At 59.3% G+C, this 57,671-nt stretch carries 48 protein-coding genes (2 of these 48 running past the window's edge); 22 read left to right on the forward strand and 26 right to left on the reverse strand.

Features of this window, described 5'->3' with window-relative positions; genetic code table 11:
• A protein-coding gene (locus PMI27_RS21230; RefSeq protein ID WP_008157041.1) for an MFS transporter crosses the window boundary here: on the reverse strand, window positions 1–1,304 show its 5' portion. 19 nt of this gene lie to the left of the window's left edge; 1,304 of the gene's 1,323 nt are visible here — the first part of the coding sequence; its start codon is at window positions 1,302–1,304; its stop codon lies beyond the left edge, outside the window.
• A gap of 193 nt (window positions 1,305–1,497) precedes the next feature.
• Here PMI27_RS21230 and PMI27_RS21225 point away from each other — a divergent pair, with 193 nt between their 5' ends.
• Window positions 1,498–3,234 carry an IlvD/Edd family dehydratase gene (locus PMI27_RS21225; protein WP_008157040.1) on the forward strand — a complete coding sequence of 579 codons (1,737 nt, stop codon included), beginning with the start codon at window positions 1,498–1,500 and terminating at the stop codon, window positions 3,232–3,234.
• A gap of 224 nt (window positions 3,235–3,458) precedes the next feature.
• Window positions 3,459–4,178, forward strand: a complete 720-nt coding sequence (locus tag PMI27_RS21220) for a FadR/GntR family transcriptional regulator (RefSeq protein ID WP_033053123.1) — start codon at window positions 3,459–3,461, stop codon at window positions 4,176–4,178.
• A 177-nt stretch (window positions 4,179–4,355) separates the two neighbouring features.
• On the opposite strand, the gene PMI27_RS21215 is transcribed toward PMI27_RS21220, so the two are convergent.
• The 10 genes from PMI27_RS21215 to PMI27_RS21170 form a co-directional block, all read right to left on the reverse strand.
• The gene (locus PMI27_RS21215) at window positions 4,356–6,740 is read right to left on the reverse strand and encodes an efflux RND transporter permease subunit (protein WP_008157038.1); all 2,385 of its coding nucleotides are present in this window, start codon (window positions 6,738–6,740) and stop codon (window positions 4,356–4,358) included.
• Window positions 6,741–6,768: 28 nt separating this feature from the next.
• A complete protein-coding gene (locus PMI27_RS21210; protein WP_008157036.1) occupies window positions 6,769–7,842 on the reverse strand; it encodes a WD40/YVTN/BNR-like repeat-containing protein in 1,074 nt (357 codons plus the stop codon).
• Between the two features lie 582 nt (window positions 7,843–8,424).
• On the reverse strand, window positions 8,425–9,441 hold the full coding sequence (locus PMI27_RS21205; protein ID WP_024164549.1) for an IS110 family transposase: 1,017 nt from the start codon (window positions 9,439–9,441) through the stop codon (window positions 8,425–8,427).
• A gap of 673 nt (window positions 9,442–10,114) precedes the next feature.
• Window positions 10,115–11,293, reverse strand: coding sequence for an integrase core domain-containing protein (locus PMI27_RS21200; protein ID WP_008154498.1), 1,179 nt, complete (start codon window positions 11,291–11,293; stop codon window positions 10,115–10,117).
• Between the two features lie 285 nt (window positions 11,294–11,578).
• Window positions 11,579–14,236, reverse strand: a complete 2,658-nt coding sequence (pepN, locus tag PMI27_RS21195) for an aminopeptidase N (protein WP_008152130.1) — start codon at window positions 14,234–14,236, stop codon at window positions 11,579–11,581.
• A gap of 10 nt (window positions 14,237–14,246) precedes the next feature.
• Complete coding sequence (locus PMI27_RS21190; RefSeq protein WP_008152129.1) at window positions 14,247–15,077, reverse strand: DUF2797 domain-containing protein; 831 nt, start codon at window positions 15,075–15,077, stop codon at window positions 14,247–14,249.
• A complete protein-coding gene (locus PMI27_RS21185; protein ID WP_008152127.1) occupies window positions 15,074–15,334 on the reverse strand; it encodes a YeaC family protein in 261 nt (86 codons plus the stop codon). The genes PMI27_RS21190 and PMI27_RS21185 overlap by 4 nt, the downstream gene beginning before the upstream one ends.
• 33 nt (window positions 15,335–15,367) lie before the next feature.
• Window positions 15,368–16,237, reverse strand: a complete 870-nt coding sequence (locus PMI27_RS21180; RefSeq protein ID WP_008152125.1) for a rhomboid family intramembrane serine protease — start codon at window positions 16,235–16,237, stop codon at window positions 15,368–15,370.
• Window positions 16,234–17,205: a metallophosphoesterase gene (locus tag PMI27_RS21175; RefSeq protein ID WP_008152122.1), complete on the reverse strand. Its 972-nt coding sequence runs from the start codon at window positions 17,203–17,205 to the stop codon at window positions 16,234–16,236. The genes PMI27_RS21180 and PMI27_RS21175 overlap by 4 nt, the downstream gene beginning before the upstream one ends.
• A complete protein-coding gene (locus tag PMI27_RS21170; protein WP_007906781.1) occupies window positions 17,205–18,095 on the reverse strand; it encodes an NAD(+) kinase in 891 nt (296 codons plus the stop codon). Before PMI27_RS21170 ends, PMI27_RS21175 begins: the two co-directional genes overlap by 1 nt.
• 107 nt (window positions 18,096–18,202) lie before the next feature.
• Between PMI27_RS21170 and PMI27_RS21165 the strand changes: the two genes are divergently transcribed.
• Window positions 18,203–19,153: a DUF1853 family protein gene (locus PMI27_RS21165; RefSeq protein ID WP_008152119.1), complete on the forward strand. Its 951-nt coding sequence runs from the start codon at window positions 18,203–18,205 to the stop codon at window positions 19,151–19,153.
• Window positions 19,154–19,284: 131 nt separating this feature from the next.
• On the opposite strand, the gene PMI27_RS21160 is transcribed toward PMI27_RS21165, so the two are convergent.
• Together PMI27_RS21160 and PMI27_RS21155 are read right to left on the reverse strand one after the other, a co-directional pair.
• Complete coding sequence (locus tag PMI27_RS21160) at window positions 19,285–20,568, reverse strand: arsenic transporter (RefSeq protein ID WP_008152115.1); 1,284 nt, start codon at window positions 20,566–20,568, stop codon at window positions 19,285–19,287.
• Window positions 20,569–20,727: 159 nt separating this feature from the next.
• Window positions 20,728–21,288 (reverse strand): NADPH-dependent FMN reductase, encoded by a 561-nt coding sequence (locus PMI27_RS21155; protein ID WP_008152113.1) that lies wholly within the window; start codon window positions 21,286–21,288, stop codon window positions 20,728–20,730.
• Window positions 21,289–21,464: 176 nt separating this feature from the next.
• Here PMI27_RS21155 and PMI27_RS21150 point away from each other — a divergent pair, with 176 nt between their 5' ends.
• Both PMI27_RS21150 and PMI27_RS21145 read left to right on the forward strand, forming a co-directional pair.
• The gene (locus PMI27_RS21150) at window positions 21,465–21,725 is read left to right on the forward strand and encodes a hypothetical protein (protein WP_008152110.1); all 261 of its coding nucleotides are present in this window, start codon (window positions 21,465–21,467) and stop codon (window positions 21,723–21,725) included.
• A gap of 88 nt (window positions 21,726–21,813) precedes the next feature.
• Window positions 21,814–22,707 (forward strand): LysR family transcriptional regulator, encoded by an 894-nt coding sequence (locus PMI27_RS21145; RefSeq protein WP_008152107.1) that lies wholly within the window; start codon window positions 21,814–21,816, stop codon window positions 22,705–22,707.
• Here the strand turns inward: PMI27_RS21145 and PMI27_RS21140 are convergent.
• From PMI27_RS21140 to PMI27_RS21120, 5 genes are all read right to left on the reverse strand, one after another.
• Window positions 22,673–23,287 (reverse strand): GNAT family N-acetyltransferase, encoded by a 615-nt coding sequence (locus PMI27_RS21140; RefSeq protein WP_008152105.1) that lies wholly within the window; start codon window positions 23,285–23,287, stop codon window positions 22,673–22,675. The genes PMI27_RS21145 and PMI27_RS21140 overlap by 35 nt on opposite strands.
• 14 nt (window positions 23,288–23,301) lie before the next feature.
• Window positions 23,302–25,557 (reverse strand): Orn/Lys/Arg decarboxylase N-terminal domain-containing protein, encoded by a 2,256-nt coding sequence (locus tag PMI27_RS21135; protein ID WP_008152103.1) that lies wholly within the window; start codon window positions 25,555–25,557, stop codon window positions 23,302–23,304.
• A 227-nt stretch (window positions 25,558–25,784) separates the two neighbouring features.
• On the reverse strand, window positions 25,785–26,543 hold the full coding sequence (gene dnaQ, locus PMI27_RS21130; protein WP_008152101.1) for a DNA polymerase III subunit epsilon: 759 nt from the start codon (window positions 26,541–26,543) through the stop codon (window positions 25,785–25,787).
• A 221-nt stretch (window positions 26,544–26,764) separates the two neighbouring features.
• Window positions 26,765–27,217, reverse strand: coding sequence for a ribonuclease HI (gene rnhA, locus PMI27_RS21125; RefSeq protein WP_008152099.1), 453 nt, complete (start codon window positions 27,215–27,217; stop codon window positions 26,765–26,767).
• Between the two features lie 92 nt (window positions 27,218–27,309).
• Window positions 27,310–28,068 carry a methyltransferase domain-containing protein gene (locus PMI27_RS21120; protein WP_008152097.1) on the reverse strand — a complete coding sequence of 253 codons (759 nt, stop codon included), beginning with the start codon at window positions 28,066–28,068 and terminating at the stop codon, window positions 27,310–27,312.
• A gap of 65 nt (window positions 28,069–28,133) precedes the next feature.
• On the opposite strand from PMI27_RS21120, the gene gloB reads away from it, so the two are divergent.
• The 8 genes from gloB to fabI all read left to right on the forward strand — a co-directional run bounded on the left by gloB (window position 28,134) and on the right by fabI (window position 38,830).
• Complete coding sequence (gloB, locus tag PMI27_RS21115; RefSeq protein WP_008152096.1) at window positions 28,134–28,901, forward strand: hydroxyacylglutathione hydrolase; 768 nt, start codon at window positions 28,134–28,136, stop codon at window positions 28,899–28,901.
• A 99-nt stretch (window positions 28,902–29,000) separates the two neighbouring features.
• On the forward strand, window positions 29,001–30,443 hold the full coding sequence (locus tag PMI27_RS21110) for a transglycosylase SLT domain-containing protein (protein ID WP_008152094.1): 1,443 nt from the start codon (window positions 29,001–29,003) through the stop codon (window positions 30,441–30,443).
• Between the two features lie 189 nt (window positions 30,444–30,632).
• Window positions 30,633–32,465 carry an extracellular solute-binding protein gene (locus PMI27_RS21105; protein WP_008152092.1) on the forward strand — a complete coding sequence of 611 codons (1,833 nt, stop codon included), beginning with the start codon at window positions 30,633–30,635 and terminating at the stop codon, window positions 32,463–32,465.
• Window positions 32,462–34,303 (forward strand): extracellular solute-binding protein, encoded by a 1,842-nt coding sequence (locus PMI27_RS21100; RefSeq protein ID WP_008152090.1) that lies wholly within the window; start codon window positions 32,462–32,464, stop codon window positions 34,301–34,303. The genes PMI27_RS21105 and PMI27_RS21100 overlap by 4 nt, the downstream gene beginning before the upstream one ends.
• A gap of 4 nt (window positions 34,304–34,307) precedes the next feature.
• On the forward strand, window positions 34,308–35,381 hold the full coding sequence (locus PMI27_RS21095) for a microcin C ABC transporter permease YejB (RefSeq protein ID WP_008152088.1): 1,074 nt from the start codon (window positions 34,308–34,310) through the stop codon (window positions 35,379–35,381).
• A 1-nt stretch (window position 35,382) separates the two neighbouring features.
• Window positions 35,383–36,402 carry an ABC transporter permease gene (locus PMI27_RS21090; protein WP_008152087.1) on the forward strand — a complete coding sequence of 340 codons (1,020 nt, stop codon included), beginning with the start codon at window positions 35,383–35,385 and terminating at the stop codon, window positions 36,400–36,402.
• A 1-nt stretch (window position 36,403) separates the two neighbouring features.
• A complete protein-coding gene (locus tag PMI27_RS21085; RefSeq protein ID WP_008152084.1) occupies window positions 36,404–38,014 on the forward strand; it encodes an ABC transporter ATP-binding protein in 1,611 nt (536 codons plus the stop codon).
• Window positions 38,015–38,035: 21 nt separating this feature from the next.
• Entirely contained in the window at window positions 38,036–38,830 is a 795-nt protein-coding gene (fabI, locus tag PMI27_RS21080) for an enoyl-ACP reductase FabI (RefSeq protein WP_008152082.1), read from the forward strand.
• 184 nt (window positions 38,831–39,014) lie between these two features.
• Here fabI and PMI27_RS21075 read toward each other — a convergent pair whose 3' ends face one another.
• On the reverse strand, window positions 39,015–39,881 hold the full coding sequence (locus PMI27_RS21075; protein WP_008152080.1) for a LysR family transcriptional regulator: 867 nt from the start codon (window positions 39,879–39,881) through the stop codon (window positions 39,015–39,017).
• 112 nt (window positions 39,882–39,993) lie between these two features.
• Here PMI27_RS21075 and PMI27_RS21070 point away from each other — a divergent pair, with 112 nt between their 5' ends.
• Both PMI27_RS21070 and PMI27_RS21065 read left to right on the forward strand, forming a co-directional pair.
• Window positions 39,994–40,419: a VOC family protein gene (locus PMI27_RS21070; protein ID WP_008152078.1), complete on the forward strand. Its 426-nt coding sequence runs from the start codon at window positions 39,994–39,996 to the stop codon at window positions 40,417–40,419.
• Window positions 40,416–41,693 (forward strand): amidase, encoded by a 1,278-nt coding sequence (locus PMI27_RS21065; protein WP_008152077.1) that lies wholly within the window; start codon window positions 40,416–40,418, stop codon window positions 41,691–41,693. Before PMI27_RS21070 ends, PMI27_RS21065 begins: the two co-directional genes overlap by 4 nt.
• Here PMI27_RS21065 and PMI27_RS21060 read toward each other — a convergent pair.
• The 5 genes from PMI27_RS21060 to PMI27_RS21040 form a co-directional block, all read right to left on the reverse strand.
• Complete coding sequence (locus tag PMI27_RS21060; protein WP_008152073.1) at window positions 41,640–42,239, reverse strand: GGDEF domain-containing protein; 600 nt, start codon at window positions 42,237–42,239, stop codon at window positions 41,640–41,642. The genes PMI27_RS21065 and PMI27_RS21060 overlap by 54 nt on opposite strands.
• A gap of 74 nt (window positions 42,240–42,313) precedes the next feature.
• Window positions 42,314–42,892 carry a hypothetical protein gene (locus PMI27_RS21055; RefSeq protein ID WP_033053124.1) on the reverse strand — a complete coding sequence of 193 codons (579 nt, stop codon included), beginning with the start codon at window positions 42,890–42,892 and terminating at the stop codon, window positions 42,314–42,316.
• Between the two features lies 1 nt (window position 42,893).
• Window positions 42,894–45,062 (reverse strand): xanthine dehydrogenase family protein molybdopterin-binding subunit, encoded by a 2,169-nt coding sequence (locus tag PMI27_RS21050; RefSeq protein WP_008152067.1) that lies wholly within the window; start codon window positions 45,060–45,062, stop codon window positions 42,894–42,896.
• A gap of 25 nt (window positions 45,063–45,087) precedes the next feature.
• Window positions 45,088–45,543 (reverse strand): (2Fe-2S)-binding protein, encoded by a 456-nt coding sequence (locus tag PMI27_RS21045; RefSeq protein ID WP_008152063.1) that lies wholly within the window; start codon window positions 45,541–45,543, stop codon window positions 45,088–45,090.
• 249 nt (window positions 45,544–45,792) lie between these two features.
• Complete coding sequence (locus PMI27_RS21040) at window positions 45,793–46,638, reverse strand: oxidoreductase (RefSeq protein WP_008152062.1); 846 nt, start codon at window positions 46,636–46,638, stop codon at window positions 45,793–45,795.
• Between the two features lie 114 nt (window positions 46,639–46,752).
• On the opposite strand from PMI27_RS21040, the gene PMI27_RS21035 reads away from it, so the two are divergent.
• On the forward strand, window positions 46,753–47,673 hold the full coding sequence (locus PMI27_RS21035; protein ID WP_033053125.1) for a LysR family transcriptional regulator: 921 nt from the start codon (window positions 46,753–46,755) through the stop codon (window positions 47,671–47,673).
• Window positions 47,674–47,743: 70 nt separating this feature from the next.
• Here PMI27_RS21035 and PMI27_RS21030 read toward each other — a convergent pair whose 3' ends face one another.
• Entirely contained in the window at window positions 47,744–49,102 is a 1,359-nt protein-coding gene (locus tag PMI27_RS21030; RefSeq protein ID WP_008152057.1) for an XAC2610-related protein, read from the reverse strand.
• A gap of 182 nt (window positions 49,103–49,284) precedes the next feature.
• On the opposite strand from PMI27_RS21030, the gene PMI27_RS21025 reads away from it, so the two are divergent.
• The 3 genes from PMI27_RS21025 to PMI27_RS21015 all read left to right on the forward strand — a co-directional run bounded on the left by PMI27_RS21025 (window position 49,285) and on the right by PMI27_RS21015 (window position 54,555).
• Complete coding sequence (locus PMI27_RS21025) at window positions 49,285–49,788, forward strand: VOC family protein (RefSeq protein ID WP_008152054.1); 504 nt, start codon at window positions 49,285–49,287, stop codon at window positions 49,786–49,788.
• 35 nt (window positions 49,789–49,823) lie between these two features.
• A complete protein-coding gene (locus PMI27_RS21020) occupies window positions 49,824–50,657 on the forward strand; it encodes an AraC family transcriptional regulator (RefSeq protein ID WP_008152052.1) in 834 nt (277 codons plus the stop codon).
• A gap of 232 nt (window positions 50,658–50,889) precedes the next feature.
• On the forward strand, window positions 50,890–54,555 hold the full coding sequence (locus tag PMI27_RS21015) for a hypothetical protein (RefSeq protein ID WP_008152050.1): 3,666 nt from the start codon (window positions 50,890–50,892) through the stop codon (window positions 54,553–54,555).
• A 10-nt stretch (window positions 54,556–54,565) separates the two neighbouring features.
• Here PMI27_RS21015 and PMI27_RS21010 read toward each other — a convergent pair whose 3' ends face one another.
• Entirely contained in the window at window positions 54,566–55,153 is a 588-nt protein-coding gene (locus PMI27_RS21010) for a LysE family translocator (protein ID WP_008152048.1), read from the reverse strand.
• Between the two features lie 170 nt (window positions 55,154–55,323).
• Between PMI27_RS21010 and PMI27_RS21005 the strand changes: the two genes are divergently transcribed.
• The 3 genes from PMI27_RS21005 to PMI27_RS20995 form a co-directional block, all read left to right on the forward strand.
• Window positions 55,324–55,944, forward strand: a complete 621-nt coding sequence (locus PMI27_RS21005) for a LysE family translocator (protein WP_008152045.1) — start codon at window positions 55,324–55,326, stop codon at window positions 55,942–55,944.
• Window positions 55,945–56,116: 172 nt separating this feature from the next.
• Complete coding sequence (locus PMI27_RS21000) at window positions 56,117–57,157, forward strand: DMT family transporter (protein WP_008152044.1); 1,041 nt, start codon at window positions 56,117–56,119, stop codon at window positions 57,155–57,157.
• 80 nt (window positions 57,158–57,237) lie between these two features.
• On the forward strand, window positions 57,238–57,671 hold the 5' portion of the coding sequence (locus PMI27_RS20995) for a bifunctional transcriptional activator/DNA repair enzyme AdaA (protein ID WP_033053127.1). The gene runs 649 nt beyond the window's last position; 434 of the gene's 1,083 nt are visible here — the first part of the coding sequence; the start codon lies at window positions 57,238–57,240; the stop codon falls past the right edge of the window.

The following is a 57,671-nucleotide window of genomic DNA, read 5'->3' on the forward strand; positions in this document are numbered from 1 at the left end:
CGGGCGCTGGCAGCGAACTGGTCGGCCGGTAGCACGTGCTTGCGTTCCAGCAGGCGATAGACCACACCGGTCAACACCAACCCGAACACCATCACACCCGAAAGGAAATACAGGCCCGAAGCCAGGTTGCCGGTGTATTCCTTGAGCGCGCCGATCACGAACGGACCGATGTAGCCACCAAGGTTGCCCACCGAGTTGATCAAGGCGATCCCGGCCGCCGCACTGGCCCCGGCAAAAAAGCGGCCCGGCAACGTCCAGAACACCGCGGTGCAGGAAAACAGCGCGAAGGCCACCAGGCACAGCGCTGCCAGTTGCAGCACCGGCACGGTCAGCCAGGCGCTGAGGAACAGGCCGATGGCACCCAACACGTAAAGCACCGCCAAGTGGCCGTAGCGATCATTCAAGCGGTCGGAACTGCGCGGAATGATCAGCAAACCGATGATCCCGAAGATGTACGGCACCGACGACACGAAACCGGTCACCAGATCCGTGCCACCGAACTGCTTGATCAGGGTCGGCAGCCACAAGCCCAGGCCGTAGATGCTCAGGGTCACCGGCAGATAGAACAACGCCAGCAGCAACACGCGTTTGTCCTTGAGGGCATGCAATGGATTGCCGTGGCGGGTCTGGCCGTATTCCTCAAGATCCTTTTTCAATTCGCCGGTCAGCCAGTCCTTTTCAGCCTGGTCCATCCACTTCACCTGCTTCGGACCGTCCGGCAGCCAACGCAGCACTGGCCAGGTCAACAGGATCGCCGGGGTGCCGATGACGATGAACAACCACTGCCAGCCATGCAGGCCAAGAATGCCGTCCATGCCGAGCAAACCGCCGGACACCGGACCGGTGATCAACATGGCGATGGGTTGGGAAAGGATGAATAGCCCGAGGATCTTGCCGCGATGGCGCACCGGGAACCATTGGGTGATGTAGTAGAGAACGCCCGGAAAGAACCCTGCTTCCGCCGCGCCGAGCAGAAAGCGCATCACATAAAAACTGTGCGGCCCCTGGACGAAGGCCATACCGATGGTGATGGCGCCCCAGGTGACCATGATTCGCGCGAACCAGCGCCGCGCGCCAAAGCGTTCAAGCATCAGGTTGCTGGGGATTTCCAGCAGGAAATAGCCAATGAAAAACAGCCCGGCCCCCAGCCCGTAAGCGGCGTCACCGATGCCGAGGTCGGCGCCCATGTGCAATTTGGCGAAGCCTACGGCGGAGCGATCCACATAGGCGATCAGGTACAGCAGGATCAGGAAGGGAATCAGTTTTAGCGTGATGCGACGAATAAGCCGCAGTTCCTGGCTCATGAGATCGGTCTCCGATTGTTGTTGTTATAGAACCTCGGGGGACGCCTCTCGCGGAAAACCGCCAGGGCAATCCCTCCGTTGAAACGGACTATATAGTAATACTATTTACGCAACAACACTTCCAAACAGCGGAATTTGCGCTTATGTTACGCCTCAGCTCGAACAATATAGTCATACAATAAGAGAACAGATCATGTCTGATAAGAAACCCACCCTGCGCTCCGCCCAATGGTTTGGCACCGCCGACAAGAACGGCTTCATGTACCGCAGCTGGATGAAGAATCAGGGCATCGCCGACCACCAGTTCCACGGCAAGCCGATCATCGGCATCTGCAACACCTGGTCGGAACTGACCCCGTGCAACGCGCATTTCCGCCAGATTGCGGAGCACGTCAAACGTGGAGTGATCGAGGCTGGGGGCTTTCCCGTGGAATTCCCGGTGTTCTCCAACGGTGAGTCGAACCTGCGTCCGACCGCCATGCTCACCCGCAACCTGGCGAGCATGGACGTCGAAGAAGCAATTCGCGGCAACCCGATTGACGGTGTTGTGCTGCTGACCGGTTGCGACAAAACCACCCCGGCGTTGTTGATGGGCGCGGCCAGTTGCGACGTGCCGGCGATCGTCGTCACCGGCGGGCCGATGCTCAACGGCAAACACAAGGGTCAGGACATCGGCTCGGGCACTGTGGTCTGGCAGCTCAGCGAACAAGTGAAAGCGGGCACCATCACCATTGACGATTTCCTTGCGGCCGAGGGCGGCATGTCCCGCTCGGCGGGCACGTGCAACACCATGGGCACCGCGTCGACCATGGCCTGCATGGCTGAAGCACTGGGCACTTCCCTGCCCCACAACGCGGCGATTCCAGCGGTTGATGCGCGTCGTTATGTGCTGGCGCACATGTCCGGCATGCGCGCGGTGGAGATGGTTCGCGAAGACTTGAAGCTGTCGAAAATCCTCACCAAAGAAGCCTTCGAAAACGCCATTCGCGTGAACGCTGCCATCGGTGGTTCGACCAACGCCGTGATCCATTTGAAAGCCATTGCCGGGCGCATTGGCGTCGAGCTGGATCTGGATGACTGGACCCGCATCGGTCGCGGCATGCCGACCATCGTCGACTTGCAACCGTCCGGGCGTTTCCTGATGGAAGAGTTCTATTACGCCGGTGGCCTGCCAGCGGTGCTGCGTCGTCTGGGTGAAGCCAACCTGATTCCGCATCCGAATGCTTTGACCGTCAATGGCAAGACCCTCGGCGAGAACACCAAGGACGCGCCGATCTATGGCCAGGACGAAGTGATTCGCACCCTCGACAACCCGATCCGTGCCGACGGCGGTATCTGTGTGTTGCGCGGCAACCTCGCACCACTGGGTGCGGTGCTCAAGCCTTCAGCCGCCAGCGCCGAACTGATGCAACATCGTGGGCGGGCGGTGGTGTTCGAGAACTTCGACATGTACAAAGCGCGGATCAACGATCCGGAGCTGGAGGTGGATGCCAACTCGATTCTGGTGATGAAGAACTGCGGTCCGAAGGGTTATCCGGGCATGGCCGAGGTCGGTAACATGGGCTTGCCCGCCAAGTTGCTGGCCCAGGGTGTGACGGACATGGTGCGCATTTCCGATGCGCGCATGAGCGGCACGGCGTACGGCACTGTCGTTCTGCACGTCGCCCCGGAAGCGGCCGCTGGCGGACCATTGGCGACGGTGAAAGAAGGTGACTGGATCGAGCTCGACTGCGCCAACGGTCGTCTGCACCTGGACATTCCAGACGCCGAACTGGCGGCGCGCATGGCCGATCTGCAGCCACCGCAGCAACTGATCGTGGGCGGTTATCGTCAGCTGTACATCGATCATGTGCTGCAGGCGGATCAGGGTTGCGATTTCGACTTCCTGGTCGGCTGTCGTGGCTCTGAAGTACCGCGCCACTCTCACTGATCACCCACGCCCTCTGTAGGAGCAAAGCTTGCTCGCGATAGCGGTTTAACATTCAACATCTATGTTGGCTGACACTCCGCTATCGTCGGAACGCCGCCCGGAGCAAGCTTTGCTCCTACAGATGATCTTCATCTGGTTCAGGACTGTGCTTGCTCTTGCGACCTTCATCCGCCGCGCCTGTTATCATGCGCGGCACCCCACCCCACAGGATCGCGCCGTTCCCCATGGATTACCGCAAACCCTCCGACCGCAAAAGCATGCACTCGCGCATCGTCCAGGAACTGGGCATGCAGATCGTTTCCGGACGCTTCAAGCCGTGTGACAAACTGCCCGCCGAAGCCTTGTTATGCGAAGAGTACGCGGTCAGTCGTCCAGTCCTGCGCGAAGCCACCCGGGTTTTGGTCGCCAAGGGTCTGGTGTATTCCCGTCCGCGAGTGGGCACGGTGGTCAAGCAGCGCAAGGAATGGCACATGCTCGATCCGGATGTGCTGCATTGGCTGATGCAAAGCAGCCCGCAAAATGAATTCTTCGATTTGCTGACCAGCGTGCGCAGCATCATCGAACCCGCAGCGGCCGCCCTCGCCGCGCAGTTCGCCACGGACGCGGACATCGCCTCCATCAGTGAAGCCTACCAACGCATGGAAGCGGCACCGACGCCGGAAGCGCTGCTGCAACCGGACCTGGATTTCCATAGCCGGATTGCCGATGCAACCCATAACGACTTGCTGGCCAACCTGTGCAACATGCTATCGGTGGCGATTGCCGAAGCCTTGAAGCATTCCAACCAGCGACCGAATCTGCATGAACTGGCATTGCCCCGGCACAAGGCGATTCTGACGGCGATCGAAAACCGGGATGCGCTGGGTGCCCGGCATGCGACGTTGGTGCAGCTGGATGATGCGCGTAGCGCGTTGAATGCGGTGCTGGGCACCGATCCCTCATAACCACCACAAATCCAATGTGGGAGCGGGCTTGCTCGCGAAGGCGGCGTGTCAGTCAGCACAGGTGTTGAATGGTAGACCGCATTCGCGAGCAAGCCCGCTCCCACAGGAGTTTGGTGTGGAATTTGAGATGTAAAAAAGCCGCAACCATGGTTGCGGCTTTTTTATTTCAGCCGGGGATCAGTGAGCGAACAGCGAGTTGCCCTTCTGCCCCGCCAGTTTCTCCGGTTTGATCAGGAACCGTGCCAGCGCTGGCAGCAGCCACAGTGCGCCGAACATGTTCCAGAGCAGCATGAAGGTCAGCATCAGGCCCATGTCGGCCTGGAACTTGATGGCCGAGAAAATCCAGGTGCACACGCCGATCGCCAGGCACAGGCCGGTGAACAGCACGGCTTTACCGGTGGATTTCAACGTCTGGTAGTACGCCTCTTGCAACGGCAGACCCGCACGGAGGAAGCTTTCCAGGCGGCTGTAGATGTAGATCCCGTAGTCCACGCCAATCCCCACCCCGAGCGCCACGACAGGCAAGGTCGCGACTTTCACGCCGATGCCCATGAAGGCCATGAGGGCGTTGCCGAGTACCGAAGTCAGGACCAGCGGCAGCACGATACACAACGTCGCCGCCCATGAACGGAAGGTGATCATGCACATGGTCGCCACGCAGATGTACACCAGGATCAGGATGGTCAGCTCAGACTCCTTGATCACCTCGTTGGTGGCTGCTTCGATCCCGGCGTTACCGGCTGCAAGGATGAATTCCAGACCTTCCTTGTTGTTCTCCTTGGCGAAGTCCTGCACTGCATGCACGGCACGATCCAGCGTGGCGGCCTTGTGGTCGTTGAGGAACACCAGCACCGGCGCCAGGGAGCAACTGTTGTTGTACAGACCATCAGCCCGAGCGATCGAGTTGTTCAGCACGTCCGGGTTACGCGACAAGGTTTCCCATTTCAGGTTGCCTTCGTTCATGCCCTTGATCATCTGCTTGGACACGGTCACCAGCGAGATCGCCGACTGCACGCCTTCGGTGTTCTGCATCTTCCACATCAGCTCGTCGATCGGCGCCATGGCTTCGTAGCGCGAGCAGCCTTCGGACTTGGTCTTGACCATCACCACCAACACGTCGGAACTGGTGGAGTAATTGCTGATGATGAAGTTGTTGTCCTTGTTGTAGCGCGAGTCCGGACGCAGTTCCGGAGCGCCCTGATCCAGGTCACCGATTTTCAGGTTCTGGCTGTACCAGAGGCCGCCACTGAAGGCCAACAAGGCCAGGACAATCGACACCGGCGCCACTTTCGGGCTGGCAAAATTCGACAGCAGACGCCAGAACGGGTGTTCACGGTGCGCGTCTTTCTTGCTGCGTTCGACTGCGCGTTTGCTGATGCCGACGTAGGAAATCGCCACCGGCAGCAGGATCAGGTTGGTGAACACGATGACCGCCACGCCGATAGACGCGCCGATAGCCAGTTCACGAATCACGCCGATGTCGATGATCAGCAGCGTGATGAAACCCACCGCATCCGCGAGGATCGCAATCATCCCGGGCAGGAACAGCTGACGGAACGTGCGCCGCGCCGCAGTCAAGGCGTTGTCTGCCTCGCTGGACTGCAAGGCAATACCGTTGATCTTCTGCACACCGTGGGAAATACCAATGGCGAAGATCAGGAACGGCACCAGCATCGAGTAGGGATCGAGCCCGAAACCAAAGAAGTGCATCAAACCGAGCTGCCAGACCACCGCCACCAGCGTGGTGCTCAACACCGCCACGGTGCTGCGCATGCAGTTGGTAAACCAGTAGAGCAGGATCAACGTAATGATGAAGGCGACGCCGAAGAACATCACCACCATGACCAGCCCATCGATCAGGTCGCCGACTTTCTTGGCGAAACCGACGATGTGGATCTTCACGTTAGGGTTCTGGGCTTCGAACTTGTTGCGGATTTTGTCTTCGAGTTCGTGAGAGAACTTGCGATAGTCCAGCGCCAGCAACTTGCCTTGGTCCTGCGGGTCCGGGTAGGACTCCAGCAGCGGGATATCGACAATGCTCGACTTGAAGTCGTTGGCCACCAGACGCCCGACCTGACCGGACTTGAGCACGTTATTGCGCAACAGGTCGAGGCTTTGCTGGGAGCCGTTGTAGCTCTGCGGAATCACTTCACCGCCGGCGAAGCCCTCCTCTGTCACTTCGGTCCAGCGTACGCTCGGGCTCCACAGCGACTTGAGACCGGAACGGTCAACACCGGAAATGTAGAACACCTCGTCATTGATCTGACGCAGAGTCTCCATGTACTCCTTGGAGAAGATGTCGCCATCAGTGGCTTCCACCGAGATGCGCACCGTGTTGCCCAGGTTCGCCAGATCGTTGCGATGCTCCATCATCTTTTGAATGAACGGATGCTCGAGCGGGATCATTTTTTCGAAACTGGTGGACGGCCGGATCAGCGTCGCTTGCCAGAACAGGAAGATACTGACCAGCAGGCAGATGACGATTACTGCCGGGCGGTTGTTGAAAATCAGGCGTTCGAGAAACGTCGCCTTGTCATGATGATGAGTGCTCAAGGATGTCATAGACCCGCCTTCTTATTATTTGCCCGGCTCATTTGGACGACCCATTTTTTCCGTTCTCTGCACCGGCGCCGGTTGGCGAAGTGACGCGAACGCCACCCTGTCCTGCCAGAATCAGATTGCCGTTGCCCGCTGCGGTGACTGCCGAAACGGAAATGCGATCCGGGCGGTTGAACACGCTGAAGGTTTCGCCGTTGTCGTTGCTGCGGATCACCGAGCCACCGTTGCCGACGATCACGATGGAACCGTCGTCGAGCAGCGTCGCGCCGGACAGACCGAACTCCAGCGCACCGCGAGCGGCCTTGAGCTCAATCGGCTCCCAGGTCGTACCGAAATCGGTGGAGCGAAACAGATTGCCCCGCAGCCCGTAGGCCAGCAGCGTATTGGCTTGAGCGGTGCCGATCACGCCAAACAGTGAGCCCTCATAGGGACCTTCAAGCTTCTCCCAGGTCTGGCCCCAGTCGGCGGAGCGGAACATGCTGCCCTGCTCGCCAACGATGAACAGACCGGAATCCTTGACCGCGGCGATGGCGTTGAGGTGGTACTGGTCTTCGTTGTCGAGGCGATCGCTGACCTCTTCCCAGTTCTTGCCGCCGTCGGTGGTGGCCAGCAACGCGCCGTAAGCGCCTACGGCAAAGCCGCTGTTGACGTCCTGGAACCAGACGTCGAGCAGCGGCGATTCGCGTTTCAAATCTTCGAATTGCTTGGTCCAGGTAACGCCGCCGTCCTCGCTCGCGAGGATCTGCGCATCATGGCCGACGGCCCAACCGTGTTTGTCGTCGACGAAATACACCGACGTCAGCAGTTGCCGCGTCGGCACCTTGGCTTGGGTCCAGGTCGTGCCCTGGTCATCGGAATATAAAATGTGCCCGCGATCACCGACCGCCACCAGGCGCTTGCCGGCGTGGACGACGTCGAGCATCAGGCTCTTGCTGGCTTTGGCAGATTCAACGGAATAAACAATGTCGGAAGCTGGCGCAGCAGCGGCCAGCACAGGTGCCGACAGCACGGCACAGCCCAACAGCGAGAGCGCTGTAGCCAGCAACGCGAATTTGCGTAATGCCGGCGGGCGGCAGATACCCACACCCATGACAGGCTCACTCATAGACCTTCCCCCATTATTATTGTTAGGTCGTTAACCTTTCTGGGCGCCATAAGGGATGCTCTTTGGGATTGCCTTTTCTGGAGCATAGTCCTGAAATACGCAATCTAGAGCCCCTTCGGAAGCTGGCTTATCCTATCGGGGTTTGGAAAGGTCTGACAATCGACGCCACGTTATGTTTTGTTAACCTGAGGGGTATGGGTGGGTGGTGAATGATTTGGTATCAGGTGGGGTGATTGGGTTTTGGGTTTGGTGTACATATCCGTTGCTGCGGTAACGGCGGATTATGGTTTCGCTTTTACAGCGACTCACTTTTCCAAACGCCGAAAAGTAAGCAAATGTATGGTCAGCCCACCTTCTGCCACCCAGCACGGATGAACGGTAAATCGAGCTTGCGCTAATGTATTCGGGCTCAGTGTGAGCACGGATAGCGCTCGGCCCTTGATGAGTAGTCGCTCCTGCCTGTCCTTGAAAAAGGCTTCAGCCTTCCAAAGCTCTTTTGCTTATCAGGTTTTCAGCCAGGATGTCTGCCGTTTATCGTCATCAGCAACTGACGTCGCAAAAGCCGGTGGTGAAGCGTACGGATCAAGCCAAAAGCTGTGAGTTGTAGGTGCCGCCCTTGGTTAATAACACCCAGATGATTCTGGCCATTTTGTTCGCCAGGGCACAGGCCACTTTGTTCAGAGGCTTGCGGGCGAGCAGGTTTTTGGCCCACCTGCCGAGGGCGTCGGTTCGGTGATCGACTCGGTACAAAACGGTGTGGGCGCCCTGTACCAGCAGGCTTCTTAGGTATTTATCGCCCCGTTTACTGATGCCGAGGAGGACCGTTTCGCCACCTGTTGAATACTGTCGCGGCACCAACCCCAACGAGGCGGCGAAGTCGCGGGACGATTTGAAAACCGAAGCGTCGCCGACATCGGCCACCAGAGCGCTAGCGATGAGGGGGCCGATGCCGGGGATGCTTTGCAGGCGTTGGCCGGCGTCGCTTTGGACGAGGCTTTGCTTGATCTCGACATCCAGTCTTTTGATCTCGCCAGTCAGCTGCCGAATATCTTCGAGCATGCGTTCAATGGCGTTTATCAAGCGGATGGGCAGTTCACGGCTTTGCATCAGGCCCGAGACCCGATCAAGGGCGGCGTATCCGGCGGGAAAGATGACGCCGAACTCCAGGAGAAATCCATGCACCTGATTGATGACGGCGGTGCGTCGACTGACCAAGGACTTGCGCAGTCGGTGCTCAGTGCACAGCACCTGCTGTTCTACGGTTTTGACTTGGACCGAACGGGTTCTAGGGCGCGAGGCCGCTTCACAAATGGCCTCGGCATCAATGAAGTCGTTTTTGTTGCCGGTAACATAGGCCTTCACATGTTGCGGTGCGATCAACTGCACGTGATGGCCTTGCTCCTTGATTTTCCGGGCAAGCCACTGAGAACCGCCGCAGGACTCCATGGCAATTTTGCAGGTCGAAATCTGCGCCAGATAAGGGAGCAATTGGCTGCGGTTGAGCTTTTTACGCAGCACCTGATGGCCCCTGGCGTCCTGTCCATGCAGGTGGAAAGTGTTCTTGCCGATGTCGATACCCAGAAGCGTCACGGTAGCCATGAGAGATCCTCCTTCGGTAAAGAGAGTGCCTCGGCAAGTTTAGACTCGCCGAGGTTCTCGCCGGGCTGACCATCTCATTAAGGCTTCGCCCCGGCGTACGGCGCCTCGCTAAAGCTCCGCGTTCCCTCGCTACGGTGTCCATCAGGGGGCATCGCCTACGGTCTGCTTCGCGACGACCTCCTCTCGATGTGTGCGGCTTCGCCGCACGGCGCTACGCGCCTACCCCCGGATGAACACCTCCGCTCGGCCTGCCGAAGGGGCGAAAGATCAAGATCAACGTCAAAAGCCAACGGCAACGGCAACGGCAACGGCAAGATCAACAGCTTCGCGAGCAAGCCCCCTCCCACAGGGGATCGGCGTACACCTTTCGCCTTTCGCCCCTCACCACTCAACAGGCCGAGCGTTAGCTCGCCTGCAGCTCTTGATCTTGCTCCACCCGCCCCTTCGGGAGGCTGAGTGGAGGTGTTCATCTGGGGGGAAGGCGCGTAGCGCCGTTCGACGAAGTCGAACACATCGAGAGGAGGTCGAAGCGAAGCCGACCGGAGGCGATGCCCCCAGATGAATACCGGAACGAAGGAACGCCGAGCCTAAGCGAGGGGCCGGACGCTCGGGGCGAGTGAAGGGATCAACCACATAGGTAACAAAACAGTTCAGTCACATAGGTAACACCTGATCACTTATTTCTGATTACTTTGAGCGTCAGATAAGCATCTTTGGCGTCCCTTTCATCAACGCGGCCTAGTACTACCGGCCCAAAAATGATGTCCCAAACACCCTCGCTGACGCTCTCCAATCCGACTATTTCATGTTTAAGCACATAGCCAACATAGATTCTAAGCCTTCCTTTGTTCACCACCCCGTTTGAGTCCGTCCGGTAAACCTCAACATGGCTTGGGTATCTCATCTCCGGCAGCTTTTCCGGATAAGCTCGTAAAGAGCTTGTGTAGCACGAGCCCGGTGTTTTCTGCCCCAGAGCCTCATGAAGACGTTCATGATTGTAGTGCTGCATGAACAGGTCAAAATGCTTCTGCTGGGCTCCCCACTCAATTTCCGGCGGTCTTGGCAGTGTACTTTTCAGCGTGCGGTGCATGCGTTCATGCCGCCCGTTCTGCTCTGGTCGACCAGGTTGAATCCTTTCATGGATGATGCCCAGATGGGCCCACCAGATGGATAGCTGTGATAAACCAGCACGTCCTCCGCTGGCAAAAGGAACGCCATTGTCCGTGCGAATACGTTCAGGCATCCCGTAAGTCCTGAACAGCCTTTCAAAGGTCGCCTTAGCGGCCTTGAAGGTCGTGCTGGGCATGCTTTCGCAGGCCAACAAGAATCGGCTGGAGTGATCCATTACCGTCAACGGGTAACACCAGACACCGTCTCCCGTCAGGTATTGACCTTTGTAATCAGCGCTCCAGAGCTGGTTTGGGCGATCGGCCTTCTGAAGCGGTTTGGGATAGACAGCGACACGCTGACGTAAACGCCGCGGCGTCACCAGCCCCGCCTTTTTTAGCACGTTGTAGATCGTGGTTTTCGAGGGCGGGGGCTGATCCGGAAAACGCTCACTTAAGGCCGTCTGAATTTTCTTCGGGCCCGGAGTGGTTTGTCCTTGGGCGCGTAGCTCAAGAATGGCCTCCTTGACCGCAAACGGCACCGCCTGAGCTTGGGAATGCCGCTTGCGACTGCATTCCGCCAAGCCATTAACGCTGTCCGCGTTGTAGCGCGCCACCCACTTGTAACCGGTTTTGCGACTGATGCTGTGAGCCGCACAGAGTTGGCTGAAGTTGAGTCGCCCGGACAAATAGTCGGCGATGAACATCACTTTCAGGTCCATAGGTTTCAGCTCTCGCCACGGCATGGTCAGATCCTCGGAATCGACCAGTACCAGTTAAAAACTGTTACCTATGTGCTTGAACTGTTTTGTTACCTATGTGGGTGAGTCATACCCGAGCCTTTTTTTGCTTACTTTTTTTTGGCGTTTGAAAAAAAAGTGAGTCGCCGTAAGGGCGAACCCCTAAGTGGCCGTTACCGCAGAAATGGATATGTACACCATCAAAAATCCCGGTCGGCTGTCAGGCCGCCATCGCGAGCAAGCTCAGCTCCTACAGGATTCAGGCGAACCACTGTAGGAGCGAACCCAAAGTCAGGCCAGACTTTTGCTGACCACCTCAAACACATCGCTCGACAACTGACCCGAAGCACGAATCCGCTCCAGCTCACCTTTCATCAACGCCTGACGCGCATCGTCATACTTGCGCCAGCGAGTCAGCGGCGCCAACTGCCGAGAAGCGATCTGCGGATTAAACCCGTTCAACTCGATCACCAGATCCGCCAGGAACCGATAACCCGAACCATCGGCAGCATGGAAATTAATCAGATTCTGCCCGGCAAACGCGCCGACCAGTGCACGCACTTTGTTCGGGTTCTTGATATTGAAAGCCGGATGCTGCATCAACGCCTTGACCCGCTCCAGACCACCAGGCAACACGCTGCCCGCCTGGACACTGAACCACTGATCCATGACCAGCGGGTTGTCCTTGAAATGCTCTGCAAAACTCGCCAGGGCCTTGGCTTTCTCGCCTTCGAACGACGAATTGACCAGCACCGCCAACGCCGTCAGGCGCTCGGTCATGTTGTCGCTGGCCTCGAACTGCTCAAGTGTCGCCGCCAACACCTCCGGTTTACCGCTAAGCATCAGGTACGACAGCGCAATGTTCTGCAACGCGCGACGAGCGAAGTGCTCGGCCTCAGCTACATACGGGGTTTTCTTCGACAGATCGCGATTAGCCTGATAACGCAGCCACAACGCCTCGAACAAACTTTCTGCCAATTGCTTGCGAGCAAACTCGCGAGCGATGTGAATGGCGTCAACGTCAGCCACTTCGCTGATCTCGGTCAGATACGCCTCGCCCGGCAGCGAGAGCATTTCCGCGACCATCGCCTGATCCAGCGTCTCGTCCGACAGCACGGTGCGCAAGGCAGAAATCAGACGCTGATCCAGCACCAGTGTCTCGCCCTTTTGCTGCTGAGCAATCAGCTCTTGCAGCACCTGAACCGACAATTGCTGACCCGCATCCCAGCGGTTGAAACCGTCACTGTCGTGTTGCATGAGGAACATCAGCTGATCGCGGTTGTACGGGAAGCTCAGTTTCACCGGCGCCGAGAAGCCACGCAGCAACGAAGGCAATGGCTGTTCCGCGATGTCGATGAAGGTGAACGTCTGCTCGGCTTCGGTCACCGAAATGACCCGTGAAGTGCCCTGAGCGCTGGCTTCACCGGAAAGACGCAACGCAACGGCCGCGCCTTTGGCGTCCAGCAGGCCCAATTCGACCGGAATCACGAACGGCAACTTCTCAACCTTGTCCGGGGTTGCCGGGCAGCTTTGACGGAACGTCAGGCTGTAGGTTTTCGTCGCCGCATCGTAGGACTCGCTGACCGCCAAACGCGGTGTGCCGGCCTGGCTGTACCAGCGCTTGAACTGGGTCAGGTCGACACCGTTGGCGTCTTCCATGGCTTTAATAAAGTCGTCGCAGGTTACGGCCTGGCCGTCATGGCGTTCGAAGTACAGGTCGCTGCCTTTGCGGAAGCCTTCGGCGCCGAGCAAGGTATGGATCATGCCGACCACTTCCGAACCCTTTTCATACACGGTCAGGGTGTAGAAGTTGGAAATCTCGATGAAGCTGTCCGGGCGTACGGCGTGAGCCATGGGGCCGGCGTCTTCGGCGAACTGGTGGGTGCGCAGGTACGCCACGTCCTGGATGCGCTTGACCGTGGCCGAGTTCATGTCGGCAGAGAAGCCCGAATCGCGGAACACGGTGAAGCCTTCCTTCAGCGACAATTGGAACCAGTCGCGGCAGGTCACGCGGTTGCCCGACCAGTTGTGGAAGTACTCGTGGGCAACAATCGCCTCGACCCGCTGGTGCGCGGCGTCGGTCGCAGTCTCGGCGCGGGCCAGCACGGCGCTGGAGTTGAAGATGTTGAGGCCCTTGTTCTCCATGGCGCCCATGTTGAAGTCGTTGACCGCGACGATCATGAAGATGTCCAGGTCGTACTCGCGACCGTACACCTCTTCGTCCCAGCGCATGGATTTCTTCAGGCTGTTCATGGCGTGCTGGCACTTGTCGATGTTTTCCGGTTCGACATAAATGCGCAGCGCCACGGAACGATCGGTCATGGTGGTGAAGGTGTCTTCGACGCACCACAAATCACCGGCCACCAGCGCGAACAGGTAGGCAGGTTTCTTGAACGGATCTTCCCAGGTCGCCCAGTGACGGCCGTCTTCGCCGGGACCTGAGGCAATCGGGTTGCCGTTGGACAGCAACACCGGATAGCTGTGCTGCTCGGCAACCACCGTGGTGGTGAACGTGCTCATCACGTCCGGACGGTCGAGGTAATAGGTGATCTTGCGGAAGCCTTCGGCCTCGCACTGGGTGCAGAACATCGTGCCGGATTTGTACAGGCCTTCCAGCGCAGTGTTGGTTTCCGGATGGATCTTGACGCTGGTGTCGACCGTGAAGGTGGTGCTGGTCGGGTGCAGGGTCAGGTGGTTTTCCGTCAACTGATAGTCAGCGGCGGTCAACTCGCTGTCGGCCAGGTTCACCGACAGCAATTCAAGCTGTTGGCCATCCAGCACCAGCGGTGGCAGGCCCGGGCCACGCTCGGGATTGCGGCGCATCACCAGTTGCGCATGGACCAGGCTGTGGTCCTCGTACAACTCGAAGGTCAGGTGCGTCTCGTCGATCAGGTACTCGGGCGCCTGATAGTCCTTCAGGTAGATCATCTTCGGTTGTTCGGTGCGCATGCTGGAGTCCTTACTGATGCACGGCGAGCTGGTAGGCCGTGTATTTACGAATATTGATTACGCCGGTGTCGAAAATCAGGTACTGCCCCTTGATTCCCAACAGCGTGCCTTCGGCGATCGGATTCTTGTCCAGGTTGAAGCTGACAATCTTGGCCGGGTATTGCTCGACCGGATAGCGGATTTCGAGCGTTTCTACATCGGTAATAGTCTGGATCGCTTGTAGGCCGAATCGTTCCTGCAAACTTTGCAGTCCTTCGGCGCAACTGTCGAACAGCTGATCACGAACCTGCGCCAGGTCGACCGACACCGCATCGCCCTTGAGTAACGCACGCCAGTTGGTCTTGTCCGCCACCTGACTGCGGAACAGGTCTTCGACGAAGCCCGACTGCTGACGGGTCGAGACACGCATGATTGGCAAGGCCTGACGGGCGCCCTGATCGATCCAGCGGGTCGGCAGCTGGGTGGCGCGGGTAATCCCGACCTTCACCCCCGAAGAGTTGGACAGATACACAATGTGATCCGTCATGCAGAACTTCTCGCCCCACTCCGGCTCACGGCAGGTGCCAGCGTCATAGTGGCAACGCTCCGGGCTCATGATGCAGATGTCGCACTGGGCCAGTTTGGTCATGCACGGGTAGCAGTAACCCTGACTGAAACTGGTTTTGGTCTTGCGTCCACAATGGGTGCAATGAATCGCCCCCAGGTATTCCAGGCGCACCGTGGTGCCGATCAAGGGATTGACCGGCACCTCGACGTCATCCAGACGAAACGCGTACTGCACGTTCGGCCCGTCAAGGCGCGCCGACATTTTGCTGATTGCACCGCGGCCAATCTCGATCAATGGACGGCATCCGATTTGAACAGGATATTCGGCACTTCGATCGACTTGGAGCCGCACTCCTGCACGCCCATGTAACCGGTGCGCTGGTCTTCGGGCAGGTTCTGGATTTCCCAGGCGATCATCGCTTGCAGCGACAGTTCGCGTTGTTCGGCGGTGAGTTTGCCACCGTCGGACCATTTACCGATTTCCACCGCCAGTTTCAGGCTCTGGTAGATATCGGGTGTGATGTTGTTGATCATTTCGTTAAAAGAGGACATCAAGGGCTCCGCGCTCTTTATTGACATAACTAGTTAGACGGCCAGTTTACGGCGGTTGTACAAACCACCCAACAAGCCGGTCAAGCATCCGACGAGCAACCCGCCGACGTGGGCCGCGTTGGCAATTTCACCGAAGCCGATCATCGAGACCAGCCCGGACAGGCATAGAAGTAGCCATACCAGCATCATCACCAGCACGCCGCGCGGCAGGCGATAAGCCGGGTTGGGCGACAACAGCTGAAAGATCCAGCAATGCCCGAGCAGGCCGTACAGCACGCCGGACAACCCGCCAAACAGCGTCGGACCACTGAAAACAAACTGGGCGTAGTTCGAGACCAGGCCGAACAGCAAGGTCAGGCCGATCAGGTTGATGCTGCCCTGGCGCGACTCGATGCGTCGCCCCAGTTCCCAATACCACATGCCGTTCATGGCCAGGTGCAGGATGCCGAAATGGATCAGCATCGGTGTCACCAGACGCCACCATTGCCCCGCCGCCAGGCTGTCAGCCAATGGCACGAAGTGGATGTACTCGCCGACAACGCGAAAATCGAGGAAGGTCAGCCAGCGCATCGTGTCGAGGTTTTCGCCCAGCAGCGTCACCGCGCCGACCAGCAGGCTCAGCAGCAACACGAACGCTGTCGCCTTGGCGTGACGCAGTTGCTCGACGAAACCTGGGCGCTTTATGGTTTGCGCCACCGGAATGTCCAGCTGTTGATCGGGATCACCGGCCGGGAAACGTTCGTACAACACACGCACGTCTTCGCTGATGTTGGCCGGCACCCACAGCACTTGCTCACCCGCCTCTTCGCTGACCCGATGCGGCACTTGCATGCGCTGCAACAGTTTGACGAACCCGCTCAAGTCCACCGCCAGCGGCAGCCGCAAAACAGCAACGGCACTCATCGCAGCACCTCCGGACGCTCGACATCGACCCAGACAAATTTATGCGGGTCGAGACGGGTTTCCTGGTCCAGACGATAGGCAACCAATTTGCCGTAAAGCACCGCGCTGTAGTCCAGACAGGCCAGGTTCGGCCGGATCGGCACCGGTTTGCCGCTACGCCAGTAGTGGCCCACGAACAACAAAGGCTCATCGACGCCATAGCGCAGCAAGGTGTTTTTTTCAGTGGACGACAGCGGCGTCCGGGCCACGGGTTCGGGCAAGGCGTCGGGCTGGAACACGATGTCTCCGTAGGTTTGCGGGTCGTCTTCCCAGAACTTGGTGCGGAAGAACGAACGCGTCAGGCCATCGCCACTGGTCATTGTCAGACCATGAGGCAAGCGCATGTCAGTGCCGCGCAGCAGGCGGTCGAACACGGTGCAGGCGAAACTGCCCGGTACGGCCGAGGCCTGGAGGAAATGTTCATCGACACAACCGTTGGGGAATAGCGCGCGCAAGGGTTCGATCAGCCCCGCATCCCAGCAGGCATGCACCACCCGGAAACGCCCGGCATCGACGAACAATGGCATCTCATAGAACCATTGCAGGAAGTCATGCCAGTCAGTCGGATGGTCTTCGAATTGGGTCAGGGTTTCGTTCAGCAAACGCGCATGGCGCGGGGTGTGTTCACGCACGAACTGCTTGCCGCTGCCCGGAGGCGCCGGTGTGCTCCAGCCGAGGGCGTTGAATTCATGGTTACCCATGATGCACAGCGCCTGACCGGCTTCGACCATGTCGTGAACGATGTGCAGCGCTTCGCGAATCCGCGGGCCGCGGTCGATGATGTCGCCGACGAACACTGCCATGCGCGACGGATGCCGCCAGACGCCAGCGTGTTTTTGATAACCGAGCCGGTCGAGCAAGTGCTCAAGGGTCAGAGCGCAACCGTGCACGTCACCGATCAGGTCGTAGCTTCGCGCGGGATCGAGCATCAGTCGCCTCCACCACCCAACTTGCTGCCCCAGCCGAGTTTGGTCCGGCAGACTTCATAATAGTTGTGGTCCAGTGGGTGAATCAGCCGCAGCTTCTGGGCCTTCTTGCTGATGGTGATGGTGTCACCCGGCGCGCAGGTGAAATGGTTCTGCCCGTCACAGGAGACTTGCGGGTAAATCTGCATATCTTTGGACACGACGATTTTAAGCTCACTGTTGCCATCGACCACAATCGGCCTGCCCGACAAGGTATGGGGGTACATCGGCACAATCACAATAGCGTCGAGCTTGGGATGCATGATCGGCCCGCCCGCCGACAGCGCGTAGGCGGTCGAACCGGTCGGCGTGGCGACGATCAGGCCGTCGGCCTTCTGGCTGCAGACGAACTGGCCGTCGATGTACAACTCGAACTCGATCATCCGCGTTGACTTGCCGGGGTGCAGCACCACGTCGTTCAGCGCATCGCCCTGACCGATGGCCTCGGCGTGACGACGAACTTCGGCTTGCAACAGGAAGCGGTTCTCCACCAGATAGTGGCCGTCGAGCACTTCGGCGACTTTGACTTCCAGCTCATCGGGGCGAATATCGGTCAGGAAGCCCAGGCTGCCACGGTTGATGCCGAGCACCGGAATATTGTGCCGGGCCAGCGCGCGAGCGGCGCCCAACAGGCTGCCGTCACCACCGACCACAATCACCATGTCACATACTTCGCCGAGCATCTTGCGCGACGAGGTTTGCAAGCCATGACCCGGCAAGACTTCAGCGATGGTGTCTTCGAGGATCACGTGCAGGTGACGATCGAGCAGAAACCGTTTCAGTCGGCGGACGGTATCCAGCACCTGAGAACTGCCCAGGCGACCGATGATGCCGATATTACGAAATTGCTCCATGAGGTTCCTGCGCGGCGGCGAAAAACACGATTATGGGCGAAAGCGCAGGATAGACAAAATCCTTTCAGCCACAACGGTGTACTCACGATTGAGGCTATGCTCGCAAGATGATCCTATTTCCCGATTTGCTGCAGTTACCCCACCAGTTGCGCCACCCCGAAGTGCGCGACCTGGCGTGGGTTATCCTCGCGCCGCCGATGCTCGGCGTCACGGCGTGGCCGCAGCGTCATCCGCTGACCGGCAGTGACTGGGTGCAGGCACCGGAACGGCTCGAATTGTGGTTGCGGCAATTGGATCGTGACAGTTATGACTTGCTGCACTGGCTGGCGCAGGCCCGAACCCGGCGATTGGGCTTGTACTACGAACGCCTCTGGCAATACGCCGTGCGGCACGCGCCGGGTATCGACCTGATTGCCGCCAACATGCCGATCCGCCGCGAAGGCCACACGCTGGGCGAGTTGGACATGCTGCTGCGTGATCGTGACGGCGTGCATCATCTGGAACTGGCGATCAAACTTTACCTTGGCCCGCAAAATGGCAACGGACACGACACGGCGCAGTGGCTCGGCCCCGGTTGCCACGATCGGCTGGACCGCAAACTGGCCCATCTGACGCAGCATCAATTACCGATTTCGGCGCGCCCGGAAAGCCGCGAAGTATTGGCGGCGCTGGATATCCAGCAGTTCAGTGCACATTTGTGGCTGGGCGGCTATTTGCTGTATCCGTGGCCGGGACCGGCCGAGCCACCGAATGGCGCACATCCCCAGCATTTACGTGGTAGCTGGCTGCACCAGAAGGACTGGGCAGACTTTGTCGTGCAACGCCCATTCGGTCGCTGGCAACCCCTGCCCCGCCATGCCTGGCTGGCGCCGGCGCACTATCCGGTGGAGCATACCTGGAGCACTGAACAGCTGAATGCCTGGCTCAGCGATCTGGAGCCAACGGCCCCGGCGCAGTTGCTGGTGCGACTCACAGAAAACGCCCAGGGCGATTGGGAAGAAGCCGAGCGGCTGTTTCTGGTGGCGGATCTTTGGCCTAACGTTCCTGGCAGTGGCTGAGTTTAGTGGGTGTCTGGGCCGGCCTCATCGCGGGCAAGCCTTGCTCCTACAGGATTTGTGTCGATCACGAATTTTGCGAACGACACAAATCCTGTAGGAGCAAGGCTTGCCCGCGATGGGGCCAACTCGATTTAAATGGATAACCGCAACGCCAAAGCCGCCAACGTCACCAGCAAAACAGGCGCCGTCAGCACAATCCCGACCTTGAAGTAATACCCCCAGCCGATCCGGATGCTCTTGCGCTCCAGCACATGCAACCACAGCAGCGTCGCCAGACTGCCGATCGGCGTAATCTTCGGCCCCAGGTCGCTGCCAATGACGTTGGCGTAGATCATCGCCTCCTTCACCACCCCGGTCGCCTGGCTGGCATCGATCGACAGCAAACCGATCAGCACCGTCGGCAGATTGTTCATCATCGACGACAGCAGCGCCGTCAGAACGCCGGTGCCCATGGCCGCGCCCCACACGCCGTAGCCGGCAAAACCATCCAGCCATCCGGCCAGATACCCCGTGAGCCCCGCGTTACGCAGGCCATACACCACCAGGTACATGCCCAGCGAGAAAATCACGATATGCCAGGGCGCTTCTTTAATGACTTTGCGCGTGGAAATCTTGTGACCACGGGCGGCAATGGCCAGCAGCAACGCCGCGCACACCGCAGAAATGGCACTGATCGGAATTCCCAGCGGTTCCAGCGCGAAGCAGCCGAGCAGCAGAATCACCAACACGGCCCAACCGGCATAAAACGTGGCATGGTCGTGGATCGCAGAAGCCGGATGCGCCAGTTGCTCGGGGTCGTAGTCCTTGGGAATGTCACGACGGAAAAACCACATCAGCATCGCCAGGGTCGCCGTGACACTCACCAGGTTGACCGGGATCATCACCGCCGCGTAACGGTTGAAACTGATATGGAAGAAGTCCGCGGAAACGATGTTCACCAGGTTCGACACAACCAACGGCAAACTCGCCGTATCCGCGATGAAACCAGCGCCCATGACGAACGCCAGGGTCGCCGCCGGGGAAAAGCGCAACGCCAGCAGCATGGAAATTACGATGGGTGTGAGAATCAGCGCTGCCCCGTCGTTGGCGAACAACGCCGACACCAACGCACCAAGCAGCACCATATAAGCAAACAGCTTGCGTCCGCTGCCCCGCCCCCAACGGGCCACATGCAACGCCGCCCAGGCAAAGAACCCCGCCTCGTCCAGCAGCAGACTGATGACTATCAGCGCGACAAAGGTCCCGGTGGCGTTCCAGATAATCTGCCACACCAGCGGGATGTCACTGAGGTGTACTACCCCGAAAATCAGCGCAAGGACCGCACCGAATACCGCACTCCAGCCAACGCCAAGGCCTTTTGGCTGCCAGATCACCAAGGTGATGGTCAGCAGGAAAATCAACGATGCGATCAGCATGCAGTGCAGCCTTGTCGGAAAACAAACCGCGATTCAGCCGCAATGCACGAGCGGAGTAAAGCCCAAACTAGCTCCCCTGCTCCTAAACGCATCGGGGGACAGGTCGGTGTGCCATACCGAACCCTTGTAGGAGCAAAGCTTGCTCCTACACAGGAGTTGTCACTCCTTCTTATGTTGTTCGACCCAAAGACCATAAGCATTGATGAATTTTTGCAAAAACGGTTTGAGCGACTCGGACAGGTTACCCGCCTCGTCGAACGCTGAACCGGCACCGCTCAGATAGGCTTCCGGTTGCTGCATGCACGGCACATCCAGAAACACCATGGACTGGCGCAGGTGATGGTTAGCGCCAAAACCGCCGATAGCGCCCGGCGAAGCACTGATCACCGCGCCAGGTTTTCCACTCCAGACACTCTTGCCATAGGGACGTGAACCCACATCGATCGCATTCTTCATCGGCGCAGGCACCGAACGGTTGTATTCGGGGGTCACGAACAGCACCGCGTCGGATGAGCTCACTTGTTCCCGGAAAGTGCTGTAGGCTGCCGGCGGTGAAGCACCATCGATGTCCTCGTTGTAGAGCGGCAGATCGCCGATTTCGACGATAACCAGTTTGAGATTGGCAGGCGCCAGCTTGGCCAGGGCCAGCGCCACCTTGCGATTGATCGATTCCTTTCTCAAGCTGCCGACCAGTACAGCGATCGTATAGACGTTGCTCATGGAAGATTCTCGACTGTCCGATGGAAAGAGCTTGTAGTTATAGATGACGATTCAACCCGTGGGCGACTGAAAAACGCCGCCCCTGACTATTTTTTTCCTGTAGGAAAACTTACCTCGCCCAACCACGGTCTACAGAGCCGCAAATTGAGTGATTTATCCCCAGAGGTTCTAAGCAGATGGCAGCAGTACTCGTCGGTCAGTTCCATGCAAGAGACGCGGAAGGCCGCGTTTATTCCGTGCATGAGTTCCAGGAATCCACCCCGTCGGCAGACGGTCTCACTGGCTCGGTGCCTGTCACCACCTACAAATTGGCCATTGGCGATCGCGTCAAAAAGCTCGATGACAACCAATTTCTGCTGGTTCAATCGGACGTGACCATCGTGCGCGAGCCCGACACCTATGTCGGCAGCCGGCCGGAAACTACCATCGCCTCATAACCCCGTGTTATGAGCAGAAGTCATATGCGCGCACTTGAGTTAGGATTCAGCCACTGACTCCCTCACCTGCTGAATATGGACTTCACGCATGCGTTTACGTCATATCGAAGTGATCCAGGCGCTCCTGCAGACCGGTCACCTGGGCACCGCCGCCGAATGGCTGCAGTTGCCTGTGGCCGAAGTCGAAGGAATTCTGCGCGACGCCGAGGATCAGTTGGGTTTCATGCTGTTTTCCAGCGTGCGTGGACGCTTGCAGGCCACGCGCGAGGCGCGGGAGTTGCAGGCCCAGATCGCCCACGTCTATGAAGCGCTCGAGCCGGTTCAGCGGCTGGCCAACAGCCTCAAGCAATATCAGGCTCCGCCCTTGCGAATTGTCTGCACACCGCCCCTGGCACAGCAGCTATTGCCACAGAGCATTGCCGCCCTGCGCCGACGCCTTCCTGACGCGCCTTGCACCCTTCTGAGTCAACCTACCCGCGAGATCGTCAGAAACCTGCTGCTGCGTGAAAGCGATCTGGGCCTGAGCCTGCATGACCCCGATCACGCCGACATTCATTGCCAGGTGATCGCCCAAGGCAAACTTCAGCTGCTGGCACCCCACGGCTGGTTGCAACCCAAACAAAAGTACATCTCTCTGCAGGACCTGGCCGGCCAATCGATGGTGGGTCTGGAAGGTCATGATCCGCTGAGCCCGGCGCTGGAAAACAAGCTGCATGCCCTGCGCCCTGCCCCGGTCATTCAAACCCGGGTACAGACTCACCAGATGATGCGCAGCATGGTCGAGGCCGGCGAAGGCCTGGCCATCGTCGACCCTTTCACCGCCCTCGGGGCGAAATCGGCCGGGCTGGATGCGTGCCCGCTGGCGCCGGCCGTGCCGATCAGCCTGTATGCCTTGACCCTCAAGAATGGCGAGCCATCGCCAGCGATTCAGGCATTGCTGGGCATCATCACGGAACAAGCCGTGGCGATGTTGGCGAACTAACCGGGGTTTCCAGCGGATTATCGAACAATCGATACCAGAACAGCGCCACTTCGGCGGTGTTCGGATCGATCCCGCGATAGCGCAGATGATCGATTCCGCCCAAGACGTAACCGCGGCGCTCATAGAGCCGACAGGCCCCCAGGTTGTTGTTCTGGGTTTCGAGCATGATGCCCGGCAGTTTCTTTTTGCGACTCCAGAACTGCGCCACATCCAGCAACGCCTTGGCCACACCATGACGGCGCGCCGGCGCATGCACCGCCAACTCGTCGATATGGGCAAAGCCGTTCCAGTTGGTGCTGACCACCAGGTGACCCACGGGCTCATCATCGAGATAAGCCATGAAGATCGCGCTGTCAGCGGCATCGCGGAAACTGCTGAACTCCTCGGGATCGATGCCGTAGCACTTTCGATAGGGCGTGATCGGCGTCACCGGCCACTGCTCCACCGGTTTACCGATTTCGGCGGCACCGTAGGCCGCGACTTCAAAACTGAAATCACTGCCCCAGATGTAGGCTGCAAAACCATCGTCGGCAACGCGCACCGACAGCCCTGGGTATTTCGGATTCATGATCGGTTGCATACTGGGAAAGGTCCTCATTCCTTGATGCAATCAACGGTGTAATGCCGTCCATTGCCCTCGTCTTCGTGTTGCAATCCGTGTACATCAGCGATAAACCCGGGGAAGCTGCTGTCGAACGTACGGGCAAATGCCAGGTAGTCGATGATCGAGCGTGTCGACTCGGTAAAACGCTCGCCCGGCATGATCAACGGGATGCCCGGCGGATACGGCACCAGCATGACAGCGGCGATCCGCCCGTCCAGAGCATCGATCGACACCGCTTCCACCTCGCCACGCACTAATTGATCATAGGCGTCAGACGGCTTCATCGCGACTTCCGGCAGCACGGTGTACATGCGTTTCAGGTGTTTGGCCGTGGCATTGCTGCGATAGCAGGCGTGCAGTTGATCGCACAGATCGCGCAACCCCATGCCCTGATAGCGCGTGACATTCTCTTGTGCCACGCACGGCAGGCACGTCACGAGGCTGACATTGGCATCGTAGCTGCGCTTGAACTCCAGCAACTCGGTCAGCAGCGTGCTCCATTTACCCTTGGTGATGCCCATGGAGAACAGCACCAGGAACGAATACAGCCCGGTCTTTTCAACGACCAACCCACGTTCCCAAAGGAATTTGCTGACCACCGCCGCCGGAATCCCGCGCTGGCTAAGGGCGCCGCCTGCCGTCAGGCCCGGCATCACCAACGTGACCTTGATCGGATCAAGCAGCACGTAGTCGTCGGTCACGCCGCCAAAGCCGTGCCAGTCGGCGTCGGGTTGCAGCAGCCAGTCGTCGGTGATCACGCGGTCGATGCCTTCCACCGACGGCGGCTGCCAGATGGAAAACCACCAATCGTCAGCGGCGATGTGCTGACGCAAATTGGCCAGCGCCCGGCGGAAACTCAGCGCTTCGTCGAACATTTCCTGCAACAGCGATCGCCCGGCCGGGCCTTCCATCATGGCCGACGCCACATCCAGCGAAGCGATGATGCTGTACTGCGGCGAGGTCGAGATGTGCATCATGAATGCTTCATTGAAGCGATCCCGATCCAGCTGCCGCGCGCCGCCGTCCTGGACGTGAATCATCGACGCCTGGCTGAACGCCGCCAGCAGTTTGTGGGTGGAATGGGTGGTGAACACCAGCGGGCCACCTTCACTGCGGGAAGTGCCCATGCCGTAACGTCCGGCGAAGAACTCGTGAAACGCCGCGTAGGCGTACCAGGCTTCATCGAAGTGCAAAACCTCGACGCTATTGCCCAGTTGCTGCTTGATCAGCTCAGCGTTGTAGCAGAGGCCGTCGTACGTCGAATTGGTCACCACCGCCAACTTGACCTTGGGCGCCCGGCCCTTGGTCAGCGGGCTGGCGTCGATCTTGGCCTGAATCGATTCGCGACTGAATTCGCTCAATGGAATCGGGCCGATGATCCCCAGCTCATTGCGCTCCGGGCACAGGTATAGCGGAATGGCGCCGGTCATGATGATCGAGTGCAATATCGACTTGTGGCAGTTGCGATCCACCAACACCAAGTCATCGCGAGCGACCATCGAATGCCAGACGATTTTGTTGGCGGTCGAGGTGCCATTGATCACAAAGAAAGTGTGATCGGCGCCGAAATTGCGGGCAGCACGGGCCTCGGCTTCTGCCAGCGGACCGGTGTGGTCGAGCAAAGAACCGAGTTCCGGCACCGACACCGATAAATCGGATCGCAGGGTATTTTCCCCGAAGAACTGGTGAAACGCCTGACCCACCGGGCTCTTGTGGTACGCCACACCGCCGCCATGGCCGGGCGTGTGCCAGGAATAATTGGAGTCGGCCGTGTGCTGCACCAGCGCTTTGAAAAACGGCGGCAGCAGACCATCCAGATATTTGCGTGCCGCTCGAGCGACCTGCCTGGCCAGAAAAGGCACGGTGTCTTCGAACAGATAAAGAATCCCGCGCAGCTGATTGAGTTCGGCCATGGCGTCGGCCGGGGCGTTCTCCAGGGTCACCTGCTCACCCAGCGCGAATATCGGCAAGTCGGGCGCACGGACCCGCGCCAGGCCAATCAGCTCGGCCATGTTGTGCAATAGATGAGAGTGAGTGCTGGCGTCTTCGGCCGCAATCAACATGCAGGAAAGACCGTGATGGGTCGAAGCGACCAGACGCCCTTCGGTGTAATCCACCGCCGAGACAATGCTAAAGCCTTCCTGCTCCAGCTCCCGGGCGATGCCACGCACGCGATCACCGGCGACGGTGTCGGCCTTGATGTCGCGATGGACGATCAGGACCGGGAATTTCAAATCTTTATACATGGGGCTCAGTGTCCTGAGGCGGCAGACCGTGGTCCGCCAATCACCTCAGGGTAGAGGGTTCGAGCGCATGTGGCGAGTGTGATGCACTGAAATGGGTCATCGGGCGCGTTACGCTTGATCAAGATCAAAAGATCGCAGCCTCGTTTCACTCGACAGCTCCTACAACGGAATGCATAACCCTGTAGGAGCTGTCGAGTGAAACGAGGCTGCGATCTTTTCCCGAAGCGCTACGCCTGAGCCTTGGCCTCGGCCAGTTGCTGCCAGAGCGATGGGGCGCCGGCGGATTTGGCGATGGTTTCCAGGCGTGCCACGTGTTGGGCCAGGTCATCTTCGCTGGCACGGATGATACGCGTCGGCTGACGATCGACCGGCAGACGGCGGATCTCGGTGGCGGAGTTGTCCGCACCTTCCCCGGAACCATTACCGTCGGAAGCATTACCGGCCAGGGACAGGCTGGTCTGGCCGCCCGTCATGGTCAGGTAAACGTCGGCAAGGATCTCGGAGTCGAGCAAGGCGCCGTGCAGTTCACGACCGGAGTTGTCGACGCCATAGCGTTTGCACAAGGCGTCGAGGCTGTTGCGCTGCCCCGGGTGACGTTCCCTGGCCATCATCAGGGTGTCGAGGATCGAGCAGTGCTGCGTGATGTCCGCACGATCGTGCTGGCCCATCAGGGCGAATTCGTTGTTGATGAAGCCAACGTCGAACGCCGCGTTATGGATGATCAGCTGCGCACCCTTGATGAATTCAAAGAACTCATCGGCGACTTCAGTGAAGCGCGGCTTGCCGACCAAAAATTCGTTGGTGATGCCGTGGACGCCAATGGCGCCTTCATCACTCTCGCGGTCCGGTTGCAGGTAAACGTGGAAATGCCGGCCCGTCAGGCGCCGACCGATCAACTCGACACAACCGATTTCGATAATCCGGTGGCCGTCGGTCACCGGCATGCCGGTGGTTTCGGTATCGAGTACAACGGATCTGGTGGCCATCAGTGCTCAGCTCTCAACGGGTCATTCGTGCAAAAGCGGCGATGTTAACACGCCGCGCCGCCAGGTGACTGGCGTCTTGATGCCGTGAACACGCCCCCTGTAGGAGCTGTCGAGTGCAACGAGGCTGCGATCTTTTGACTTTGTTTTTAAAGACAAGATCAAAAGATCGCAGCCTCGTTGCACTCGACAGCTCCTACACAGCCCTACAGGGGATTCAGCAGTCAGGCTTGTTTGTAACCGCGCACTTCATCCACGCCACGGTTGGCCAATTGGTCGGCGCGTTCGTTGCCGTGATGGCCAATGTGCCCGCGCACCCATTTCCAGGTGACGTTGTGGCGATTGACCTGCTCATCCAGCAACTTCCACAGATCAGCGTTTTTCACCGGTTCTTTCGCAGCGGTTTTCCAGCCGCGCTTCTTCCAGTTGTCCATCCACTCGTTGATACCTTTCATCACATACTGCGAGTCGGTGACCAGCAGCACGTCGCAGGAGCGCTTGAGTTCTTCAAGGCCGCGGATCGCGCCCATCAGCTCCATGCGGTTGTTGGTGGTGTTGGCTTCGCCGCCCCACAGTTCTTTTTCAATACCCTTGCACACCAGCAAAGCGCCCCAGCCGCCAGGGCCAGGGTTGCCTTTACAGGCGCCGTCAGTGAACAGTTCTACGCTATCGCTCATGCCAATCTATCCAGAAAATGCGGTGGCTCGCCGATCGGTGATCGACGATGCCCGAGGCCGGGGCAAGCCCGGCCGGAAAAATAAAAAGTGTCTTACGGATCGATGCGGCGACGATTGACCTTGGCCATCGGCAATGGAATCAGCTTGCCCATCGGTTCGCGCCGCTCCTGACGGACGGGCCGCAGGCCCACCACGATCTTGCGCGCAACCAATAAATAGAAGCCGCCACCCGAGAGTTGCCAGTCACCGGCTTTGCGCTCCCAACCGGCCAGACGAGCCTGCCAGGCGGGTGACGCAAGCGGCGGACGATAGCATCCGAAGCGGCGTTTCTCCAGCGCGAAGCCCAGCAGGTTCAGCCAGTCACCGACCCGCGACGGGGAGATGCAGCGAGCCTTGCGCAAGGCATCGTGAGCAAAAACGTGACGCAAGCCCCAGGTGCTCCAGGGGTTGATCCCGACGATCAGCAGATGCCCGCCGGGCCGCACGCTGCTCGCCGCTTCACGCAGCAAACCGTGGGGCGACAGACAGAAATCCAGCCCATGCTGCAACACCACCACATCGGCGGCATGCTCGCTCAAAGGCCACGCCTGCTCTTCGCAGACGATCTCGACACCCGGCAACGGCGCGCCGAGCCGCACATTGCGCTGCACTTGCGGCGCCGACGGCGGCGTCTGGGCCGACGGGCCGTAATGCACCAGGTAGCCACCGAAGAACCGTCCCAACTCGTCTTCGAGCATGCGACGTTCTTCGTCCAGCAGAAATTGCCCGATAGGGCCGGACAGCCATTCACGGGCCGCGCTGATCAATGTCAGCCATTCAGGATCAGCCTGAGCGAACGCTTTATCGGTCATTGCATTCTCCAACGCGCCAGGAAGTTCTAAGATGCGCCATTGTTTTCCGCTTGGCGAATCCGACGATGATACAGATCAGTGCCCTGCCCGCCTTCACCGATAACTACATCTGGTTATTACAAGACCACCGCACCCAGCGCTGCGCAGTGGTCGATCCAGGCGATGCCGCGCCAGTGCAGGCCTGGCTTGAAGCGCATCCGGGTTGGGTGTTGAGTGATATTTTGATCACTCACCATCATCATGACCACGTCGGCGGCGTCGAGCAGCTGAAAAAAGCGACAGACGCGACAGTCTATGGCCCGGCCAGTGAAAGCATCCCGGCGCGGGACGTGGCACTCAAGGACAATGACCGCATCAGCGTGCTGGGCTGGGACTTCGATGTCATCAACGTACCGGGCCATACCCTCGGACACATTGCCTTTTATCACCAGGGCCATTTGTTTTGCGGCGACACCCTGTTCGCCGCCGGTTGCGGGCGCTTGTTCGAAGGCACGCCGGAGCAAATGCATCACTCGCTGAGCCGCCTCGCGGCGCTGCCTGAAGATACGCTGGTCTACTGCACTCACGAATACACGTTGAGCAACCTGAAGTTTGCCGTGGCGGTCGAACCGGGCAATCCGGACACCGCCGCACGTCTGGAAAAAGTCACCGCGCTACGTGAAGCCGGAATCATGACGCTGCCCTCTACTCTGGCGCTTGAAAAGCTAACCAACCCGTTTTTGCGTGTTGACGAAACATCCGTTAAAGAAAAAGTGGACGAACGGAATGGAACCCAAAACCGGGCTCCGAGTGCGGTTTTTGCTGCTCTGCGTGCTTGGAAAGATAAGTTCTAAGTAGCCATCACGCTGGTACAAAAATTCTGAATGGTTGACCGCAGGGGGTACGCTTTCTAGAATCGCCCGACATTTTTGCCCGGAACTTACTTCCAGCCAATGTCGTCATCTATTCGTAAAGCCATCAATTCAGACGCATTGACCCGCCTGGCTCAAGCCATCGCGGTGGCTGTGTCCGCCACTCTGGCGGGCTGCTCAAGCCATGTGCCGCAGACCGACGCGGCACACACTCCGAACATCGCCGCCCGGGCCAAGCAGAAACCTATCTGGCTCAGCGAAAAACCGACTCCACAAATTCCGCAAGATGTATGGGAGCGCATGCGCCAGGGCTTCCAGTTGCAGGACAACGTGGGTGTCAACCCGCGCATCGAGCAACAGCGCCTGTGGTTCGCCAGCAACCCGTCCTTCCTCGAAAACGCTGGCGAACGCGGTAGCCTCTACATTCACTACATCGTCGAACGCCTTGAAGAACGCAACATGCCGCTGGAACTGGCGCTGCTGCCAGTGATTGAAAGCGCCTACAACCCGATGGCCTATTCCCGGTCCGACGCGGTTGGCTTGTGGCAATTCATCCCTTCCACCGGGCGTTACTTCAACCTGCGTCAAACCCGTTTCTATGATGGCCGTCGCGATATCACCGCCTCGACCACCGCGGCCATGGATTACCTGACCCGCCTGCACGACATGTTCAACGGTGACTGGCTGCTGGCCCTGGCGGCGTACAACGCCGGCGAAGGCACGGTCAGCCGGGCCATCGAGCGCAACGAAAAGCTCGGTTTGCCGACCGATTACTGGAACCTGCCGCTGCCGGCCGAAACCCAGGCCTACGTGCCGAAGCTGCTGGCCTTGTCGCAAGTGGTGCTGGCACCTGAAGCCTACGGCGTGAACCTGAACCCGATTGCCAACGAACCGTACTTCCAGGTCGTCGAAATCAACCAGCGCATGGACCTGTCCAAGGTCGCCGCGGTGGCTAACATCGACGAAGACGAACTGTTCCAGCTCAACCCGGCCTTCAAGCAGCGCACCACCATCGATGGCCCACAGCATTTGCTGGTGCCAACGTCCAAGGCGCAATTGCTGACTGCCAGCCTGTCGACCATGCGTCCTGAAGAGTTGATCAGCAAGAAGTCGCTCAAGCCGGTCTTCGAAGGCTCGGACGACTCCGAAATCGCCGGCCTCAAACGTGCCTACCGCGTCAAACGCGGCGACAACCTGGCCGCCATCGCCAAGGCCAACAAGGTCGACGTCAAGGACCTGCAGCGCTGGAACAAGATGACCGGCAAGAACCTCAAGGCCGGCCAGACACTGGTCATGCAGGACACCGCCAAGCGCAGCAGCGGCCGGGTCAACACCGTCGTGGCGGCGAACAGCAAAGCTGACCAACAGAAGCCGCAGACCCAGTACAAGGTCAAGCAAGGCGACTCGCTGTACATGGTGGCCAAGCGTTTCAACGTTGAAATGCAGCACCTCAAGCGCTGGAACCCACGTGTTGGCCAGGCGCTGAAGCCCGGCCAGATGCTGACGGTGGCTTCCCCACACTGATTGACGTGAAACCCAGAAAGATCGCAGCCTACGGCAGCTCCTACGAATGTAAACGCATGTAGGAGCTGCCGAAGGCTGCGATCTTTTTTTGTGCCCCGACACCGCTTTCAGCACCCGTCTTTTTCCTGTCGATACAAGCTGTTACTGTACGGGCCACAAAGCCCAAGCCGCCTGGATCGGATCCCTGACTTGAAGTGTCCCCTCCTCCTGCTCCTGATCAGCCTGGCCTTGAGCTCCCCCGCAAGCGCGACGATCAGCGAAAGCCATGGTTATGCGCAGTTCGGCACGCTCAAGTACCCGGCCAGATTTACCCACTTCGACTGGGTCAACCCGCAAGCGCCCAAGGGCGGTACGTTGCGGGTGATGGCGTTTGGCACCTTCGATACGCTCAACCCCTACACGTTCAAGGGTTCAAGCCCGGTTTCCACACCGAACTTCCTGCAATACGGCATCAACGAGCTCAATGAACCGTTGATGGTCGGCACTGGCCAGTACGCGCCGTCCGGCGATGAACCCACCTCCAGCTATGGTCTGATCGCCCAATCCGTGGAATACAGCGAAGACCGCAGCTGGGTGGTGTTCAATCTGCGCCCAGAAGCGCGTTTCCACGATGGCACGCCGATTACCGCCTATGACGTGGCGTTTTCCTACCGCTTGCTGCTCAAGGAAGGCCATCCGCAATACCGCACCAACCTTCAGGAAGTGTCGCGGGTCGATATCCTCAATCCGCAGCGCATCCGTTTCGTCTTCAAGCGCGCCGGCAATCCGTTGCTGATCCTGCGCCTCGGCGAATTGCCGGTGCTGCCCCAGCATTACTGGAAAGGTCGCGACTTCAAGGCCACCACTTTCGAACCGCCGCTGGGCAGCGGGCCGTATCGCATCACCTCAGTAGAGCCAGGGCGGCGGATCATTTTCGAACGTGTCAAGGATTACTGGGGCAAGGACCTGCCGGTCAATCGCGGCAAATACAACTTCGACCGCATGGAAGTCGAGTTCTACCGCGACAGTGACGTCGCGTTCGAAGCCTTCAAGGCGGGCGAATTCGACATCTATATCGAGCACCAGGCGAAGAACTGGGAAAACGGCTACAACTTCCCGGCGGTGCGACGCGGCGACGTCATCAAGGCGCAAATCCCGCATCAGATCCCGACCCAGAGCCAGGGTCTGTTCATGAACTCCCGGCGCCCGGCCTTCTCCGAGACCAAAGTCCGAGAAGCGCTGGGCCTGATGTTCGACTTCGAGTGGACCAACCGCACGCTGTTCAGCGACGCTTACAAGCGCGCCATGAGCTACTACCCCAATAGTGAGTTCTCCGCGACGGGCCTTCCGGTCGGCCATGAATGGCTGATGCTGACGCCGTATCGCGAGCAGTTACCCGCCAAGCTCTTCACCGAGCCGTTCAGCCTGCCGCAGACCCAAGGGCGCGGCATCCCCCGGGAAACCATGCGCAAGGCCCTGGGCCTGCTTGCCGAGGCTGGCTGGAAGCTCAATGGTCAACACGTACAGAACGCCGTTGGCCAACCGTTGCGGTTGGAGATTCTGCTGGTCAACCCGAACCTGGAGCGCATCCTTCAGCCTTACGTCGAGAACCTCGCCAGCATCGGCATCGACGCCCGGCTGCGCACAGTCGATCGCGCCCAGTACAAGCAACGCCTCGATCAGTTCGATTTCGACATGATCCTGATGACCCTCAACCAGACGCTCAGTCCGGGCCTGGAACAATGGCAGTACTTCCATTCCAGCCAGGTCGGGGTCAAGGGCAGCAAAAACTACGCCGGTATTGCCAATCCGGTGGTCGACCATTTACTCGAACAATTGCTCGCCGCCCAGACCCGCGATGAACAAGTCGCCGCCGGCAAGGCCCTGGACCGGGTGTTGCTGTGGCAGCACTACATCATTCCCAACTGGTACCTCAATTATCACCGCCTGGCCTACCGCAACCGGTTCGCCTTCGTCACTACGCCGCCCTACACATTGGGCCTGAGCGCATGGTGGTTGAAATCTTCGGAGAAAGATCGATGAAACCCGTACGCACCCTGCTCTTGCAGGCCAGCGGTCTGTTGTTCGCCGGGCTGGCCTGTGCCGCCCCGCAACATGCCCTGACCCTGTACAACGAACCGCCGAAGTACCCGGCCGATTTCAAACATTTCGATTACGTGAACCCCGACGCACCCAAGGGCGGGATCTTCCGTCAGGCCGGTTTCGGCGGCTTTGACAGCCTCAATCCCTTCATCAACAAAGGTGTCGCGGCCGACGACATCAGCATGATCTACGACACCCTGGCCAAACAGGGCCTGGATGAACCGTTCACCGAGTACGGCCTGGTCGCCGGCAAGATCGAAAAAGCCCCGGACAACAGCTGGGTACGTTTCTACCTGCGCCCCGAAGCCCGCTTCCACGACGGGCATCCGATGCGCGCCGAGGACGTGGTGTTCAGCTTCCAGACCCTGATCAAGGACGGCGCGCCGCTGTACCGCGGTTACTACAGCGATGTCGAGGAAGTGGTCGCTGAAGATCCGCTGACCGTGCTGTTCAAGTTCAAACACAACAACAACCGTGAACTGCCGCTGATCCTCGGCCAGTTGCCGGTGCTGCCCAAGCATTGGTGGGCGACGCGCGATTTCACCAAGGGCAACCTGGAAATGCCGTTGGGCAGCGGCCCGTACAAGGTCAGCGAAGTGAAGGCCGGGCGTTCGGTGCGCTATGAGCGGGTCAAGGATTACTGGGGCAAGGACCTGCCGGCCAACCGCGGGTTCTACAACTTCGACGTGATGACCACCGACTACTACCGCGACAACACCGTGGCCCTGGAAGCACTCAAGGCCGGGCAGTTCGATTACTGGCTCGAAATGGCCGCAAAGAACTGGGCCAACGCCTACAACATCCCGGCCGTCACTGAGGGCCGGTTGATTAAGGAGCAGATCCCCAACGGCAACCCCACCGGCATGCAAGGCTTCGTATTCAACCTGCGCCGCCCGGTGTTCCAGGACGTGCGCGTGCGCCAGGCCCTGACCCTGTTGCTGGATTTCGAATGGACCAACAAGCAACTGTTCAACGGTGCCTACGCGCGCACCCGCAGTTACTTCGAGAACTCGGAAATGGCTGCCAGCGGCTTGCCGGACGCCGATCAACTGGCGATCCTCGACCCGTTCCGCGGCAAGATTCCCGAGCAGGTGTTCAGCGAGGCGTTCCAGAACCCGGTGACCGACGCCAGCGGGATGATCCGCACCCAGCAGCGCAAAGCCTATCAACTGCTGCAAGAGGCAGGCTGGCGGATTGTCGATGACAAGATGGTCGACGCCCATGGCAAACCGGTGACCATCGAGTTCCTGTTGGCCCAGACCGAATTCGAGCGGGTGCTGCTGCCGTTCAAGCGCAACCTGAGCGACTTGGGCATCGACCTGGTGATCCGCCGGGTCGACGTCTCGCAGTACATCAACCGCGTGCGTTCACGGGACTTCGACATGATCGTCGGCAGCTTCCCTCAGTCCAATTCACCGGGCAACGAACAACGCGAATTCTGGATGTCCGACGCCGCCGACAAACCCGGCAGCCGCAACTCCATGGGCCTCAAAGACCCGGTGGTGGACCAGTTGGTCGAGCAACTGATCAACGCCGATTCGCGCAAAAGCCTGGTGGCCCACGCCCGCGCACTGGACCGCGTGCTGCAATGGGGCTATTACGTGATCCCCAACTGGCACATCAAGACCTGGCGCGTGGCGTACTGGAACCACATCGGCCACCCGAAAATCTCCCCCAAGTACGACATCGGCATTAATACCTGGTGGATCAAGCCCGATGCCAAACCTGCGGTAGAAGTCGAAACCAAACTGCAAGCCGACCCTGCGGGCACGGAGTAATCAGATGCTGGCGTATATTTTTCGGCGACTGCTGCTGATCATCCCGACCTTGCTCGGCATTTTGCTGATCAACTTTGTGATCATCCAGGCCGCTCCCGGCGGGCCGGTGGAGCAGATGATCGCCAAGCTCGAAGGCTTCGAAGGCGCCACCAGCCGCATCGCCGGTGGCGGTGCCGAAGTCTCGGTGGCGGGCTCCGCCTATCGCGGCGCCCAGGGCCTGGACCCTGCGCTGGTCAAGGAAATCGAGCACATGTACGGCTTCGACAAATCGGCGCCGGAACGGCTGTGGATCATGATCAAGAACTACGCGACGCTGGATTTCGGCGACAGCTTCTTCCGCGACGCCAAGGTCATCGACCTGATCAAGGAAAAGATGCCGGTGTCGATCTCCCTCGGGCTCTGGAGCACGCTGATCATGTACCTGGTGTCGATCCCGCTGGGGATCGCCAAGGCGACGCGACACGGCAGCCACTTCGACGTCTGGACCAGTTCGGCGATTATCGTCGGTTACGCGATCCCGGCATTTCTGTTCGCCATCCTGCTGATCGTGGTGTTCGCCGGCGGCAGCTATTTCGACTGGTTCCCGCTCAGAGGGCTGACCTCCAACAACTTCGATGAGTTGAGCATGGGCGGCAAGGTGCTCGATTACTTCTGGCACCTGGCATTGCCGGTGACGGCGCTGGTGATCGGCAACTTCGCGACCATGACCCTGCTGACCAAGAACAGCTTCCTCGACGAAATCAACAAACAATACGTGGTCACCGCCAAGGCCAAAGGCCTGACCAACCACCGCGTGCTCTACGGCCATGTATTCCGCAACGCCATGCTGCTGGTGATCGCCGGGTTCCCGTCGGCGTTTATCGGGATCTTCTTCACCGGTTCGTTGCTGGTGGAAGTGATCTTCTCCCTCGACGGCATGGGGCTGATGAGTTTTGAGGCGGCGATCAACCGCGATTACCCGGTGGTCTTCGGCACGCTGTTTATCTTCACCCTGCTGGGGCTGGTGGTGAAATTGATCGGTGACCTCACTTACACCTTTGTCGATCCGCGCATCGACTTCGAAAGCCGGGAGCATTGAGATGAATCTGTCCCCTCTCAATCGCCGACGTTTCGAACTGTTCAAGGCCAACAAGCGTGGCTGGTGGTCGCTGTGGCTGTTTCTGCTGCTGTTTGGGCTGAGCCTCGGCGCCGAACTGATCGCCAACGACAAACCGCTGGTGGTGCATTACGACAACGGCTGGTACTTCCCGGCGCTCAAGCGTTACCCGGAAACCACCTTCGGTGGCGAATTCCCGCTGGAAGCCAACTACAAGAGCCCGTACATCCGCGAATTGCTCAAGGCAAAAGACGCCTGGGTGCTGTGGGCGCCGATTCCCTACAGCTATCAAAGCATCAACTACGACCTGAAAGTCCCGGCCCCGGCGCCACCCTCCGTCGACAACCTGCTGGGCACTGACGATCAGGGCCGTGACGTGTTGGCGCGGGTAATTTATGGCTTCCGGATTTCGGTGCTGTTCGCCCTGACCCTGACCATTCTCAGCTCGATCATCGGCGTGATTGCCGGGGCCTTGCAGGGCTTCTACGGCGGCTGGGTGGATTTGGCCGGGCAGCGTTTTCTGGAGATCTGGTCCGGGCTGCCGGTGCTGTACCTGCTGATCATTCTCGCCAGCTTCGTCCAGCCGAATTTCTGGTGGCTGCTGGGGATCATGCTGCTGTTCTCGTGGATGAGCCTGGTGGATGTGGTCCGCGCCGAATTCCTGCGTGGGCGTAACCTGGAATACGTGCGCGCCGCGCGGGCATTGGGAATGCAGAATGGTGCGATCATGTTCCGCCACATCCTGCCCAACGCCATGGTCTCGACCATGACCTTCATGCCGTTCATTCTGACCGGCGCCATCGGCACCCTGACCGCTCTCGACTTTCTGGGCTTCGGTCTGCCGCCTGGCGCGCCGTCCCTCGGTGAGCTGGTGGCCCAGGGCAAATCCAACCTGCAAGCGCCGTGGCTTGGCATGAGCGCGTTTGCCGTGCTGGCGTTGATGTTGAGTTTGCTGGTGTTCATCGGCGAGTCCGCTCGCGATGCCTTCGACCCGAGGAAGTGAAATGAATCAGGACAATCTGATCGAAGTGCGCGACCTGGCCGTCGAATTTGTCGTCGGCGAGCGCGTTCAACGGGTGGTCGAAGGCGTGAGCTTCGATATCAAGCGTGGCGAAACCCTGGCGCTGGTGGGCGAAAGCGGCTCCGGCAAATCGGTGACCGCCCACTCGATCCTGCGGCTGCTGCCCTACCCGCTCGCCCGGCATCCGTCCGGGACCATCGAGTACGCCGGGCAAAACCTGCTGAGCCTGAAAGAGAAAACCATCCGCCACATCCGTGGCAACCGGATCGCGATGATCTTCCAGGAGCCGATGACCTCGCTCAATCCGCTGCACTCGATCGAGAAGCAGATCAACGAAGTGTTGGGCATTCACAAAGGCCTGATCGGCAAAGTCGCGACCAAGCGCACGCTGGAGCTGCTGGAAATGGTCGGCATCCCGGAGCCCGAGAAGCGTCTCAAGGCGCTGCCCCACGAATTGTCTGGCGGCCAGCGGCAGCGAGTGATGATTGCCATGGCCCTGGCCAACGAGCCGGAACTGCTGATCGCCGACGAGCCGACCACCGCGCTGGACGTCACCGTACAGCTGAAAATCCTCGAATTGCTCAAGGAATTACAGGCCCGGCTGGGCATGGCGCTATTACTGATCAGTCACGATTTGAACCTTGTGCGAAGAATTGCGCATCGCGTATGTGTCATGCAGCGCGGTTGCATCGTCGAACAGGCATCGTGCGAAGAGTTGTTCCGCGCACCGCAGCATCCGTACACTCGGGAACTGCTGGCAGCGGAGCCCAGCGGCAAGCCAGCGACCAATGTGATTGGTCCGCCCTTGCTGCAAGTCGAGGACCTGAAAGTCTGGTTCCCGATCAAGAAGGGCTTTCTGAAAAAGACCGTCGACCACATCAAAGCGGTGGACGGAATCAATTTCAGCCTGCCCCAAGGCCAGACCCTGGGGATTGTGGGAGAAAGCGGTTCGGGCAAGTCGACACTGGGTTTGGCGATTTTGCGGCTGATCGGCAGCAAAGGCGCCATCCGTTTTGAAGGCAAGCAGCTAGACTGCCTGACGCAGCAACAGGTTCGGCCGCTGCGTCGGCAGATGCAGGTGGTGTTTCAGGACCCGTTCGGCAGCCTGAGCCCACGGATGTGTGTGAGCCAGATCGTCGGCGAAGGCCTGCGGATCCACAAGATGGGCACCGAGGCGGAACAGGAGCTGGCGATTATTGCGGCACTCAAGGAGGTAGGTCTGGATCCGGAAACCCGGCACCGCTACCCCCACGAATTTTCCGGCGGGCAACGGCAGAGAATCGCCATTGCCCGGGCATTAGTGCTAAAACCGGCGTTGATTCTGCTGGACGAGCCGACATCGGCCCTCGACCGGACAGTGCAACGTCAAGTGGTGGAGCTTTTGCGTTCACTGCAAACCAAGTACAACCTGACGTATCTGTTTATCAGCCATGACCTGGCTGTCGTCAAAGCGCTGAGCCACCAGCTGATGGTGGTCAAGCAAGGCCAAGTGGTCGAACAGGGAGACGCGCAAAGTATTTTCGCGTCCCCCAAACATCCGTATACACAGCAGTTGCTGGAAGCCGCTTTCCTGGCCCCAGCCACTGCGCAATAACCTGAAAGAGAGGAGCAACACATGGGTTTTCTCGCCGGTAAGCGCGTACTGATCGTCGGTGTCGCCAGCAAGCTGTCCATCGCATCCGGCATCGCTGCCGCCATGCATCGCGAGGGCGCTGAGCTTGCCTTCACTTATCAGAACGACAAACTCAAGGGTCGTGTCGAAGAGTTTGCACAAAGCTGGGGTTCCAACCCTGACCTGTGCTTCCCGTGCGACGTGGCCAGCGATGAAGAAATCGCCAAGGTCTTCGTTGAGCTGGGCAAGAAGTGGGACGGCCTGGACTGCATCGTGCACTCCGTCGGCTTCGCCCCGGGCGACCAACTGGATGGCGACTTCACCGAAGCCACCACCCGTGAAGGTTTCCGCATCGCTCACGACATCAGCGCCTACAGCTTCGTGGCCCTGGCCAAAGCTGGTCGCGAAATGATGAAAGGCCGCAACGGCAGCCTGCTGACCCTGTCGTACCTGGGCGCCGAGCGCACCATGCCGAACTACAACGTGATGGGCATGGCCAAGGCTTCCCTGGAAGCTGGCGTTCGTTACCTGGCCGGCTCCCTGGGCCCGGACGGCACCCGCGTCAACTGCGTATCGGCTGGCCCGATCCGCACCCTCGCCGCTTCCGGCATCAAGAACTTCCGCAAGATGCTGGCCGCCAACGAAGCGCAAACTCCGCTGCGTCGTAACGTCACCATCGACGAAGTCGGCAACGCCGGCGCCTTCCTGTGCTCGGACCTGGCGTCCGGCATCAGCGGCGAAATCATGTACGTGGACGGTGGTTTCAACACCACGGCCATGGGCAGCCTCGAAGAGTAATCTTCGGGTAGCCAAATAAAAAACCCGCCTCTTCAGGCGGGTTTTTTATGCCTGCGATTTGCGACCTGATGTAGAACCCCTGTGGGAGTGAGCCTGCTCGCGATAGCGGAGTGTCAGTCGACATCAATTTTGAATGTCAGTCCGCTATCGCGAGCAGGCTCACTCCCACAGGGGTTTTTTGTGTTTAACCATCGATCGGTGTCAGGCAACTGGAAAATAGCTGCTGGATCGGCTGTGTGCGCTGGCTGTAGCGCTGCAACAGGACTATCTCGCGGTAGAACGTCAGCTCGCCCAACGGGATGATCCGGACCTTCGCGCGATGCTCAAGCCAGAGCCCGGCCTCGGGCAGCAGCGACACTCCCAACCCGCATTCAACCATCTTCACGATGGCTTCCAGCTCATCCAGCTCCAAAGCCACCTGCACATCAATCTGCTGCTCACGCAAAAACCGCGTCACCAGTCTTCCACCGAACGAATTGCGGTCGTAGCGCACATGCGGATGGCTCGCGAGGATCTGCAACGGCTCATCGCCTTCCAGGTCCGCCGGCACGATCAATACAAACGGTTCCTTGCGGATGACCTGCGCTGACAGTTCCTTGGGCAACTCAAACGGCGGTTTGATCAGGATCGCCAGATCCACCTCACCGGTGTCCACCTGGCTCAACAGGTTCAGCGACACACCGGGCACCAGTTTCGGCTCCAGCAACGGTGCCTGTTGCCTCAGGCGCAGCAACGCCTGGGGCAGCAGTCCGGTCTGGGCCGTGGCCACCGCGCCTATTTTCAACTCGCCGCGATACTCACTGACATCATCGCTGACTGCCATGCGGCTGAAGGTCTCAAGGATCTCCCGCGCCATCGGCAACGCGCGCTGCCCCGCCGCATTGAGAATCGCCTGACGTCCGGTGCGGTCGAACAATCGAATACCCAAGGCCTGCTCCAGATTGCGCATCTGCGCGCTGACCGCCGACTGCGTCAGCCCGATGTGCATCCCGGCCGCCGCGAACGTGCCATAGCGCGTGACGGCAATGAAGGTTTTCAATTCGCGCAACATAGACGTTCTCGATTGATCGAAATAATTTGAGCTCGACGCAAAAACTATCGTCTTTCAATCAAAAAGCACAGCGCTAAACTCAGTCTGAATCCAGACAGCCGAGGCACATCCGATGCAACTATCCCCTTTCCACTTGGCCATCCCGGTCTACGACTTGACTGCCGCACGCAATTTCTATGGCGAAGTGTTCGGCCTGGAAGAAGGTCGCTCAAGCGATCATTGGGTCGATTTCAATTTTTTCGGCCATCAGTTGGTCATTCACCTGGCACCGAAAAACGCTTCTCAAGAAGCCGCTCACACCAATGCCGTCGACGGCCACAACGTGCCAGTGCCGCATTTTGGTGTGGTCTTGGGGATGGACGATTGGGAGGCTCTGGCCGCACGCCTGAAAGCCCTCGATACCCGATTCGTCATCGAACCGGGCATTCGCTTTCAGGGATTGGTGGGTGAGCAAGCCACGATGTTTCTCTTCGACCCTTGCGGCAATGCGCTGGAGTTCAAGGCGTTCAAGGACATCACTCAGTTGTTCGCCAAATGATCCGCCCCGTCCCGGATGCCACGACCCTCAGTCAGTCCGTGATCAAGGGTGAGACGACCGCCGCCGCCATCGCCGAAACGGTCCTGGAGCGCATTCAGGCGCTGGAGCCGGACATCCAGGCCTTCGTCTCGTTCGATGCCCGAAAAATACGCACCGATGCTGCGTTGCACAACAGTCGTGGCTTGCTGGCGGGGGTCCCGGTGGGGGTGAAGGATGTCTTCGACAGTGCCGACCATCCGACGCAATTCAACTCGCCCATCTATACCGGTCATCAACCGGCCCGGGATGCCCATGTGGTGACCCTGCTCCGCCAGGCCGGCGCGCTGATCATGGGCAAGACCCACACCACTGAATTTGCGTACATGCACACCGGCCCGACCCGCAACCCGCATGACCAGGACCGCACGCCGGGCAGCTCCAGCGCCGGTTCGGCGGCCGGGATGGCAGCGGATTTCTTTGCGGTGGCGCTGGGCACCCAGACAGCCGGTTCACTGCTGAAACCGGCGTCCTATTGCGGTCTGTTCGCGTTCAAACCGTCGTTTGGCCTGGTATCGCTGGAAGGCGTAAAGCCGCTGGCGCCGAGCTTCGACACCGTAGGCTGGTACGGTCGCTCGGTGCGGGATCTGCACTTGGTGGCGCGGGTGTTGATTCCAGGTTTTGCAGTGCCTGAGGTTGAACCACGCCCTCTGAAATTGGGCTTCTATCGCACAGCGCGCTGGGATCAGGTCGACCCCGAGGTGGCCAACGCCCTGGAACAGGCCGTGGACCACTTGCGCAGCGCCGGCCATCAGGTCGACGACGTGCAACTGCCGGATGAATTTGCCGGGGTATTCGACGATCACCTGTTAATCAACGACTGCGAAGGCGCCCGCTCTCTGGCGAAGGAGTTTCAGGGACACCGCGCACTGCTAAGCCCTTCGACCTTGGCAATGTTCGACCGGGCGGCGGCGACCACCTGGGAACAGGAGTCCGCTGCCAAGGCCCGGTTGGCCGCGCTTGCACCTCGTCTGAATGAACGGTGCCAACCCTACGACGCGATGCTCGGCCCCTGCTGCGGAATGGTCGCGCCCGTGGGTCTGGAAAGCACCGGGCCATCGGATTTCATCAAGTTCTGGGGCGCATTCGGCTGGCCGCAGGTGAATATCCCGCTGGTTCGCGCGCAAGGATCGATGCCGATCGGTTTACAGATGATCGGCCGGTTCAGAAATGACGGTTCGTTGCTACGGGTGGCCGAACGGGTCGCTGCCGATTTGCTCACTGAGCGCGGCCAGTAAGCCCTCGGCCGTCTCGTGAAGCGCAGGATGAAACTCGATCTGATCGACGCTGTAGTGGATGTCATAACCGCGATGCACCGTGGCATTGCGCTCTTCGAGTATTTCTTCGAGTCGCGCCCTGATCGCGGGTATTTCCACAACGCTTGAGCCGGTCAGCAACGCGACGAACTTGTCGCTGCCCAACCGGCCGATCACATCGCTCTCGCGAAAGGCAATGCGCAGCACATCGGCGAAGGTTTTCAGGGCGTTGTCGCCCTCGGCACGACCATAGAGATAGTTGATGTGTTTGAAGTCATCAATATTGAAGAGCAGCAGCGTCGCTGGCTTTTTCAGCTGGTGGCAGACATCCAGCCCTTGTTGGGCCAGCGCTGTAAAACCGTGTCGGTTGGAGAGCAGGGTCAACTCGTCCATGCTCGCCATCTGCACGCCCATCAGTTCCTCCTCGGCCTTGCGGGCCAAGTCACGCAGCAGCTCGCGCTCCTGCAGTGGCGTGCGCAACGGGTCGGCGCACGCGCCTGGTTTTACCGGTTTGCCTGGGATCAGCATTACTCACTCCATTGGCGGGTATAGTTCTTAGAGTCGTCCATACCCGCTTTGACTCCCTGTTAACGGACCGCCGGTCAACTACCCACGACCGGACATGGCCCTCCCGCGTCAGCCCAAAGTTTGAACTGGGTGACGAAAATGTCGTGTGGCACCGGCACCGGCGCCCTTCCCTGACCCGGATTCCAGCCCCAGAGCACCAATTTGTCGTCGCTGACATGCTTGATCAGCGCGGCGAAATCGCGGTCACCGTTACTGGAACGGTCCTTGATCATTGCGCACAATTTATCGGCCGGCAGACCGATCCAGGCCATTTTGTGCGCGGCGGGCGGCAAGCTCCAGTGCGGCGCCCCTGGCGGTGCGTGAGCGCCGTAACTGGCCGGCGGATTACTCTCGGCGTGGCAGGTAGCGCAGGGCAACCCCGCCGCGCCCTTGCCGTCCATGCCCCGCACGACATTCATGGCGTGAGGGATCCCGGCGTCGAACTGCAACGGCGAATCGCCGGGAATATGGCAGTTCTGGCAGCGCGGGCTCTGGAAGACCTTTTGCACGGTATCGAACGCCTTGATCGCTTCCTTATCGTCAGCAAACAGGTCCTCGGCGTAGCCGACCAGGCCGATCAACACCACCGCGCCAAGCATCAGATGTCGTCTCATCTCACACCCCCGACAGTTGCAGCGGCAGTTCGCGCAAGCGTTGGCCGGTCAGGGCGAACACCGCGTTGGCCACTGCCGGCGCCGTGGGCGGCACACCGGCCTCACCGATGCCGCCGGGTTTGTCGCTGCTGGGCACGATATGTACTTCCACCACCGGCATTTCGTTGAGCCGCAGCACTTGATAGTCGTGGTAATTGGATTGCACCACCTGCCCGTTCTTGAAGGTCAGTTTGCTGTGCAAGGTAAATCCGAGGCCGAAGGTGATGGCCGATTCCATTTGCGCCGCGATGCTCATCGGGTTGACCGCAATGCCGCAATCCACCGCACACACCACCCGATGCACGCGGATTGCCAGGTTGTCCTGGGACACCTCGGCCACTTGGGCGACATAGCTGCCGAAAGACTCATGCACCGCGACTCCCAACGCATGGCCGTCCGGCAGTGGCGCCTTCCAGTTGGCTTTCTCGACGGCCAGGTTCAGCACGCCAAGATGCCGCGGATGGTCCTTGAGCAAGGTTCGTCGGTACTCGACCGGATCCTTGCCGGCCGCCTCTGCCAGTTCGTCGATCAGCGACTCCATCACAAACGCGGTGTGGGTGTGCCCTACCGAACGCAGCCAGAGCACGCGGATGCCGGTTTGCGGCGAATGCAGATAAACCTGATGATTCGCCAACCCTTCAAGGTAAGGACTGTCGGCGACCCCTTCGACAGAGGTCTTGTCGATGCCATTCTTGACCATGGTCGCCTCGAATGACGTGCCCGCCATGATCGACTGCCCGACCATCACATGCTTCCAGGCAATCGGCAGGCCGCCGGCATCGAGGCCGATGCGGGCCTGATGGAGGAACGCGGAGCGGTAGTAGCCACCGCGAATGTCATCCTCCCGGGACCAGACGGTTTTCACCGGCGCGCCCGCAGCCTTGGCGACTTCCACGGCTTCGGCGACAAAGTCCGAGGTCGGATTGGCCCGGCGACCGAAACCGCCGCCCAGAAACTCGGTATGAATCTCCACCTGCTCGGGTTTGAGCCCGGTGATTTTCCCGGCGACCATTTGATCCAGCGTCTGAAACTGGGTACCGGTCCAGATTTCGCATTTGTCCTGGGTGATTTTCACTGTGCAGTTGAGCGGCTCCATCGGTGCGTGGGCCAGGTACGGCACGCTGTATTCGACATCAATGGTCTTCGCCGCTTTACCCAGACCCGCCGCGACATCACCGGCCTGACTGGCCGAAGCGCCAGGGGTGGCGGCGAGTTTGCGGAAGCTTTCCAGCAGCGTCTGACTGTCGAGCCCGGTGTTCGGCCCCAGGTCCCAATCGACCTTCAACGCATCACGCCCCAGCTTCGCCGCCCAGTAATGATCGGCAATCACCGCCACCCCGGTGGGCACCTGCACCACTTTGTGCACACCCGGAATCGCCAGCGCTTCGGCGCCTTCGAAGGATTTGACGCTGCCACCGAACACCGGCGAGCGCGCGACCATGGCGGTCATCAGCCCGTCGAACTGCACGTCCATACCGAACTTGGCACGGCCGGTGATTTTTTCCGGGGTGTCCAGGCGCTTGGTCGGTTTGCCGATGATTTTCCAGTCCTTGGACTCCTTGAGCTTGATCGACGCCGGATCCGGCACCGGCAGCTTGCCGGCGTCATCGGCCAGTTCGCCGTAGGTGGCGCGTTGGTCACCGGCAATCACCACACCCGACTCGGTGAGAATCCCGGAGGGCGCGACGTTGAAGCGTTTGGCCGCCGCGTCGATCAACATCAAACGCGCCGCTGCACCGGCCTGACGGTAGCGATCAAATTCCATCCAGGTCGAGGTCGAACCACCGGTGATTTGCATCCCGCCAAACCCGGCCAGGCCATACTCGGCGGCCGAAGCGGGTGCATGTTCGACGCGGATCTTCGACCAGTCGGCGTCCAGTTCTTCGGCGATCAGCATGGTCAGGCCGGTCCAGATGCCCTGGCCCATTTCCGAATGGCCGAGCAATATGGTGACGCTGTTGTCATTGCCGATCCGTAAAAACGCATTGGGCGCAAATACATTGCCTTGATTCTCGGCGCCAACCGCAAAGCGATGGCCACCGGGGATGACAAACGCCACCACCAGACCACCGCCCAGCACCGCGCTGCCCTTGAGGAAACCGCGGCGTGACAGAGGATTGAGGTTGTTCATTGTTCAGACTCCCTTCAGCGTGGCATCAACCGATCTCGGCGGCGCGTTTGACCGCTGCGCGGATCCGCGGGTAGGTGCCGCAGCGGCAGATGTTGCCGGACAGCGCCTGATCGATGTCGCTGTCGGTGGGCTTGGGGATTTTCGCCAACAACGCGGCGGCCGACATGATCTGCCCGGACTGGCAATAACCGCACTGCACCACGTCAAGTTCGGCCCAGGCTTGTTGCACCAGGTGTGAACCGTCGGTGGACAGGCCTTCGATGGTGAGGATTTTTTGCCCATGGGCCACGGCTGTGGCGGGGGTGACACAGGAGCGCAGCGGCGCGCCGTCGACGTGCACGGTGCAGGCGCCGCATTGGGCCATACCGCAACCGAATTTGGTGCCGGTCAGGTGCGCGACATCGCGCAGGACCCACAGGAGCGGCATGTCTGCGGGGACATCCAGCGCCTGGTCCTTGCCATTGATGTTAAGGGTCAGCATTTGCGAATTTCCTCAGACTCACGGTGTTCTGAAGGGGCTCTCTCCGGGCTCCGCCGTTACGCCCTTTGTAGGAGCCGAGCTTGCTCGCGATGAACGATAACGCGGTGTGTCAGACCTGACGCCATCGCGAGCAAGCTCGGCTCCTACAAGGGGCAGGGTTATCCCTACAGCTAAGCGCAAATTGCCGGGCGAGACAGGTTCATCGACCACCGGTCACACAAAGAAGACTGAAGTAACTCGGTTCGGGGCTTAGAAGTCGGTGGACACCGACAGCTCGCGCCACGTCTGCAGCTCCTCAGCGACGAAGGTGTTCTTGGCTTCGATCGCTGCGACACAGTCGCTGCCCAGCGGTAAGCGCAGCGGGGCTTTTTGCGCTTGCACCAGGGTGATCATGGCCTGGGCGAGCTTGTCCGGATCGCCGGGCTGATTCAGGGTCACGGCCTTGGCAATTTTGCGCACCTCACCCGCCGTGCTGTCGTAGTCGGTGATCGAAGCCGGAGATTCAACCAGCGAATTGCCTTCGAGGAATTCAGTCCGGAAGTAGCCGGGCTCGACAATGGTCACGTTGATGCCCAGCGGTGCCAGCTCGGCGTGCAGCGCCTCGCTCAAGCCTTCGACGGCAAATTTGGTCGAGCAATAGACGCCAAAGCCCGGCCCCGACCTGTAACCACCCACCGATGAGAGATTGATCACATGCCCACGGCGAGCGGCGCGCATGTGCGGCAGGACGGCGCGCGTGACATTCAGCAAGCCGAAGACGTTGGTTTCGTACACGCGGCGCACTTCATCGGCGCTGGCTTCTTCCACCGCGCCGAGCACGCCGAAACCGGCGTTGTTGACCAGCACGTCGATGCGCCCGAAGTGCTCGATGGCCGCGTTGGCGACCGCAACGCCCTGGGCTTCGTTGGTCACATCAAGGGTGGCGGCCAGCAAACCTGGCTGCTCGCCAAAACGCTGGATGATGCTGTTGGCGTCACGAGCGGTGGCGACCACGGCGTCGCCATTGGCCAGCGCGGCGGCAGCGATTTTGGCGCCGATACCGCGAGAAGCACCGGTGATGAGCCAGACACGTTTGAAGTTTTGGGAAGTGGTCATGATCGCGAATCCTTGTAGGCCGTTGGGGTAAGCACAAGGTACGCAGGAACATTGGTCAGAAAAATGCCCTCGTGTTACAAGCACTATGAAACGCTCTTTCATAATGGCGCTGATATGAATCACGATCCGTTTGATGGTTTGACCGAGTTTCTCGCGGTCGCCGAGCACAAAAGCTTCACCCTGGCCGCGACTCGGCTAGCCGTTACCCCCACCGCCGTCAGCCATGCGATCAAGCTCTTGGAACGACGCACCGGCGTGCTGCTGTTTCAGCGCACCACGCGCCGAGTGGCGCTGACCGAAGCCGGCGCCAGTCTGTTTGCCCGCTTGCGTCCGGCGGCCAGTGAAATCGATGAAGCGCTGGCGGTGCTCAGCGGTTTTCGTGATCAGCCCATGGGCACGCTGCGACTCACGGCCCCACGATTGTCCGGGGCTTTGTTGATGGAGCCGCTGATTCCGCTGTTCCGCGAGGCGTACCCGCAAGTCACTCTCGATATTTCCCTGGACGACGCTACGGTCGACCTGATGGCCGGCGGCTTCGATGCCGGGATTCGCCTGGGAGAGTCGATTGAAAAAGACATGATCGCGGTGCGTCTGACACCTGACCTGCAATGGTCGGTGGTGGGCTCCCCGGCGTACTTCGCCAAGGCTGGAAAACCGGACAGCCCGGAAGACCTGACCCGACATGAATGCATCGGCTTTCGCTTCTCGACCTCCGGCAGCGCGCATCGCTGGGAGTTTCGCCGCGAGGGTCGGGACTTCACCGTGGGCGTCGAGGGCGGCGTGATCGTCAATGACCGCCGGTTGTTGGTGGCAGCCGCTCGCAGCGGTTCGGGCCTGGCCTACGCCTGTGATCTGGAGATTGCCGACGAGTTGGCGGATGGACGCCTGGAACGGGTGTTGCAGCCCTTTGTGCCACTCAGCTCGGCGCTGTACCTGTACTTCCCCAGCCGTACCCAGACACAGCCAAAACTGCGGGCCTTTATTGATTTGGCCACCCGCTGGATCGCTGAAAAAGGAGGCCTGGGCCGCAGCTGAACCTGCGCCTTCAGGCCACGGCGCCGACCAGACCTTTACCCCGCCAATGCTGCGCCAGAAGACGACAACATCAAGGTTGTTTCACGTAAGCCGCGCTGTACTTCTGATACTCACCAAAACCGGTCACTTCTGCGGCGCCGTTGAGCAATTGCAGGCGAAACAGCGGGTCGCCCTCGGGGTCCCGCGCGATGACGAGGTTGCCGGCGAGCAATGGGTACTGATGATGGACTTCAACGGGCGGATCCTTGAGCTGAAAAATGCTCAGGTTGATGTCTGCCATCTCGGGGCCATTGTCGATCCCCGGCACTACTTTGAGGGTCAACTCGCCGACACGCCGATCCTGGACATTGCTCACGAGGTAGCGCCCTTCTCGCTGACTGTCTGCTACCCGCTCAAGCTTTTGCGCGGCGACTTTGAACGCGGTCGGCCTGACATTGATGCTCAATTGGCGGGAGCCGTTGATCCACGTGCCGGTCTGGCTGCCCTGCTCGTTCGGCGTGCCTTCGACGAACCAGTTGCCGATCATCTGACCGTCGTCGTCCAGTTCACGCAGAACGATTCCGCCATCTTCATAGGTATTGCCCACCAACCGGATCGGTTTACCACTGCCGGTCTTCTTGTAGCGAACTTCCCCGACGTAGACATCACCCTGACGTTGCCACCACAGCTCAACGGGGATCTTGTCGTCGAGGGTACCGCGCAACATGACCGGCGCTTCACTGACGGGACCCTCGAGGCGACGACGCTCCGTCCATTGGCCGGACTTCAGTTCACGATCGGTGACGTCCACATAGCCATAAGGCATGAACGGGCTGGCTTGCGAGGGCTTTTGCACCACCTCGGTTTTCTCGGCCACCTTCATAGGACGGTTGTCCTGTATTTGCCAGGTCGCGCTCTGGTGCCAGCAGCAACCACTTTTGGACTGGGTATGCAGGCTTTTGGTGACCGGGTCGATGCCGAACATGCCCAGATTTTCGTCACGGGTCAGTGCGGAAAAGGGCTTGCTCAACACGAGCGTCGGACTCTCGGGATCGAACAGATAGATGTCGTAGGAAGGGCCGCCATAGCTCGCGTCATTGCCATTGCGTACGGCCAGATCTTGTCGCCCGTCGAAATTGAAATCGCCGAACAACAGCAAATTTTGATCGGCATACGCCAGGTTCCGGTCGAACTCCGACGCTTTTCGGCCTGGCTTGAACAGGGCGAACGCTTCGGCTGACTCGATGCGCTGCACCACCTGCCCACCGGCCCTTTTGCGCAACGTAATCAGCGCAGGAGCGCCGTCGAAAGTCTGGGTGGGTGGCTGTGCAAACTGCACATCGATGACGTATTTCTTCGCGGGGTCCGTGAGGTGATACGTCAACGGCCCAGCGTTTACAGCAGCGGCAGCCAGCAGACAGGAAACAGCCAGTAATCGAGAGGTAAGCATGATGCAGAGCGTCCTTGCGGCAAACCAGGTCGGCAAGTCTAGCGGCTATCGGGTCATACCGACATTGTTGATTCCGTCGCCAAAGGAAACTCTTTCAACTTGTCGATCTACGGTACGGCCAGACGACCCGCGGCTGACTACGCTGAAAGTCCAGACTGAGTAATCCGTAGAGGAGCTTCACCATGCACCGCGTTCAAAAACTCACGCCCTGCCTGTGGTTCGACGATCAAGCCGAGGAGGCCGCGAAGTTCTACTGTGCGATCTTCGATCATTCGAAAATAAGCGCCACCACCCACTACGGTAAGGCCGGCCAGGAGATTCACGGCAGGCCCGAAGGCTCGGTGATGACGGTCAGTTTCGAACTGGACGGACAGAGTTTTACCGGCCTCAACGGCGGTCCGATATTCAAGTTCAATGAAGCGGTTTCATTCCAGGTCAATTGCCATACTCAGGAAGAAGTCGACCACTTCTGGGGGCGTCTGTCCGCGGGCGGGCCTGTTGAGGCCCAGCAATGCGGCTGGCTCAAGGACAAATTCGGCGTGTCCTGGCAGATCGTACCGGTGGCCCTGATGGACATGATGAAAGACCCTGACACGGCAAAATCCCAACGCGCCATGACGGCGATGTTGCAGATGAAAAAACTCGATATTGCAGCGCTGCAGCGAGCCTTTGACGGCGAGAGCTAATACACTTCGACGCTGACCTGCCGAGGACGCTGACCATGAAGCCCGCCGTTGCCAAAGACGCTGACAAAGCCCCGCGCTTCTGGCGCGACGACGCCCTGCCCTTCATCGAAGCCCGTTCCATCGCCGACGGTCGCGAGGTCTGTTACACCCGGCATTCTCATGAGCATTTTTCCATCGGTGCGATCACGGCCGGGCGCAGTACCTACCTCCACGAGCAATCGCAACTCCAGGTCAGTGCCGGCACCGTGGTGCTGATGAATCCCGGTGATGTCCACGCCTGCAATCCCATCGATGACCAACCGTGGTCGTACCTGATGCTGTACGTCGAGACGCCTTGGCTGACCGATTTGCAGCATCAGCTAGGGTTTGGCCAGGACCAGGCGTTTCGGCGGTTTTCGATCACTCACTTGCACGACGCCGATCTGTTTGCCGGGCTCAAGGGTTTGTATGAAGTATTGGTCGATGAACAGCACGACATCCTGCGCAAACACAGCGCCGCGGTGGAGTTTTTCACCGATGTGCAACAGCGCCTCAACCCTGGTGACCAACCACTGCGCGAGTCCAATTTCAAACTGGAACGGGCCGCCGAGTACATCCGTGACAACTGCACGCAACTGCTCAAGCTCGAAGACATTTGCGCGGCCGCACAGCTGTCGCCTTCCTACCTGATCCGCGCGTTCAAGCAGCATTACGGTATGACGCCCCACGCGTTTGTGCTCAACCAGCGAATCCAGTTCGCGCGAGAGCAGTTGCGTAGCGGCAAATTGATTGCCGATGTGGCACTTGAAGCCGGGTTTGCCGATCAGGCGCATTTTCAACGGGTATTTAAACAGCATTTGGCGGCGACGCCGGGGCAATATAAATGTTGATATCAGCCATCATTAACAAAAGAACACGCGGCAAACTTTCTTATATACATGCTGCAATACATCACTCCCACTAAGTCATTTCGCACATCACCCGACACGCCGTTCACTCCGCGCCTGTTTTATACATATATGGATATATACCCAAAACGACAACGCGCATCAGTTCTATTAGCGTAATGGGCAAGTTCCCGCCAACCAGGGAACTTATTCACTCGAAGATGGAACTTAAATCATGCAATTGCAAAGACAGACCCACCTGACTTCCGGCGATGAACGCCAACGGATGGCGATTACCGAAGCGCTCACCAACGCCATGTCGGATGAGGACATTCACCAGACCTTGGTGTGGCCGTGGGATCGACTGGCCGTTTCCTGCGTGCCCAACTCCGCCTTCCATGAAGTTCATCACAGCAGCGCCCTTCTTTTGTCGCGAATGATTCGACAGCCCGACTTCATGAACATCCGCGCCGAACAATTTATCCACGAACACGCCAGTTTTCATGTTGACCAGGAAGGCCGTCTTTATTACGTCCGGGAAGACATCAGTTCTTTTAGCCGCCCTGGCGATGTGACTGAACAGGTCACCAACCGCTTCTTCGCGCGCGTCGACATCACGGCTCATATTACCGACGTTGCCGAGTTCAAACAGAATCTGGCGTTACTGGCAAAGATGGCCACGCTCATGGGCGGTTTCATCTCTTCCAATGATCGAATTGCCGTTGGCCAATGGCTGCGTTTTCATAACTTGCCACTGCCCACCGATGAAGAAAGTACCAAAGCGCTGATTGACCTGCTCAACTTCGCCGTTATGCCGGACCTGCCCGACACGGGTAGCTACTGGGAGCTGCTGGACGCTCCAGAAGATTCGCCCTTTGCGTTAACCAAGAGCAAACGCGCGATTATTCGTGACGTCACCGAGCAACTGACCGGCAACGAAATGCCGTTGGCCGAGTACTTTGGCGCATCGCTGGTATTGGAAAACGCAGGCTCAGACAAGCAGCCGCAGAGCCTCGAGTACCGCTTGCAACGACTGATCAGCGACGCGCGCCTGCTGGATGAAACCGGGCAAAACTACATGGATGCGCTGGGTTGGTTCACCGACGAAACAGGCCCCAAGGCGTCGAAACAATTTGTCGAGCAGTTGCTGATCGCCGCCATGCTGCTGGACCTCGATCCCGAGATAGACACGGCCAACACGACGCTTGCAGGGTTCAACCTTTACGCCTCTGCCCATGTTCAGCGCCGGCCTTTCGATGTCCGCAACGACCTGGAAGCGCATCTGATTCAGCACTTCAAGCTCGATAAACTCATCGCCCCCCTGGTGGCCGAACTGGCATTGGCGGGTATGGCACCGGAGTATCTGGTGCGCGAACTACCCCCGTCTTTGAAGGTCGGAACCCCGGGCTGGGTCATCCTATGCCAAGCCGTGGGCCTGGCCGAAAGTATTGTTCCCGGTTGCTCCCGGCGCATGACCTATGAACACTTGCTGGGCTTTAGCCCAATCTCGGGGCTCACCCCGCAACTCAACGATTTGCACGCCAGGGCGGGGATTGACCCGGTCGTTACGTGGGCATTGATGAATGGACTGGTGCAACGCGACGCGGACGGCAACCTGAGCCTCGAAACGATCGATAAAGGCATCAAGGCCTACAACGAGCATGTCGAGACGCTGTCTGCCGCGCTTGACGCGATCAACAAGCCCATTCCCCGGCGCAAAGCCCTCGCATTGAAAGAGCTGACAACGTATGTACCGGCCTGTGACCCCCATGAACTACTGATCAAACACCGGGGCTCCGGTGGCGGTGGCGGACGCAAAGTGTCGGTGTTGGACTTGTACATGAGCGACCAACTTCACACGCAAGACTGGGGGCGTACCAGGGGAAGCGACATTTATCAGGAGTTCCCCCGGCTCAAGAATCTGTACCCGGTTGCTGAGCTATATGAAACAGCCGTGCACAATCACTACAACAAGCTGATATCCGGCCTGTCGACCTCGATTCGCTATGTGTTCTCACAGATGGAGAAATCCGACAAAAGATTTATCGAGCATGGGCGATTGGCGATCTACCGCGTAGAAGCCTACAAACAGCATATCTATGCAGGATCAATACCCGAGGCGACACGGGAGCGAACGGGCCGTTATGGCGTGATTATATGTGCGGAATATCAAGGTACTCTGGTTCGCTGCTTCGAACTGTTCCCGTTGCGCTCTGAATGCCGAAGTGCGCCAGAACTTAGAGAGAAAATCGGTCAATACCTGTTTACTTATGAACAGGACGGCACGCGGGGCAACTTTGTCGAAGACAACGGCATTGTGGATGCGCCACTGGACCTGGAGGCCTACTTTGAAAACGCTGCGCCGCGCAGTGATACGAAGTCTTCGGTATTCGTGCGCAAGATAGGTGAATTCGACAGTGCGTCGCACCCGACCCACTCCAGTAAACCGATGGCTTACTTCAACGCCGAGCGCATAAAAGCCATCAGCGACCTGATCGCCCGGCAGCATCCCTTCCTGACCGAAAGTGAACTGGCGGACATGGGCCGTGACAGCACGGAACAGGAACTGGCGTCGCAAAAGTTCAATGACATCTTTAACACGCTGTTGAATTTGATCATTCCGTTCAAGGAATGCATCGAAGGTTTGTCTTCCGGTGTTCCGGCCAGGCAGCGGGACGCGATTGCCAGTTGCGTGATGGACGCGGCGCTTGTTGCGTTTGTCTTTGCCAGCGTGCCGGCACAAGTGGGCAAGGCCATTGGAAAGAGCGCGTCATTGGCCACAAAATTGTTGTCCGCGTCGCGGATTGGCACGCGCACCGTCGTTTCCCTGTTGAACCCGCTGGACGGAGTACCGACCCTGATCAAGGGCGGCGTAAAACTGATTGGCAGAGGCGCGATAAAACTCGCCGGTCATACTGCCGCTGCGGCGCATGTCGTCAGGGCCCAGCTGTATCGCCTGACAGGCGCCCATTCCTACAACCTGCTGCACGCCCTCGACCATACCGGTGCAGCCGCGCGGATCCGCATGAGCCTCGACACCGTAGCGCATGCGCGGGCGCTGTTTAAAAGCGACGGGCTCGAAACCGCTGAACATGTGCTCAAGCACCTGCAAGCCAATGATGCAAAGTTGCTCGAGAACGTTCCCCCAACGGAGCTTCAGCATGTGTTCGAAGGCTCGTTGGCCGACCTCGCACGCCAGTCTGACACCGCTCAATCGCTGAAGAATGTCCTGGATTCGGACGTTGTCGATTCGTTGATACGCCAGCAAGCGCAAAAGTTCTCCCTGGATAACCTGCGACAGTTCAAGGATCACACGACGCTGCCGGAGCTGTTCACCGACCTTCTGGAGGTGGAGTACAAAAACCTGACGGCCATGAATCAACATCAAAAAACATTGCTCGCTTCGGACCTTGGCCAAGCACCTTACAGCGGCTTTCTCGACGATGTGTCCTTTAACCCGGACCGCTTGACCGACAACGCTGATCGGGCCGCTGCCTGGATTCTGAAAGCGTCGAGCTCTCGAAACGAGGTTGATAACATCAGGACCTTGCTTCGCGAGTTCAGCGGTAATGGCAAGTCCCTGACCGACCCTGCCGTTTACAAAGAACTGCATCGGCGTCTGGTGCCCGAAGCGACAGATGCCTTGCGCAGCCCTACTGCTCAAGCGCGTTACCCGTCAAACGTTTCGGGCGCAGCGATGCTGGAAAAACACCTGGCAGCCCTGGATTCGACTCATGAGCACTTCGGCAAACAGATGCTGGGGGCATTCCTGGGCTACCACAGTTTTGTCGACGGAAATGGCCGCACGGCGCGCGCCATCTATGCCATTACGGAACTGCGAGCCAATCGGTTCAACGCCCTGCCGCTACCGGTAGAAAATGCACTGAGCGGTCTGGGTTGATGCGCTGCGTCTAAGCCCGGATCAAATATCCCGCGCACACCACCAAGAGCAACGCCATGCTTCGGTTAAACAACCGCATGCCTTTGGCGTTGCTCAAATACCCACGCAAAAACGTCCCGGCGTAGACCCAACAGCCGACCGACACGTAGCAAATCACCAAATACACCGCCGCAAACTGCCAGACCAGCCGCGCCTCGCCATCCGCCACAAAAGCGCCCATGCCGGCCACGCAGGCCAGCCAGGCTTTCGGGTTGAGCCATTGCATGAAGGCGCCATACAGCATCGACGGCGCGCGGCCTGATTCCTTCGCCTCCAGATCTCCCTTGTCGGCGGCCAACTTAAAGGCCATGTACAACAGAAACGCCACCCCCGCCCATTGCACCCCCTGGGTCAGCGCTGGCCATTGCTGCAACACTTCATGCAGCCCTAATCCCATCAACACCAACAACACGACGAAACCCAGCGTCGCCCCGGCTACATGCCGTTGACTGGCGCGAAAACCAAACTGCGCGCCGGAACTCAACGCCACGATGTTCACCGGCCCTGGCGTTATCGAGGCCACCAGTGCAAACGCCGCCATCGAGATAATCAGACTCATCACAGACCTTCTTCAATTCAGTTGAACGAGGCCTCAAGGTAAAGAGCGACCTGACGGCTGTATTGAACAAAACACCCCTCAGCTGTACCGCGACCGCCGTCCACCACTGTATGGGTCAAGCCACCCCGGGCCTGTGATAAAAATACCGTTCCTGCTTTTGGAGCCCCGCCATGGACCTCGCCACCCTCACCCTGTTTCTGCCGGCCTGCTTCGCCTTGAACATGGCGCCCGGGCCGAACAACCTGTTGTCGGTCAGCAACTCGACTCGCTACGGCTATCGCATCGCCTGTGTCGCCGGGATCGGTCGGCTGCTCGCGTTCGCCGGCATGATCGCCCTCGCGTCGGCAGGGCTGGCGGTGGTGCTGCAAACGTCGGAATTGTTGTTCTACGGGATCAAGATTCTGGGGGCGGCGTATCTGCTCTACCTCGCCTGGCAATTGTGGCGCGCCGATCCAGGGACGGAAAACGTGGTGGCGGGCGCGCCGGTGGGGCCGCTGGCGTTGGCGCGACAGGAGTTCCTGGTGGCGGCCGGCAATCCGAAAGCGATCCTGATCTTCACCGCGTTCTTGCCCCAGTTCGTCGACTCGACCCAAGCCGTATCGCCGCAATTCGCCGTGTTGGGCGCGTTGTTCCTGGTGCTGGAATGGATCGCCATCGGTGCCTACGCCTACATGGGCCTGCACATGCGCCGCTGGTTCGCCGAACCCCGGGGCAAGCAGATATTCAATCGTTGCTGCGCGGGATTGTTGTCAGCGGCGGCTTCAGTGTTGCTGATGGCGCGTCGGGCCTGAACTCCACCTCTAAACTGTGGGAGCGAGCCTGCTCGCGATAGCGGTCTGTCGGTCAACATCATTATCGAATGTTAAGCCGCTATCGCGAGCAGGCTCGCTCCCACAGTAGATTGTTGTTGGACACGAAATTGGTGTAGTACTTGGCCACTCCCCAACTCACCACAGGCCCTCAATGAACCTGAACATCGTCTACGCCCTTGGCGCTGCCGCTCTTTTTGGCGCGAGTACGCCTTTGGCCAAGTTGTTGGGCCTGAATCTTTCGCCGATCCTGTTGGCCGGTTTGTTGTACCTGGGCAGCGGCCTGGGACTGACGTTCGTCAGACTGTTGCGTGACCGAGGCTGGCAGCCCAGCGGCCTGAAATCGTCGGAGTGGCCATGGCTGATCGGTGCCATCGCTTTTGGCGGCGTGCTCGGGCCGGTGGCGCTGATGTTCGGTTTGACCCTGACCGCCGGCGCCACGGCCTCGCTGATGCTCAACCTCGAATCGGTATTGACCGCCGTGCTGGCCTGGGTGGTATTCAAGGAGAACGCTGACCGGCGCATCGTCGCCGGAATGCTGGCAATCGTCGCCGGTGGCTTGCTGCTGGCCGGGCCCCAGAACCCGGCGCAATCACAGGGCTGGATCGGACCGTTGGCGGTAGCGCTGGCCTGCGTGTGCTGGGCGATCGATAACAACCTGACGCGCAAGGTATCGGCTTCGGATGCGCTGTTTATTGCCGGCATCAAGGGGTTGGTCGCCGGGGTAGTGAACTGTTCTCTGGCGCTGTTGCTCGGCGCAACACTGCCACACATGACGGTGCTGGGGCCTACGTTGATCGTTGGTTTCCTGGGGTATGGCATCAGCCTGGTGTTGTTCGTTCTGGCACTCCGAGGCCTGGGCACTGCGCGCACCGGCGCCTACTTTTCCACGGCACCTTTCCTCGGTGCGGCGATTGCCATCCTGCTGCTGAATGAACCCGTCACGCTGACATTTTGGGCCGCTTCGCTGTTGATGGGCCTTGGGGTATGGATTCACCTCAAGGAACGTCATGCCCATGAGCATCAACATGAGGCGCTCAAGCATGCTCATCGCCACGTGCATGACGAGCATCATCAACATGAACATTCGTTTGAGTGGGAAGGGACCGAACCCCACAGTCACGAACATCAACACACGCCGCTGCGCCACAGCCATCCACATTTTCCGGACATCCATCACCGACATAAGCATTAGGCAGCCCTCATGACGAATGACTGGAATTCTCTGTCGATTTTCCGGTGGAGGCGCTGGGCGACGCGGCTTATGCTCGGCCCATGAACCTACAAAACGCTTTGCTTCCGCCCCACGCCGAGATGGTTCGCGCCATGCTCGAACGAGACACCGCCTACGAGGGGGTGTTCTTTACCGCGGTCAAAACCACCGGCATCTTCTGTCGCCCCAGTTGCACGGCGCGCAAGCCGAAACCGGAGAACGTCGAGTTCTTCGCCCATGCCGATGAGTGCATGTCCGCGGGCTATCGCGCCTGTCTGCGCTGCAAACCACTGGACGCGGCGGCCATCGCGCCGGACTGGGTGCAGCAGCTGCTCAAATCGGTGGATGCCGACCCCGAGCAGCGCTGGACCGATGCGCAGTTGCTGGCCGAAGGCATCGAACCGCTGAAACTGCGCCGCTGGTTCAAGCAGCATTTCGGCATGACCTTTCACGCCTGGCTGCGCACCCGACGCCTCGGCATGGCGTTGGGCGGGAT

Source organism: Pseudomonas sp. GM41(2012) (genome assembly GCF_000282315.2).
Classification (GTDB): domain Bacteria; phylum Pseudomonadota; class Gammaproteobacteria; order Pseudomonadales; family Pseudomonadaceae; genus Aquipseudomonas.

What these genes read in the sequence shown, in the direction of transcription:
- PMI27_RS21225 (WP_008157040.1), top strand. Translation starts at nt 1,498, where the DNA reads ATGTCTGATAAGAAACCCACCCTGCGCTCCGCCCAATGGTTTGGCACC.
- PMI27_RS21220 (WP_033053123.1), top strand. Translation starts at nt 3,459, where the DNA reads ATGGATTACCGCAAACCCTCCGACCGCAAAAGCATGCACTCGCGCATC.
- PMI27_RS21215 (WP_008157038.1), bottom strand. Translation starts at nt 6,740, where the DNA reads ATGACATCCTTGAGCACTCATCATCATGACAAGGCGACGTTTCTCGAA.
- PMI27_RS21210 (WP_008157036.1), bottom strand. Translation starts at nt 7,842, where the DNA reads ATGAGTGAGCCTGTCATGGGTGTGGGTATCTGCCGCCCGCCGGCATTA.
- PMI27_RS21205 (WP_024164549.1), bottom strand. Translation starts at nt 9,441, where the DNA reads ATGGCTACCGTGACGCTTCTGGGTATCGACATCGGCAAGAACACTTTC.
- PMI27_RS21200 (WP_008154498.1), bottom strand. Translation starts at nt 11,293, where the DNA reads ATGCCGTGGCGAGAGCTGAAACCTATGGACCTGAAAGTGATGTTCATC.
- pepN (WP_008152130.1), bottom strand. Translation starts at nt 14,236, where the DNA reads ATGCGCACCGAACAACCGAAGATGATCTACCTGAAGGACTATCAGGCG.
- PMI27_RS21185 (WP_008152127.1), bottom strand. Translation starts at nt 15,334, where the DNA reads ATGTCCTCTTTTAACGAAATGATCAACAACATCACACCCGATATCTAC.
- PMI27_RS21180 (WP_008152125.1), bottom strand. Translation starts at nt 16,237, where the DNA reads ATGAGTGCCGTTGCTGTTTTGCGGCTGCCGCTGGCGGTGGACTTGAGC.
- PMI27_RS21175 (WP_008152122.1), bottom strand. Translation starts at nt 17,205, where the DNA reads ATGCTCGATCCCGCGCGAAGCTACGACCTGATCGGTGACGTGCACGGT.
- PMI27_RS21170 (WP_007906781.1), bottom strand. Translation starts at nt 18,095, where the DNA reads ATGGAGCAATTTCGTAATATCGGCATCATCGGTCGCCTGGGCAGTTCT.
- PMI27_RS21165 (WP_008152119.1), top strand. Translation starts at nt 18,203, where the DNA reads ATGATCCTATTTCCCGATTTGCTGCAGTTACCCCACCAGTTGCGCCAC.
- PMI27_RS21160 (WP_008152115.1), bottom strand. Translation starts at nt 20,568, where the DNA reads ATGCTGATCGCATCGTTGATTTTCCTGCTGACCATCACCTTGGTGATC.
- PMI27_RS21155 (WP_008152113.1), bottom strand. Translation starts at nt 21,288, where the DNA reads ATGAGCAACGTCTATACGATCGCTGTACTGGTCGGCAGCTTGAGAAAG.
- PMI27_RS21150 (WP_008152110.1), top strand. Translation starts at nt 21,465, where the DNA reads ATGGCAGCAGTACTCGTCGGTCAGTTCCATGCAAGAGACGCGGAAGGC.
- PMI27_RS21145 (WP_008152107.1), top strand. Translation starts at nt 21,814, where the DNA reads ATGCGTTTACGTCATATCGAAGTGATCCAGGCGCTCCTGCAGACCGGT.
- PMI27_RS21140 (WP_008152105.1), bottom strand. Translation starts at nt 23,287, where the DNA reads ATGCAACCGATCATGAATCCGAAATACCCAGGGCTGTCGGTGCGCGTT.
- PMI27_RS21135 (WP_008152103.1), bottom strand. Translation starts at nt 25,557, where the DNA reads ATGTATAAAGATTTGAAATTCCCGGTCCTGATCGTCCATCGCGACATC.
- dnaQ (WP_008152101.1), bottom strand. Translation starts at nt 26,543, where the DNA reads ATGGCCACCAGATCCGTTGTACTCGATACCGAAACCACCGGCATGCCG.
- rnhA (WP_008152099.1), bottom strand. Translation starts at nt 27,217, where the DNA reads ATGAGCGATAGCGTAGAACTGTTCACTGACGGCGCCTGTAAAGGCAAC.
- PMI27_RS21120 (WP_008152097.1), bottom strand. Translation starts at nt 28,068, where the DNA reads ATGACCGATAAAGCGTTCGCTCAGGCTGATCCTGAATGGCTGACATTG.
- gloB (WP_008152096.1), top strand. Translation starts at nt 28,134, where the DNA reads ATGATACAGATCAGTGCCCTGCCCGCCTTCACCGATAACTACATCTGG.
- PMI27_RS21110 (WP_008152094.1), top strand. Translation starts at nt 29,001, where the DNA reads ATGTCGTCATCTATTCGTAAAGCCATCAATTCAGACGCATTGACCCGC.
- PMI27_RS21100 (WP_008152090.1), top strand. Translation starts at nt 32,462, where the DNA reads ATGAAACCCGTACGCACCCTGCTCTTGCAGGCCAGCGGTCTGTTGTTC.
- PMI27_RS21095 (WP_008152088.1), top strand. Translation starts at nt 34,308, where the DNA reads ATGCTGGCGTATATTTTTCGGCGACTGCTGCTGATCATCCCGACCTTG.
- PMI27_RS21090 (WP_008152087.1), top strand. Translation starts at nt 35,383, where the DNA reads ATGAATCTGTCCCCTCTCAATCGCCGACGTTTCGAACTGTTCAAGGCC.
- PMI27_RS21085 (WP_008152084.1), top strand. Translation starts at nt 36,404, where the DNA reads ATGAATCAGGACAATCTGATCGAAGTGCGCGACCTGGCCGTCGAATTT.
- fabI (WP_008152082.1), top strand. Translation starts at nt 38,036, where the DNA reads ATGGGTTTTCTCGCCGGTAAGCGCGTACTGATCGTCGGTGTCGCCAGC.
- PMI27_RS21075 (WP_008152080.1), bottom strand. Translation starts at nt 39,881, where the DNA reads ATGTTGCGCGAATTGAAAACCTTCATTGCCGTCACGCGCTATGGCACG.
- PMI27_RS21070 (WP_008152078.1), top strand. Translation starts at nt 39,994, where the DNA reads ATGCAACTATCCCCTTTCCACTTGGCCATCCCGGTCTACGACTTGACT.
- PMI27_RS21065 (WP_008152077.1), top strand. Translation starts at nt 40,416, where the DNA reads ATGATCCGCCCCGTCCCGGATGCCACGACCCTCAGTCAGTCCGTGATC.
- PMI27_RS21060 (WP_008152073.1), bottom strand. Translation starts at nt 42,239, where the DNA reads ATGCTGATCCCAGGCAAACCGGTAAAACCAGGCGCGTGCGCCGACCCG.
- PMI27_RS21055 (WP_033053124.1), bottom strand. Translation starts at nt 42,892, where the DNA reads ATGAGACGACATCTGATGCTTGGCGCGGTGGTGTTGATCGGCCTGGTC.
- PMI27_RS21050 (WP_008152067.1), bottom strand. Translation starts at nt 45,062, where the DNA reads ATGAACAACCTCAATCCTCTGTCACGCCGCGGTTTCCTCAAGGGCAGC.
- PMI27_RS21045 (WP_008152063.1), bottom strand. Translation starts at nt 45,543, where the DNA reads ATGCTGACCCTTAACATCAATGGCAAGGACCAGGCGCTGGATGTCCCC.
- PMI27_RS21040 (WP_008152062.1), bottom strand. Translation starts at nt 46,638, where the DNA reads ATGACCACTTCCCAAAACTTCAAACGTGTCTGGCTCATCACCGGTGCT.
- PMI27_RS21035 (WP_033053125.1), top strand. Translation starts at nt 46,753, where the DNA reads ATGAATCACGATCCGTTTGATGGTTTGACCGAGTTTCTCGCGGTCGCC.
- PMI27_RS21030 (WP_008152057.1), bottom strand. Translation starts at nt 49,102, where the DNA reads ATGCTTACCTCTCGATTACTGGCTGTTTCCTGTCTGCTGGCTGCCGCT.
- PMI27_RS21025 (WP_008152054.1), top strand. Translation starts at nt 49,285, where the DNA reads ATGCACCGCGTTCAAAAACTCACGCCCTGCCTGTGGTTCGACGATCAA.
- PMI27_RS21020 (WP_008152052.1), top strand. Translation starts at nt 49,824, where the DNA reads ATGAAGCCCGCCGTTGCCAAAGACGCTGACAAAGCCCCGCGCTTCTGG.
- PMI27_RS21015 (WP_008152050.1), top strand. Translation starts at nt 50,890, where the DNA reads ATGCAATTGCAAAGACAGACCCACCTGACTTCCGGCGATGAACGCCAA.
- PMI27_RS21010 (WP_008152048.1), bottom strand. Translation starts at nt 55,153, where the DNA reads ATGAGTCTGATTATCTCGATGGCGGCGTTTGCACTGGTGGCCTCGATA.
- PMI27_RS21005 (WP_008152045.1), top strand. Translation starts at nt 55,324, where the DNA reads ATGGACCTCGCCACCCTCACCCTGTTTCTGCCGGCCTGCTTCGCCTTG.
- PMI27_RS21000 (WP_008152044.1), top strand. Translation starts at nt 56,117, where the DNA reads ATGAACCTGAACATCGTCTACGCCCTTGGCGCTGCCGCTCTTTTTGGC.